Origin of the sequence: Gordonibacter sp. RACS_AR49 (assembly GCF_030418435.1) — a bacterium.
GTDB classification, from domain to species: Bacteria; Actinomycetota; Coriobacteriia; order Coriobacteriales; family Eggerthellaceae; genus Gordonibacter; species Gordonibacter urolithinfaciens.
On record NZ_JAIUDM010000002.1, the window covers coordinates 288,358 to 344,707 of the forward strand.

Annotated in this window: 49 protein-coding genes (1 of these 49 cut by a window edge); 29 read left to right on the plus strand and 20 right to left on the minus strand. The window is 66.1% G+C overall.

Annotated features, from left to right (window positions below; genetic code table 11):
* On the minus strand, positions 1-1,353 hold the 5' portion of the coding sequence (locus tag LB310_RS05795) for a bifunctional diguanylate cyclase/phosphodiesterase (protein ID WP_278805846.1). Its footprint begins 447 nt before the window's first position; 1,353 of the gene's 1,800 nt are visible here — the first part of the coding sequence; its start codon is at positions 1,351-1,353; its stop codon lies beyond the left edge, outside the window.
* 146 nt (positions 1,354-1,499) lie between these two features.
* Between LB310_RS05795 and LB310_RS05800 the strand changes: the two genes are divergently transcribed.
* On the plus strand, positions 1,500-2,822 hold the full coding sequence (locus LB310_RS05800) for a serine dehydratase subunit alpha family protein (RefSeq protein WP_278805845.1): 1,323 nt from the start codon (positions 1,500-1,502) through the stop codon (positions 2,820-2,822).
* 47 nt (positions 2,823-2,869) lie between these two features.
* Here LB310_RS05800 and LB310_RS05805 read toward each other — a convergent pair whose 3' ends face one another.
* Together LB310_RS05805 and LB310_RS05810 are read right to left on the minus strand one after the other, a co-directional pair.
* A complete protein-coding gene (locus LB310_RS05805; RefSeq protein ID WP_143412693.1) occupies positions 2,870-4,126 on the minus strand; it encodes a putative ABC transporter permease in 1,257 nt (418 codons plus the stop codon).
* Positions 4,127-4,300: 174 nt separating this feature from the next.
* Positions 4,301-5,743: a helix-turn-helix transcriptional regulator gene (locus LB310_RS05810; RefSeq protein ID WP_087190152.1), complete on the minus strand. Its 1,443-nt coding sequence runs from the start codon at positions 5,741-5,743 to the stop codon at positions 4,301-4,303.
* Positions 5,744-6,119: 376 nt separating this feature from the next.
* Here LB310_RS05810 and LB310_RS05815 point away from each other — a divergent pair, with 376 nt between their 5' ends.
* Entirely contained in the window at positions 6,120-7,937 is a 1,818-nt protein-coding gene (locus tag LB310_RS05815; protein WP_278805844.1) for an FAD-dependent oxidoreductase, read from the plus strand.
* A gap of 96 nt (positions 7,938-8,033) precedes the next feature.
* Here the strand turns inward: LB310_RS05815 and LB310_RS05820 are convergent, their stop codons facing one another.
* Complete coding sequence (locus LB310_RS05820) at positions 8,034-8,228, minus strand: hypothetical protein (protein WP_087190151.1); 195 nt, start codon at positions 8,226-8,228, stop codon at positions 8,034-8,036.
* 282 nt (positions 8,229-8,510) lie between these two features.
* Here LB310_RS05820 and LB310_RS05825 point away from each other — a divergent pair, with 282 nt between their 5' ends.
* Positions 8,511-9,593 (plus strand): hypothetical protein, encoded by a 1,083-nt coding sequence (locus tag LB310_RS05825; RefSeq protein WP_278805843.1) that lies wholly within the window; start codon positions 8,511-8,513, stop codon positions 9,591-9,593.
* Positions 9,594-9,665: 72 nt separating this feature from the next.
* On the opposite strand, the gene LB310_RS05830 is transcribed toward LB310_RS05825, so the two are convergent.
* The gene (locus LB310_RS05830; RefSeq protein WP_278805842.1) at positions 9,666-10,460 is read right to left on the minus strand and encodes a 4Fe-4S dicluster domain-containing protein; all 795 of its coding nucleotides are present in this window, start codon (positions 10,458-10,460) and stop codon (positions 9,666-9,668) included.
* 295 nt (positions 10,461-10,755) lie between these two features.
* Between LB310_RS05830 and LB310_RS05835 the strand changes: the two genes are divergently transcribed.
* Both LB310_RS05835 and LB310_RS05840 read left to right on the plus strand, forming a co-directional pair.
* Positions 10,756-11,457 (plus strand): DNA-3-methyladenine glycosylase, encoded by a 702-nt coding sequence (locus LB310_RS05835; RefSeq protein ID WP_278805841.1) that lies wholly within the window; start codon positions 10,756-10,758, stop codon positions 11,455-11,457.
* Positions 11,458-12,013: 556 nt separating this feature from the next.
* On the plus strand, positions 12,014-12,808 hold the full coding sequence (locus LB310_RS05840; RefSeq protein WP_087190147.1) for a ZIP family metal transporter: 795 nt from the start codon (positions 12,014-12,016) through the stop codon (positions 12,806-12,808).
* Between the two features lie 239 nt (positions 12,809-13,047).
* Here the strand turns inward: LB310_RS05840 and LB310_RS05845 are convergent, their stop codons facing one another.
* Positions 13,048-13,212, minus strand: coding sequence for a hypothetical protein (locus LB310_RS05845; RefSeq protein WP_166521673.1), 165 nt, complete (start codon positions 13,210-13,212; stop codon positions 13,048-13,050).
* A 337-nt stretch (positions 13,213-13,549) separates the two neighbouring features.
* Here LB310_RS05845 and LB310_RS05850 point away from each other — a divergent pair, with 337 nt between their 5' ends.
* The 6 genes from LB310_RS05850 (at position 13,550) to leuB (ending at position 19,930) form a co-directional block, all read left to right on the plus strand.
* Positions 13,550-14,725: an iron-containing alcohol dehydrogenase gene (locus tag LB310_RS05850; RefSeq protein ID WP_123672645.1), complete on the plus strand. Its 1,176-nt coding sequence runs from the start codon at positions 13,550-13,552 to the stop codon at positions 14,723-14,725.
* A gap of 304 nt (positions 14,726-15,029) precedes the next feature.
* Positions 15,030-15,935, plus strand: a complete 906-nt coding sequence (locus LB310_RS05855; RefSeq protein ID WP_087190145.1) for a peptidoglycan-binding protein — start codon at positions 15,030-15,032, stop codon at positions 15,933-15,935.
* Positions 15,936-16,116: 181 nt separating this feature from the next.
* Positions 16,117-16,590 (plus strand): spore coat protein SP96, encoded by a 474-nt coding sequence (locus tag LB310_RS05860; protein WP_301154726.1) that lies wholly within the window; start codon positions 16,117-16,119, stop codon positions 16,588-16,590.
* A 171-nt stretch (positions 16,591-16,761) separates the two neighbouring features.
* Positions 16,762-18,030, plus strand: a complete 1,269-nt coding sequence (gene leuC, locus LB310_RS05865) for a 3-isopropylmalate dehydratase large subunit (RefSeq protein ID WP_101721611.1) — start codon at positions 16,762-16,764, stop codon at positions 18,028-18,030.
* A 14-nt stretch (positions 18,031-18,044) separates the two neighbouring features.
* Positions 18,045-18,539, plus strand: a complete 495-nt coding sequence (locus LB310_RS05870) for a 3-isopropylmalate dehydratase small subunit (protein ID WP_096227331.1) — start codon at positions 18,045-18,047, stop codon at positions 18,537-18,539.
* 281 nt (positions 18,540-18,820) lie between these two features.
* Positions 18,821-19,930 (plus strand): 3-isopropylmalate dehydrogenase, encoded by a 1,110-nt coding sequence (gene leuB / locus LB310_RS05875; protein WP_301154727.1) that lies wholly within the window; start codon positions 18,821-18,823, stop codon positions 19,928-19,930.
* A gap of 151 nt (positions 19,931-20,081) precedes the next feature.
* On the opposite strand, the gene LB310_RS05880 is transcribed toward leuB, so the two are convergent.
* A complete protein-coding gene (locus LB310_RS05880; protein ID WP_301154728.1) occupies positions 20,082-21,056 on the minus strand; it encodes a CPBP family intramembrane glutamic endopeptidase in 975 nt (324 codons plus the stop codon).
* Positions 21,057-21,253: 197 nt separating this feature from the next.
* Between LB310_RS05880 and LB310_RS05885 the strand changes: the two genes are divergently transcribed.
* The 5 genes from LB310_RS05885 to LB310_RS05905 are packed head-to-tail and all read left to right on the plus strand — an operon-like array spanning position 21,254 to position 25,642.
* Positions 21,254-22,003, plus strand: a complete 750-nt coding sequence (locus LB310_RS05885; protein WP_278806245.1) for an ABC transporter ATP-binding protein — start codon at positions 21,254-21,256, stop codon at positions 22,001-22,003.
* Between the two features lie 12 nt (positions 22,004-22,015).
* A complete protein-coding gene (locus tag LB310_RS05890) occupies positions 22,016-23,605 on the plus strand; it encodes a hypothetical protein (RefSeq protein ID WP_301154729.1) in 1,590 nt (529 codons plus the stop codon).
* 51 nt (positions 23,606-23,656) lie between these two features.
* Entirely contained in the window at positions 23,657-23,989 is a 333-nt protein-coding gene (locus LB310_RS05895) for a DUF1648 domain-containing protein (protein ID WP_278806247.1), read from the plus strand.
* 17 nt (positions 23,990-24,006) lie between these two features.
* Entirely contained in the window at positions 24,007-24,510 is a 504-nt protein-coding gene (locus LB310_RS05900; RefSeq protein WP_278806248.1) for a GntR family transcriptional regulator, read from the plus strand.
* A gap of 7 nt (positions 24,511-24,517) precedes the next feature.
* On the plus strand, positions 24,518-25,642 hold the full coding sequence (locus LB310_RS05905) for a DUF1648 domain-containing protein (RefSeq protein WP_301154730.1): 1,125 nt from the start codon (positions 24,518-24,520) through the stop codon (positions 25,640-25,642).
* 158 nt (positions 25,643-25,800) lie between these two features.
* Here the strand turns inward: LB310_RS05905 and LB310_RS05910 are convergent, their stop codons facing one another.
* Positions 25,801-27,801, minus strand: a complete 2,001-nt coding sequence (locus tag LB310_RS05910) for a sodium:proton antiporter (protein ID WP_301154731.1) — start codon at positions 27,799-27,801, stop codon at positions 25,801-25,803.
* Positions 27,802-27,957: 156 nt separating this feature from the next.
* Here LB310_RS05910 and LB310_RS05915 point away from each other — a divergent pair, with 156 nt between their 5' ends.
* Positions 27,958-29,844: an ABC-F family ATP-binding cassette domain-containing protein gene (locus LB310_RS05915; protein WP_301154732.1), complete on the plus strand. Its 1,887-nt coding sequence runs from the start codon at positions 27,958-27,960 to the stop codon at positions 29,842-29,844.
* Between the two features lie 78 nt (positions 29,845-29,922).
* A complete protein-coding gene (locus LB310_RS05920) occupies positions 29,923-30,564 on the plus strand; it encodes a DUF6198 family protein (protein WP_301154733.1) in 642 nt (213 codons plus the stop codon).
* Positions 30,565-30,647: 83 nt separating this feature from the next.
* On the opposite strand, the gene LB310_RS05925 is transcribed toward LB310_RS05920, so the two are convergent.
* On the minus strand, positions 30,648-31,802 hold the full coding sequence (locus LB310_RS05925; protein WP_301154734.1) for a helix-turn-helix domain-containing protein: 1,155 nt from the start codon (positions 31,800-31,802) through the stop codon (positions 30,648-30,650).
* A gap of 455 nt (positions 31,803-32,257) precedes the next feature.
* On the opposite strand from LB310_RS05925, the gene LB310_RS05930 reads away from it, so the two are divergent.
* Entirely contained in the window at positions 32,258-33,454 is a 1,197-nt protein-coding gene (locus LB310_RS05930) for a winged helix DNA-binding domain-containing protein (RefSeq protein ID WP_301154735.1), read from the plus strand.
* 389 nt (positions 33,455-33,843) lie between these two features.
* On the plus strand, positions 33,844-34,635 hold the full coding sequence (locus tag LB310_RS05935) for an HAD family hydrolase (protein ID WP_301154736.1): 792 nt from the start codon (positions 33,844-33,846) through the stop codon (positions 34,633-34,635).
* Positions 34,636-34,852: 217 nt separating this feature from the next.
* Here the strand turns inward: LB310_RS05935 and LB310_RS05940 are convergent, their stop codons facing one another.
* The 3 genes from LB310_RS05940 to LB310_RS05950 form a co-directional block, all read right to left on the minus strand.
* A complete protein-coding gene (locus tag LB310_RS05940) occupies positions 34,853-36,313 on the minus strand; it encodes a cation:dicarboxylase symporter family transporter (protein ID WP_301154737.1) in 1,461 nt (486 codons plus the stop codon).
* 112 nt (positions 36,314-36,425) lie between these two features.
* Positions 36,426-37,079 (minus strand): TetR/AcrR family transcriptional regulator, encoded by a 654-nt coding sequence (locus LB310_RS05945; RefSeq protein ID WP_301154738.1) that lies wholly within the window; start codon positions 37,077-37,079, stop codon positions 36,426-36,428.
* Positions 37,076-37,543, minus strand: a complete 468-nt coding sequence (locus LB310_RS05950) for a hypothetical protein (RefSeq protein WP_301154739.1) — start codon at positions 37,541-37,543, stop codon at positions 37,076-37,078. The genes LB310_RS05945 and LB310_RS05950 overlap by 4 nt, the downstream gene beginning before the upstream one ends.
* Positions 37,544-38,188: 645 nt before the next feature.
* On the opposite strand from LB310_RS05950, the gene LB310_RS05955 reads away from it, so the two are divergent.
* On the plus strand, positions 38,189-39,574 hold the full coding sequence (locus LB310_RS05955; protein ID WP_278805115.1) for an MATE family efflux transporter: 1,386 nt from the start codon (positions 38,189-38,191) through the stop codon (positions 39,572-39,574).
* Positions 39,575-39,631: 57 nt separating this feature from the next.
* Here the strand turns inward: LB310_RS05955 and LB310_RS05960 are convergent, their stop codons facing one another.
* Positions 39,632-42,403: a lectin like domain-containing protein gene (locus tag LB310_RS05960; RefSeq protein WP_278805118.1), complete on the minus strand. Its 2,772-nt coding sequence runs from the start codon at positions 42,401-42,403 to the stop codon at positions 39,632-39,634.
* A 179-nt stretch (positions 42,404-42,582) separates the two neighbouring features.
* On the opposite strand from LB310_RS05960, the gene LB310_RS05965 reads away from it, so the two are divergent.
* The 4 genes from LB310_RS05965 (at position 42,583) to LB310_RS05980 (ending at position 46,211) form a co-directional block, all read left to right on the plus strand.
* On the plus strand, positions 42,583-43,314 hold the full coding sequence (locus LB310_RS05965; RefSeq protein ID WP_278805120.1) for a response regulator transcription factor: 732 nt from the start codon (positions 42,583-42,585) through the stop codon (positions 43,312-43,314).
* Positions 43,315-43,432: 118 nt separating this feature from the next.
* Positions 43,433-44,413 carry an ATP-binding cassette domain-containing protein gene (locus LB310_RS05970; RefSeq protein ID WP_278805122.1) on the plus strand — a complete coding sequence of 327 codons (981 nt, stop codon included), beginning with the start codon at positions 43,433-43,435 and terminating at the stop codon, positions 44,411-44,413.
* A complete protein-coding gene (locus LB310_RS05975) occupies positions 44,406-45,317 on the plus strand; it encodes an ABC transporter permease subunit (RefSeq protein ID WP_278805123.1) in 912 nt (303 codons plus the stop codon). The genes LB310_RS05970 and LB310_RS05975 overlap by 8 nt, the downstream gene beginning before the upstream one ends.
* 18 nt (positions 45,318-45,335) lie before the next feature.
* On the plus strand, positions 45,336-46,211 hold the full coding sequence (locus tag LB310_RS05980; protein ID WP_278805124.1) for a sensor histidine kinase KdpD: 876 nt from the start codon (positions 45,336-45,338) through the stop codon (positions 46,209-46,211).
* Positions 46,212-46,215: 4 nt separating this feature from the next.
* On the opposite strand, the gene LB310_RS05985 is transcribed toward LB310_RS05980, so the two are convergent.
* The 3 genes from LB310_RS05985 to LB310_RS05995 are packed head-to-tail and all read right to left on the minus strand — an operon-like array spanning position 46,216 to position 48,723.
* Complete coding sequence (locus LB310_RS05985) at positions 46,216-47,139, minus strand: DUF5677 domain-containing protein (protein WP_278805126.1); 924 nt, start codon at positions 47,137-47,139, stop codon at positions 46,216-46,218.
* A 19-nt stretch (positions 47,140-47,158) separates the two neighbouring features.
* Complete coding sequence (locus LB310_RS05990) at positions 47,159-47,542, minus strand: MmcQ/YjbR family DNA-binding protein (protein ID WP_278805128.1); 384 nt, start codon at positions 47,540-47,542, stop codon at positions 47,159-47,161.
* Positions 47,539-48,723: a M50 family metallopeptidase gene (locus tag LB310_RS05995; RefSeq protein WP_278805129.1), complete on the minus strand. Its 1,185-nt coding sequence runs from the start codon at positions 48,721-48,723 to the stop codon at positions 47,539-47,541. Before LB310_RS05995 ends, LB310_RS05990 begins: the two co-directional genes overlap by 4 nt.
* 226 nt (positions 48,724-48,949) lie before the next feature.
* Between LB310_RS05995 and LB310_RS06000 the strand changes: the two genes are divergently transcribed.
* A complete protein-coding gene (locus LB310_RS06000) occupies positions 48,950-49,627 on the plus strand; it encodes a TetR/AcrR family transcriptional regulator (protein WP_278805130.1) in 678 nt (225 codons plus the stop codon).
* 321 nt (positions 49,628-49,948) lie between these two features.
* Positions 49,949-51,250 carry an MFS transporter gene (locus LB310_RS06005; protein WP_301154740.1) on the plus strand — a complete coding sequence of 434 codons (1,302 nt, stop codon included), beginning with the start codon at positions 49,949-49,951 and terminating at the stop codon, positions 51,248-51,250.
* Here the strand turns inward: LB310_RS06005 and LB310_RS06010 are convergent.
* The 3 genes from LB310_RS06010 to LB310_RS06020 all read right to left on the minus strand — a co-directional run bounded on the left by LB310_RS06010 (position 51,247) and on the right by LB310_RS06020 (position 54,316).
* Positions 51,247-51,570 carry a heavy metal-binding domain-containing protein gene (locus LB310_RS06010; RefSeq protein WP_087190114.1) on the minus strand — a complete coding sequence of 108 codons (324 nt, stop codon included), beginning with the start codon at positions 51,568-51,570 and terminating at the stop codon, positions 51,247-51,249. The genes LB310_RS06005 and LB310_RS06010 overlap by 4 nt on opposite strands.
* Positions 51,571-51,681: 111 nt before the next feature.
* Positions 51,682-52,959: a glycoside hydrolase family 3 protein gene (locus LB310_RS06015; RefSeq protein ID WP_301154741.1), complete on the minus strand. Its 1,278-nt coding sequence runs from the start codon at positions 52,957-52,959 to the stop codon at positions 51,682-51,684.
* Between the two features lie 142 nt (positions 52,960-53,101).
* The gene (locus LB310_RS06020) at positions 53,102-54,316 is read right to left on the minus strand and encodes a diphosphate--fructose-6-phosphate 1-phosphotransferase (RefSeq protein WP_278805139.1); all 1,215 of its coding nucleotides are present in this window, start codon (positions 54,314-54,316) and stop codon (positions 53,102-53,104) included.
* 191 nt (positions 54,317-54,507) lie between these two features.
* Here LB310_RS06020 and LB310_RS06025 point away from each other — a divergent pair, with 191 nt between their 5' ends.
* Together LB310_RS06025 and LB310_RS06030 are read left to right on the plus strand one after the other, a co-directional pair.
* Positions 54,508-55,095, plus strand: coding sequence for a TetR/AcrR family transcriptional regulator (locus LB310_RS06025; protein ID WP_278805141.1), 588 nt, complete (start codon positions 54,508-54,510; stop codon positions 55,093-55,095).
* Between the two features lie 130 nt (positions 55,096-55,225).
* Complete coding sequence (locus LB310_RS06030; RefSeq protein ID WP_278805143.1) at positions 55,226-55,843, plus strand: class I SAM-dependent methyltransferase; 618 nt, start codon at positions 55,226-55,228, stop codon at positions 55,841-55,843.
* A gap of 61 nt (positions 55,844-55,904) precedes the next feature.
* On the opposite strand, the gene LB310_RS06035 is transcribed toward LB310_RS06030, so the two are convergent.
* On the minus strand, positions 55,905-56,222 hold the full coding sequence (locus tag LB310_RS06035; protein ID WP_143412689.1) for a hypothetical protein: 318 nt from the start codon (positions 56,220-56,222) through the stop codon (positions 55,905-55,907).
* Positions 56,223-56,350: the final 128 nt, after the last annotated feature.

Here is a 56,350-nt window from a genome sequence, read left to right on the forward strand (position 1 = left end):
GCCCTCGCGCATAATGGTGACACGGGAGAAGTTCACGGACACCACGAGCGCTTCGCCGGTACCGGGAACGGTCATCGGGTAGGTTTGGCACACGCGATTGAGCATGTAGAAGTCAAGCTGCACGATGAACCCGTTCTTCTCGAACAGGGGGATGAACGAGTCGGGTGGGAGGAAGCCCAGCTGGGGCGAATCCCAGCGCACAAGTGCCTCCGCCCCGGCGAGCGCGCCGTCGGCCAGGCGGTTCTTCGGCTGCAGGTACAGCTGGAACTCGCGGTTCGCCAGAGCCTCGTCCTCGTGCTGCTCGATGCGGTTCTTCAGCTCCACGGCGTTGCGGAACACCTGGTCGTAGCGCGAGATACCCTCCTTGTCGGACGACTCCTTCATCACGGCTATGGCGTTGCTCACCAGGAGCGGGATATTTTCGCTGGGCTGCTCAACCTCGCACACGCCGCAGCCGAACGAGAGGATGCCCGTGAAGTGGATGTCAGGGATTGCGCGCAGCTTCGCCTCGATGTGCTCGTGCAGCTTTTCGATACGCTGCGGCTCGTTGCGCAGCAGCAGCACGAAGTGGTCCGCATTGCCGTGGGCTGCCAGCTCGTCGCGCCGGCAGGCGTTGTCCAACAGGCGGGCCAGCGTCAGGATGAGCTTGTCGCCGGATTCGTAGCCGTACGTCTCGTTGATGTAGCGGAAGTTCAGCACGTTCGTGTATGCCACCAGGTACGTGCCCCCAGGGGCGCTGGACACGAGCTGCTGCCCCTGCTCCTCGAAGGCCAGCATGTTCTTGCGTTTCGTGAGGGGGTCGGTGAAGTAGGCGGTCTTGAGCTTCGAGATGCGGTCGTTGCGCATGAACAGCATGATGGTGGCGGCGATAAGGAACAGCACAGTGCAGATGGCGCCCATCACGAGGAAGTCGTGCTCGGCGCGCTTCTGGGCGGAGAGCACCATGGTGTCGGCCAGGGCGAAGTGCTTCTCGCTCAGGTCCAGCAGCCGTTCGGCGGACCCCTCCCCGCGGTGCAGGGCGTCGATCTCGTTCTCGATGAGCTTCCATTGCGAGTTGACGGCGGCCAGGTTGTCCATGAACTCGTGGGTTTTGGGTCCCTTGTACAGGCGGTTTTTCTCGTTCGCGGTCAACTTTTCCAACAGCGAGGTTACACGCTGCTCGGTGGACGGCGCCGGCTGGCCGGCCAGCTCCATCTTCACCATGCGTTGCGTGCCGCCGCGCACGACGCCCGAGTCGTTGATGATGCCGGCGAAGTCGCGCACTTGCGCAAGGGTGAACATGAGTACGGCTACGCCCAGCACCCAGAAGGCGATGACGATAAGTCCCTTGCCCAGCCTGCTCCGCTTCTTCAAGCGGACCTCCTCATTGTTCAGCGCGCAAGCGCAATTGCATCATATTATAGCGACGGCTCCCTGTGTTGCCAGCAATATTTTGGCTTTAAGCGCCAACGGGGTCGCGTGCTATCATGGGGGAATTGTAACCGGCGGGAAGGCGGAGCATGAAGCGGACCGACGAGCGCTACGGCGCCTACGTTTCCATTTTGGAAGAAGAGCTTATCGCGGCGATGGGATGCACGGAGCCTATCGCCATCGCTCTGGCGGCGGCGAGGGCGCGCGAGCTGCTGGGAGCCGAGCCGACCCGCGTGTACGTGGCGGCTAGCGGCAGCATCATCAAGAACGCGAAGAGCGTGGTGGTGCCCCATACGGGCGGCTTGAAGGGCATCGAGGCTGCGGCGGCAGCCGGTATCGTGGCGGGGGAGGCCGGCCGCAGCCTGGAGGTGATCGCCGACGTGTCGCCGGCCGACGTGGAGGAGGTCGTCGCCTACCTGGGGCGCACGCCCATCATGGTGGAGCGCGCCGATTCGGGCCTCGACTTCGATATTGTCGTGCGAGTGTTCGCCGCGGAGGACGTCGAGAGCGTCGGGGCCGCGGCGGGCGGTCCAGCGCGCAGCGCGCTCGTGCGCATCGCCGACTTCCACACGAACATCGTGCGCGAGGAGCGCGACGGCGAGGTGCTGCGCGACGCCGCACCCACATCAGAGGGCGGCGCGGCCGAGGGCATGACCGACCGCGGCCTGCTGTCGATGGCCGGTATCTGGGACTTCGCCATGACCGTGGACGTGGACGACGTGCGCGAGCTGCTCGACCGGCAGATCGCCTGCAACGGCGCCGTGGCTGACGAGGGGCTGGCCGGCGACTGGGGCGCGAACATCGGCAGCGTCATGCTGGGCGCCTACGGCGACGACGTGAAGTCGCGCGCGTGCGCGTGCGCCGCAGCGGCGTCCGACGCGCGCATGAGCGGCTGCGAGCTGCCCGTGGTCATCAACTCCGGCAGCGGCAACCAGGGCATCACCGTGTCGGTGCCGCTCATCGTGTACGCGCGCGAGCTGGGGTCGAGCGACGAGCAGCTCTACCGTGCGCTGGTGCTCTCGAACCTCGTGGCCATCCATCAGAAGACGGGCATCGGCCGGCTGTCGGCGTTCTGCGGCGCGGTGTGCGCGGGCGCGGCGGCGGGCGCCGGCATCGCGTATCTGGACGGCGGCGGCTACAAGGAGGCCTGCCACGCCGTGGTGAACGCGCTGTCCATCGTGGCGGGCATGGTGTGCGACGGCGCGAAGCCCTCGTGCGCCGGCAAGATAGCCTTCTCGGTGAACGCCGGCATCCTCGGCTACGTGATGTACCGCGACGGCCAGCAGTTCTACGGCGGCGACGGCATCGTGAAGAAGGGCGTGGAGAACACCATCGACAGCATCGCCCGCCTCGGCCGCGACGGCATGCGTGCCACCAACGACGAGATCATCAGGATCATGCTGGGCTCGTAGGGGAGGGGAAGGGGGCGGAATCACGCCCCCTTCCCGAGAGATCCGGCCTAGTTCGCGCGCGTGGCGTTGGAGGGGTCTATCGACATGCTCTGGAAGCGCTCCTGCATGTACTCGTTGTCGAAGTTGCGGTCGAAGAACTGGGCCATGGCGGTCTCGGAGGGCTTGCCGGCCATGCGCTGGTACCAGCAGTCCAGCGACAGCAAGGTCATGGCGCCGTCCACGATCATGAGTGCCGCGCACACCGTGGTGAGGGCGTAGCGCCAGTTCCAGGGTATGAGGTTCACCAGCTTCAGCATCCAGGGCAGGCACAGCTTGATCCACACCACGCCCAGCACGCCCCACATGGCCATGAACATGCCGTTGGTGCGCCCGTCGATGGACAGGAACGTTCCCGAGTAGTCCCAGGCCACGATGCCGAACGCGAACTGCATGAACCAGCTGGTCAGATACTCGAACGCCCCGCCAATGACGGCGCTCACCAGAAAGATGAGGATGACGTTCTTGTCGTGGAAGCGGTTCAGCGCCACGGTCATGAGCACGGCGCCGAACCCGTAGATGGGCGAGAACGGCCCGAACAGCAGGCCGGCGCGGTCCTGGTAGTGGCCGGGATCGACCACGGCGAAGTGGTACACCGTCTCGATGATGAGGCCCAGCACGCAGCACACCGTGAATATCCAGAACAGGTTGAAGAAGTTGAGCGCGATGAACCCCTTGCCCGTCTCGTCGCGCCCGAGCGTGCCGTCCTCGGCGTCCTCGCGCGTCTCCATGTCGCGCAGCTTGCGCTGCAGCTCGCGCTCTTCGGCGAGCGACGGGTCCAGGTAGCTGGTCAGCACCACGAGGAACACGATGAAGGCCACGAAGAACAGCACGGTGCCGTCCAGGCCGAACAGCATGATGTCGCACAGGATGCCGGCCACCATGAGGCCGGTGAGCAGCTCGGCGGTCTGCGCCGCAAAGCGCCGCTTGTCGCGCAGCAGGCGGATGCCGAACACGATGAACGCCACGGTGAGCAGGGCCAGGATGGCTAGCAGCGCGAAGAACAGCACCGTGGACGCCGTCGAGTCGTCTGCGAGCGCGCCCTCGCGGAACGCGATCACCATGGCCACGATGACGAACCCGATCATGGGCAGGATGGCGACGCCCGCCACGATGCACAGGATGGCGAACACTTTGAGCGGCAGGGGAATCTTCTTCTTGAGCGTTGCCGCCGCCTCGGCTTCCTGGGACGTCAGCGCCTCTATCTCGGCTTCGAGCTCGGCATCCGTCTCGGCGTTGCTTCGCTCGTCGCGGTGGTTGTGCATCATCGGTACCTCTCGTGCCCATGCCGGCGCGCGCCGCGCCGGCCGTGTCCAGCTTGCAGGCACCCACGATACCATAACCCGATGGGCGGACGGTTACGGGGCGGATGATGCGCATCGCGCGCCCATGAGCGTGCAGGTCGAGGTGGTCGTGTCCGGCAGGTGCCGGTGCGGCGTCGCTCAGGCGTTGCGCGCTTCGGCCTCTATCAGGTCGATGAGGCTCTGCTGCGAGTGCACATCCACCTTGCGGTAAATGCTCTTCACGTGGCTCTTCACCGTCTCGTCGCCGATGACCAGCTCCTCGCTGATGTAGGCGCGGTTACGGCCCTTCGCCAGCAGGAAGAGCACCTCTATCTCGCGCGGCGACAGGCGGCAGCGCCGGGCGATGCGCGTGCCGGCTTTCTCGAAGTCGGTGGCGGCATCGGCCTCCTCCATGGGCTTCACGTAGCCCCAGCCCGTGCTGGCCTGCCCGCTGCCCAGCGCGAACAGCGCGATGATGAGGATGGCGAAGATGATTCCCGCCGAGAGCATGGCCATCCCCAGGTCGGTGTCCACCACGCTCACGGCCAGCGCCGCGGCGATCGACCCGGCGAACTGGCCGAGCTGGATGGAAAGAAGGCCCCAACCCGCTATCCAGCCCGCCGGCACGCCACGCGAGGCCAGTACGGGCCAGAGCGCCCACAGCACGATGTAGAAGTACTGGTAGCCCGCCTGGTGCACCGCCGTGCCGATGACGTTCCACGGTTCGTGCAGCGGCAGGAACAGGAAACCCGCCGCCATGAGCGGCAGGGCCACCTGGTACGTCAGATGGTCGAAGTCCATCTTCGCCCAGCTCATGGTTGCGAAGATGGCCACGGACCCGCCAACGATGGCCGCGATGTTCAGCAGGTCGCGCACGGCCAGCCAATCGCTCTCCACCGGCGCCATGAGGCCTTTCATCGCACCGAACGACACGCCGAAAAACAGCGCCACGGCCACGAGCCGCAGCGGTGGGCGCGCCTTCACCCGCACGTTGCGCTCGCGCCGCGGCAGGCGGGGCACGCTGCGCTTGTAGTGCAGGAAGCAACCCATGCTCGCCGCCGGCAGCAAGGCCACGGCCAGCTGCGCCGCGTCGACGGGCAGCAGCCGGATGGCGAAGTACGCGACGGCGGCGATGAGCAGGGCGACCACGGAGTAGTTCACGGTGCGCTTCGATCCGAGCGAGGCGAACAGCTCGGCCCACAGCATCACCACGATGGCGCTGCCCACTCCCGTGACCAGCGCGCCTGCCAGATAGACCGGCGCGGCGGCCCCGCCGGCTGCTACGAGCACCGGGTGCGAGAGGGCGAGCGTGCCGATGGCGGTGAGCGTGCCACCCGCATGGGGCAGCCAGCGCACATCGGCCAGCGGGTTGCGGAAGTACGACAGCATGAGCAGAAACGCGATGGTCACGACGTTCGCCAGCAGCGAGATCACCCACAGCGGCTCGAGCGCGAGCGGGCCGGCCAGGCCGCTGAAGACGTCGAGCAGCGTTCCCTCGCCGTAGAACAGCGAGCTCCAGAACACGCACCATATCCAGATCCAATGCGCCGCGAACCCCAGCAGATCGGGCGTGCGCCACAGCTCGTCCTTGAACGACGGCATCGCCGCTCCCTCCCGTAGCGGGCCGCGAAGCGCCGGAGCGCGGCGCGGCTGATCTCCCCATGCTCATTATAGCGCCTAGGTCGCGTGTCGCGCCCTGCTCGCAGGCTGACCGTCCGGCTTGTATGCCTCTGGCTCGTGGCGTTGTTCCGGGCCTCGCGAGCGCGCAGCGCCCGCCGCGCGCAGGGTAGCCTGACCGGACGCGTACGGGCATCCCCCCGGCAGGGGGAAATGCACGTGGGGAGGCATTTCCCCCTGCCTGCGGGTTGATGACGGGAAGTGTCGGCTTTAAGGTGAGCCAACGGGCAGCGGCAACGCTGCGCTCCGGTGCGCAAAAGGGGTGCGCCGGGTTCGCGAGTCGAATCAAGGAGGGATTCTCATGGAGGAAGAGAAGGGCATGGGGAAGAAGGGCCTGTCGCGTCGCGCGTTCTTGGGCCTGGGCGGCACGGCGCTCGCCGGTGCGGCCATGGCCGGCGTGGCCGGCTGCGCGCCCCAGTCGAAGTCCGACGCCAAGGCAGACGCCGCCGCGGGCGGCGAGGGCGGCATCCCGGTGGCCGAGAGCGGCGCCTCGGCCGGCCCCGACGTGGCCGGCAAGCACACCTGGGAGATAGCACCCGAGCCCATCGCCAAGGACAAGATCAAGGGCACGGAGGAGTGCGACGTGCTCGTCATAGGCGCGGGCCTCGCGGGCTGCTGCGCCTCCATCTCGGCGCTCGAGAAGGGCGCGAAGGTCATCACCATCGACAAGAACCCCGAGACCGTGGTAGCGCGCGGCGTGCACATCGCCGGCTTCCACACCAAGGTCCAGCAGAAGCTGGCCGGCGAGGGCCTCGTGGAGGAGCCTGACTACCACAACGTCGTGCGCCGCTGGATCAACTGGGCGCAGGGCCGCGTGAAGGAGCCGCTGCTGTGGGAGTTCGCGCACAAGAGCGGCGCGTGCTTCGACTGGCTGTATGACCTGGCCACGAAGAAGGGCCTCGAGGCGCTTCTGTGGGACGGCTACTACAAGGGCCCCGACTACACCGAGTACCCGGTCACGCACATCTTCTACCAGGCCGACAAGTACGAGGAGACCGTGAACTTCACGTTCTACCAGGGCTCGGGCGTGGGCGATGTGTACGGCAACGCGGTGCTGGTGCCGGCGCTGTACGAGACCATCGCCGACATGGGCGGCGAGATCCGTTGGGAGACGAAGAGCGAGCAGCTCGTGCGCGACGGCGACGGCCCCGTGACGGGCGCTGTCGTTTCCACCGGCAAGGACGAGTACACGCAGATCAACGCCAAGTCGGTCATCATCGCCTCCGGCGACTACGCGGCCGACAACGAGATGTTCCAGTACTACTCGCCCATGACGGCCTATGCCATGGACGGCCGCTTCTACAACCCGCCCGACTGCGACACCGGCGACATGCACAAGCAGGCCATCTGGGCCGGCGGCGCCATGCAGAAGTCCGAGCCGCACGCGGCGGTCATGCACCTGGACTTCGGCGCGGCCAGCTACGGCTTCCTCCATGTGAACTGGGAGGGCAAGCGCTTCAAGAACGAGGATGTGAACACCCAGTCCAAGAGTGTGACGAAGGCCCTGCAGACGAAGAAGGACGCTTGGACCATCTACGACTCCCACGGCCTGGAGCAGGTGAAGGCCCAGATGGACGCCGGCTTGGGCGGCGGTTTGCAGTGGGGCCAGCTCACCCAGCCCGTGGGCGGCGAGTACAACCTGGAGGCGCAGAAGAAGGTGCTGGAAGGCGAGCTGGAGAGCGGCCAGACGGTCGAGGCGAACACGCTCGAGGAGCTGGCGGAGAAGATGGGCGTGCCGCCTGAGAACCTCGTGGCCACGGTCGACCGCTACAACGAGCTGTGCGATCTGGGCAAGGACTTGGACTTCGGCAAGCGCCCCGAGGTCATGGGCAAGGTCGTCGACCCGCCGTTCTACGCCGGCAAGCTGGTGGCCAGCATGCTCACCATGTGCGGCGGCCTGCGCACGAACCTGGACGCCCAGGTGCTCGACGCCGAGGACCAGCCCATCGAGGGCCTGTACGTGTGCGGCTCTGCCGCCGGCGAGTTCTTCGGCGCGGGAGACTACCCCACCTACGTGCCGGGTATCGGCCACGGACGCTGCGTGACGTTCGGCCGCATCGCGGGCATCAACGCCGCAGGCGGCAACGCCGACGAGGAGATCCCGAGCCTCGACCTCTAGCCATGGGGCAGGCGAGCGGGCGTCGTGCCCGCTCGCCGCTCCCTTCCCGGGCCGCCGATCTTCTCCCTCCAGATAGGCGGCCCTTTTTTGCACGACCTAGCGCCCGTACGGGTCCCACCCGCCCGGGGGCGTGACCTTCTCGGCCTGCACCACGGCGGAGGCGTACTGTATGCGGGCGACGAGGTCGTGCTCCGTCTCCGACACGGACTCGTAGTCGTCGCGCGAGCGAAAGAGGGCGTACACGCCCTCCATGAGCGCTCCGATGGTGATGTTCTCCTCGCCGTCGTGCATGGGAATCCCCCGTCCCTCGCCGACGCTCCCCAAGGATCGCCGACGCCGTAGTGTGCCAACCGTTCCAGTATAGCCGATATGTAACCTACTGAATACGTTGACGCTTATAGCGGCTGTCTGCCGCGCACCCCGTTCGACGGTTTGCCTGCGGGTGATGGGAGTGCAACGATTGCGTCACGCTCGCGATCCAACCGCTCGGCGGCCTACGGCCGGGGCGACAATGCAGCGGATACCGAACCATCCCGCGGGCGCGCCCGTCCGCGGTCGACGAAAGGAACCGCCATGCCCGCATCGATCCACCCCGAACTGAAACTGAACATCGTGCTCGACGAGGAGAGCTTCCAGGGCGACGCCGACGCCGAGATCGAGCGTCGCTTCACGGCCGTCGCACCTACGGAGGTCGTTCGGGCCGAGAAGGGCTCGCAGCGTGCGAACGTCATTGAGTTCGACGTAGGGATGAACGCGGTGGACGAGGATGCGGAGGACCCGCTGTGGGAAGGCGCGCTCACCACGTGGCTCGACGAGGAGTTCGCCGAGACGTCGGCTCTGGTGGCGCGCGAGAACGATGCCCGCCGCAACAACGGCGACCCCGTGCTGCCCTTCTCGTGGGCCGAGGTGCGCTTCGGCACGGGCCCGGCCATCGCCGTGCGCATGGTGGAATCGTCCATACCGGAGGCGGCCGCCGGCTACGTGGGGCGGGCACGCACCCTGCTGCGCGCGGGTGCCCTGGGCGCGGATCCCATCGAGGTGATCCGCATTCCCGCCTGCGCGAGCATCGCGGCCCAGCGGCAGGGCGCCGGCGCGGCGCAGGGCGACGCAGGGGCGGGTGCCGCTGCCGACGGTGCGGGCACGACGGCGGCCGTGCGCGCAATCGGCAAGGAGGAGCGTGGCTCGTCCTCGGCCTCGGACATCATCGCGGCCGTGACGGAGGCCGCCGGCATCGATGACGAGGCGCAAAGCGGCTGGACCGCTGCCGACCCCGATGGCGAGAACGCGTGGGAGGGTTCTGCGCGCGAGACCGAGGAGCCTACGCGCGCCGAGCTGGACGACGCCCTGGCCGAGGCCGAGGCGGCGCTGCGCCGTGGCGACGACCCGGCCGACGCATCGGCCGAGGATGCGGCGGTGGATGCCGAGGAGAGCGCGCCGCCGGCCTCGGTCGTCACCCACGAGCCCGCGCACGGTGGCGACGCGGTCTCCAGCAGGCAAGGCGGCGACGATACCGAGGTGGACACGTCAGGCGAGGGCTGCGCGCTCTCCGACGAGGACGTGCCCCGCTCGCTCGACTACCGCATCTGGAACGTTGCCTACGCCGACGGCACGTCCGTGCGCTTCGACTCCGTGCTGGGCGAGGCCATCCTGGACTAGCGGGCAGGGACAGGAGGGACGAGGGGACGGTTGCCTTGCCCCGTCCCCGTCCCTCCTGTCCACCTAGCTTCCCTACAGGAACAGCTCCGGCTCCTTGCGCTCCATGCAGTTGCCCTCGAGCATGGCCACGATGGCCGCCGCCTGCTCGCCCTCGAAGCGCTTCGCGCCCTGCGGGCAGCCCTTGACGCAGGCGTTGCACTGCAGGCAGCCATCCGCGACTTTGGCAGGGTCGTCGGCGTCGATGATGCCCATGGGGCACAGCTTCACGCAGATGCCGCACTTCGTGCAGGCGTCCGTGGTGGCGGGGCGCGCGCCCGTGTCGGGCATGCCGTCGCGGTAGGGGCGGTTGCCCTTGATGGCGGGCGTTTCGGTTGCGCCCTGCTCGATGAGGGCGGCCACGTCGTGACCGAACTGCGCGGCTACGGCCAGGTCGTCGGCATCGGGACGGCCGGCGCCCACGCGCGGCGCCATGGAGTGCTCGCCGATGAACGCGCCGGCGGCGATGACCTTGAAGCCGCGCTCGGCCAGCAGGTCGGCGGCCTCCAGCAGCGCGTCATCGTAGTGGCGGTTGCCGTACACGCCCACGACCACGGCCTTCGCTCCGTCGCCCTCGAACTGGTCGATGCAATCCATGAGCACGGCGGGGACGCGCCCGCTGTACACGGGGAAGGCGAACAGGAACACGTCGTTCTCCTGGCCGCCGGCGCGCACGGGACGGCTCTTCGGCTTCGTCAGGTTGATGGCGATGCTCGTGAGGTCGCGGTCGGCCGCGATGGCGTCGGCCACCTCGTAGGCGATTTTCTGAGTCGCCTTCGTCGGGCTGAAGTACACGTTGTAGATCGAGTTGCGAACCGGATGGTCCTTCATGGTTTCCCCCTCATACACCTCTCTGCCTTTGCTGCTGTCGGCGCAGCGGCCTTGCGGGCCTGCTGCGCTGCGTGTCCGATGGTACCCCTTTCGGCGCCGTCTGGCTATGGCCGGTGCGGCGTTTTGTCCGGCGACCGTTGCCCCTGCGCATCGGTCGGGTCCTGCCAACGTCCTGCGTCCGCCTTCGCGGGCGCCTTGCGCGCCAGGGCCGGTTATACTGGTGCCGAAGGCGGGGCCGTGCGGGGCCCGCGCGTCCTCGGCGCCGGTGCGCCGTTCCCGGCGGAGAGGAGCCCCCATGGGAGAGCAGCGCTATTTCGAGTACGACGAGCAGGCGATCGCCTACCTGAAGGCGCGCGACGAGCGGCTGGCCGAGGCCATCGACGTTATCGGGCCGGTGCGCCGCGAGGTGACGCCCGACTTGTTCGCGGCGCTGGTCAACTGCATCGTGGGCCAGCAGATATCCACGAAGGCGCAGGTCACCATCTGGAGGCGCCTGACCGGTGCGTTCGGCGACATCACGCCCGAGGCCATGGCCGCCTGCCCTGACGACGAGTTGCAGCGGTTCGGCCTGTCGTTTCGGAAGGTGGGCTACATCAAGGGCGCGGCCGAGCGCGTGGTAGCCGGCGAGCTGGATCTGAAGGGGCTGGCCGACCTGCCGGACGAAGAGGTGTGCCGCCGGCTGTCGGCGCTTCCGGGCATCGGCGTGTGGACGGCCGAGATGCTCATGACGTTCTCGATGCAACGGCCCGACATCATGAGCTACGGCGACCTGGCCATTCTGCGCGGCCTGCGCATGCTGCACCACCATCGCCGTATCACGCCTGAGCTGTTCGCGAAGTACCGCCGCCGCTACTCGCCGTACGGCTCCGTGGCGAGCCTCTACCTGTGGGAGATCGCCGGCGGCGCCGTTCCCGGCCTGCGCGATTGGGCGCCGAAGGGAGGCGGGGCGAAGCGCCCTCGGCCGGGCGGGGCGAAAGGCGGGTCGCGGGGGGACTAAACGGGCGGTTGACGATCGTAACGGTTTCATTGCTCACGTGCACAAAAGAAGCCGAAAGGGTTCAGTTTGCAGGGAAAAGAGCCTATAATCCGGCTTGTCCGACAGTAGAACCAAACGCAATGGTAAGCGGAAAAGACTATCTTCGCCAAGTACAGTCTCGTGATGATTGCGGCGCCGCAGAGCGGCAGGGCTTGTGGGTGAGCTACGTTGAGGATACGCCAAGCACGCTGTCGGCATTCCTTTCGATGAGGCCGGGGTTCCCCCGGCCTCATTGTGCTCACCGGCGGCCAGCCGCTCGCGGCGCCTGCGTTTGCGTCGGGCTGCTCACCTGCGGCGCTCGAACTCGCCGCGGCCAATTCATTCGCGATGCCCGCGAAGGCCTCAAGGACCCAGCCCCGCCCCCCCCAAGAGGTGCACAACGTGCGGGGCAGCTCGGTAACGCTGGGAAAATGCGGACGCTTAAGCCGACGAAAAGGCTTACACTTGATGCCTCGAAGATGAAGGCGCCTGCTGCTGCGCTCCTGCGGCGGGCGAGCGATACGATAGGAGGGCGCTCATGCAAACCGCGCTTCTCTGGGCTGCGTCGGGCACCGGGTTCACGTTCCTGATGACCACGCTGGGCGCGGCCTCGGTGTTCCTGTTCCGCAAGCGCAACAGCATGGCTATCCAGCGGGCGTTTCTGGGGTTCGCGGCCGGCGTCATGATCGCGGCATCGGTGTGGTCGCTGCTCATCCCCGCCATCGAGCGGGCCGAGGAGGCGGGCCAGGTGGGTTGGATTCCCGCGGCGGGCGGGTTCGTCATCGGCGTGGCGTTCCTCATGGTGCTGCATCAGCTGCTGCCTCACCTGCATCCGGGCGAGAGCAAGCCCGAGGGCCTGCCGAGCAAGTGGGACCGGCCCACGCTGCTGTTCACGGCCGTGACGCTGCACAACATTCCCGAGGGCATGAGCGTGGGCCTGCTGTTCGCCATGGCAGCGCAGAACGGCGGCGACCCGGCCATGTTCGGCATGGCGGTGGCGCTGGCCATCGGCATCGGCATCCAGAATATCCCCGAGGGCGCCGCCGTGGCGCTGCCCATGCTGCAGGAGGGTATGAGCGCGCCGAAAGCGTTCGGGCTGGGGGCGTTGTCGGGCCTGGCCGAGCCTGTGTTCGGCATCCTGGTGGTGCTGTTCGCAGGCCTCATATCGCCGTACATGCCGTGGATGCTGGCGTTCTCGGCCGGCGCCATGATGTACGTGGTGGTGGAGGAGCTGATCCCCGAGGCGCACCTGGGCGAGCATTCGAACGTGGGCACGCTGGGCGTCATGGCGGGGTTTTTGGTCATGATGGTGCTGGACGTGGCGCTGGGGTAGGCGGGCCTGCCGCTTGACTGCACTCCGGCGGGGAGGTGCAGCCGACCCCGGCGCATTTCGGCGAAAGCCCCGGCGGTGTTCCGGCGGCTCTCGGCAACACCTCGTCGGCGCTCTTGTGGAGAACCGCTATAAGCGGCATCGGCTCCTTCCGCGCAGCGTTTTCGTTTGCTATAATGCAGGCGAGCCGCAGGGAGCTGCTAACTCCCCACGGCTCTCGGATCGCCTTGGCGGTTCGGATGCTATGTGCTGTGCCCCGGATCGTCCTTGTCGGACGACCGGGGCAAATCTTTCGACACGAGCTTGACGACAAGCCCGGCCGCCCCGAGCAGCACGTTCAACAGCGCAACGTGCAGCCCGAGAACCTGCAAGATCACTCCGGTAAGGGCAAGCAGCATATCATCCATAGAGGGTCACCCCCCTTCCAAAATCGGAAATGGGTGTGAGGGGTGTCGGTCCTCCCCGCCTGGACGAATCCGTGTGGCCATCTTAGCTCCGCAACCTTGCCGCCCGACCGTAATTCGACCGTTGCGGAACCGCGCCGACCTTGCGCGTTCATCGCATTCCGGCCGTGCGAACCTTGCGGGGATCTTACGACGTTTCAGCACGCTCCCATCGTATTTTCACCGTTTCCGCTTGCCTGCCGTCGTCCGGCCCTGCTTCCGGCGAACGCGGCGCATGCCGGGGCGGGGGAGCGGTATACTGGTTGGCCAACGACGAAGGCTTGCGGAAAGGACTGCTGCCATGGAGGATTTCGAGTTCGTATCGCCCACGCATTTCGTGTTCGGCCGCGGGGCGGAAGAGCAGGTGGGCCCGAAGCTGGCCGGGCGCGGCGCGCGCAAGGCGCTCGTGCACTTCGGCGGGCAGAGCGCGGTTGCCAGCGGCCTCATCGACCGCGTGAAGGCGTCGCTCGACGCGGCCGGCATCGAGCACGTGGAGCTGGGCGGCGTGCGGCCGAACCCGGAGATCGGCCTGTCGCGCGAGGGCATTGCGCTTTGCAAGGAGCACGGTATCGACTGGGTGCTGGCCGTGGGCGGCGGCTCGGTCATCGACTCGGCGAAGGCCATCGCCGTGGGCGCGCACTACGACGGCGACGTGTGGGACTTCTTCGAGACGAAGCAGCAGACGGACGACGTGCTGCCCATCGCGGTGGTGCTCACCATCCCGGCCGCCGGCAGCGAGGCGTCGAAGAACACGGTGATGAGCAACGACGAGCTGGGCCTGAAGTCGGGCTATCCGAACAACGCGCAGCGCCCGAAACTCGCGTTCATGAACCCCGAGCTCACGTTCACCTTGCCGGAGTACCAGACGGCGGCCGGCCTCACCGACATGTTCTGCCACCTGCTGGAGCGGTTCTTCGACGATGTGGGCGCCGTGCCCGTGACGGACAACCTGTGCCTCTCGCTCATGAAGACGGTGCGCGCCGAGGCGCCGCGCGTCATGGTGGAGCCCGATAACTACGATGCGCGCGCGAACGTCATGTGGGCGGGCATGCTGTGCCACCAGGGCCTCGCGGGCGTCGGCCGCCACGAGGACTGGGCCACGCACGGCCTGGAGCACGAGCTGTCCGCCCTGAACCCGGGCATCACGCACGGCGCGGGCCTGGCCGTGATGTTCCCGGCGTGGATGGAGTTCGTCTACGACGCGAACCCGGCGCGCTTCGCCTATTACGGCCGCGAGGTGTTCGGCCTGGCGCCCACGGGCGACCTGGAGGCCGACGCGCTGTCGGCCATCGACGAGACGCGCGGCTTCTTCGCCTCGCTCGGCATGCCGGTGACGCTCGACGAGCTGGGCGTGGGCGAGGACGACATCGAGCGCATGATCCCCACGCTCAAGGAGAACAAGGGCGAGCCCTTCGGCAGCTTCAAGAAGCTCACCATGGATGACGCTCGCGAGATCTATCGAATCGCACTGGCCTGACGGCCACCGCGATCGCCGACGCTGCGGCTGGCCGTGGTGCCCGATCTCGCGGCGATGCCGGAGACTCGCGTAATCCTACCCGGCTTTGCCGTGTAGGATGCGCCCGCTCGGGCGCACAGGCAGGTGGCGAACAAGCCGGGGGGCTTGTTCGCCACCTCCGCTCTCCCCACGATCTCGGGCACTACGGCAGGCCTTGCTGACTTACTGCGCCAACCAGGACGTTGCCGCTTCAACCTGCTGGCCGCTCTGTTCCTTTGGTGAAACCCCTGGAGTGGATGCCGGGGGGCGGGCGGCCTGCGGTACCATGGCCTCCATGGAAACCATCAAGCGACATGACACCGGTGCTGCCGTCGAGGACGTGCAGCAGCGCCTGGCCACCATCGGCCTGCTCGACCAGGCCGCCGTCGACGGCTCGTTCGGCGAGCAGACCGCCGCCGCCGTGCGGGCGTTCTGCATCCAGGCGGGCCTGCCCGCGGGCGAGGACGTGACCGGCAAGGTGTGGTCGACGCTCGTGGACGCCTCGTACTTCCTGGGCGACCGAACGCTGTACCTGCGCATGCCCCACTTCCACGGCCACGACGTGGAGGAGCTGCAGCAGGCGCTCGGCGCGCTCGGGTTCGCTTGCGGGGCGAACGACGGCATCTTCGGCGCGTACACGGAGCTCGCGCTGCGCAAGTTCCAGCTGAACCTGGGCTTGCCGTCCGACGGCATCGCCGGCGCGTACACGTACGCGGCCATACGCAACCTCCACCATTCCTGGGAGGGCAAGGAAGCCGTGCACGAGGCCGTGCACCTGGGCTTCGCGCGCGCGGCCGACGTGCTGGAGGGCAACGCGCTGTGCCTGTTCGGCACGCACGAGTTCACGCGCAGCGTGGCGTCGCGCATGTCGAACCTCGCGCTGGCCACCAGCCCCGCGTCCAAGATCGTGAGCGCCGACTCGCTGCTGGTGAAGCCCGATCAGGAGATGCTGCTCGTGCACATCGTGCTGGCCGAGGAGGCCACGGCCGAGGCCGTGCCGCGCGTGAGCTTCGACGACGAGGCCACGCTGCCCCTGCGCCTGGAAACGGCCATCGGCGTGGCCGACGCCGCCGCCCCGTCGCGCATCGCCGTGGAGCTGCCCGGCACCATGTGGGAGGACGCCGGCGAGGGCCGTTCCGCCCAGCACTTCGCCATCACCCTGCTCGACGCCCTCTGCTCCGCGCTCTCGTAGGTTCCGTCGGCCTGTCGGCCGCCGGAACTCCTCGACCGGCTCGGTAGCGCTTTCGCGCGCTCCTACACCGGATGGAGTAGCCAACGTGTCAGTTCGATGACGGATTTGCCGGTCGAAGCGGGGGTGCGCTAGGGGCCTTTTATACTTGCTGGCAAGCAACTTCGATGAAAGCAGGTTCATTATGGCCGACGATACGAACAACACCGAGCAGGGCATCCCCACGCCTCCCTCGTGCGACGCCCCGGATGCCCCGTCCCAACCCGTTCCACCCACGCAGCCGCAGCAGCCGCCGGCGGGCCAGCAGATGCCGCCGCAGCAGCCCTACCAGGCTCCGCAACCCGGATATCAGCCGCAGCCCCTGTACATGCCGGCGCCACTCATGCAGCTTACCGGCGGCATGAAGTTCGGCTGGTTCGTGGTGGGCGCCCTCATGGGCATCCCGGGCATCGTCATCTCGTGGCTCGTGAACGTGGACAAGCTGCCGCAGGTAAAGAGCGAGGCCCTGAAGTGGACCATCATCGGCTTCGTGGTGTGGATCGTGCTGGGCATCCTCATCAGCTTGGCGATCGGCGGCATGATCACGGCGCTGGTTGCGGGGGCCATGGGCTCGGCCGGTTCCTACGGCTACGACTACGGCTACCACGGCTCCTGGTAAGCCGGCCTGATAGGCGCCGTTCCGGCGAAACATGGAAAATCGCTTCACAACGAAGGGCCCTTCGGGGCTCTTCTCTTTTGCACGCTAAAGCGAGTGCTACAATGGTGGGCGTTTTCCACCTGCCCGCCCCGCGCGGGCTCGCACGGCCCACCGCAAACCAAGGAGCAACCCATGCCACGTCCCATGACCATGGCGGAGAAAATCCTCGCCGCCCATGCGGGGCTCGACGAAGTGGAGCCGGGTCAGCTGATCGAATGCGATCTCGACCTCGTGCTGTCCAACGACGTCACCGCCCCCATCGCCGTCAAAGAATTCCGCAAGATCGGCGTCGAGAAGGTGTTCGATCCTACGAAGATCGCCCTCGTGCCCGACCACTACGTTCCCAACAAGGACATCAAGAGCGCCGAGCAGGCCAAGATCGTGCGCGACTTCGCGCGCGAGCAGGGCATCACCCATTACTACGAGGTGGGCTGCATGGGCGTCGAGCACGCGTTGCTTCCCGAGCAGGGCGTCGTCGGCGCGGGCGACCTCATCATCGGCGCGGACAGCCACACCTGCACGTACGGCGCGCTGGGCGCGTTCGCCACGGGCGTGGGCTCCACCGACGCCGGCGTGGGCTACGCCACCGGCAAGGCGTGGTTCAAGGTGCCCGAGTCGCTGTTGTTCAAGATCGAGGGCGAGCTTGCCCCCGGCGTCACCGGCAAGGACGTCATCCTGCACATCATCGGCATGATCGGCGTGGACGGCGCGCTCTACCAGGCCATGGAGTTCACCGGCAGCGCTATTCGGACCATGGGCATGGACGAGCGCATGAGCATCTCGAACATGGCCATCGAAGCGGGCGGCAAAGCCGGCCTCATCGAGGTCGACGACGTGACGCGCGCCTATATGGACGGCCGCACCGAGCGCCCCTACACCGAGTACCACTCCGACGCCGATGCGACGTACGCGAAGGTGTACGAGATCGACGCCGCCTCCATCGTGCCCACCGTGTCGTTCCCGCACCTGCCGTCGAACACGCGCCCGGCCGCCGAGGCGCGCGACGTCAAGATCGACCAGGCCGTCATCGGTAGCTGCACGAACGGCCGCATCGTCGACATGCGCCAGGCCGCCGATGTGCTGCGCGGGCGCACTGTCCATCCCGACGTGCGCTGCATCGTGATCCCCGCCACGCAGGCCGTGTACCGCCAGTGCATGGAGGAAGGCCTCATGGACGTGTTCCTCGACGCGAACTGCGCCGTGTCCACGCCCACGTGCGGTCCCTGCCTGGGCGGCTACATGGGCATCCTCGCCGCCGGCGAGCGCGCCATCGCCACGACGAACCGCAACTTCGTCGGCCGCATGGGCGACCCCACGAGCGAGGTCTACCTGTCCTCGCCGGCCATCGCCGCGGCGAGCGCGGTGCTCGGCCACATCGGCCTGCCGGAAGACTTGGACTAGGAGGGACTGCGACCATGCAATTCAAAGGAACCGCGCACCGGTACGGGCGCGACATCGATACCGACGTCATCATCCCGGCCCGTTATCTTACCACGTCCGATCCGGCCGAGCTGGCGAAGCACTGCCTCGAGGACCTCGACACGTCGTTCATCGAACGCGTGCAACCCGGCGACATCATCGTGGCCGACGAGAACTTCGGCTGCGGCTCGTCGCGCGAGCACGCGCCCATCGCCATCAAGGCGGCCGGCGTCGACGTGGTCATCGCCAAGAGCTTCGCGCGTATCTTCTACCGCAACTCCATCAACACGGGCCTCGCCATCATGGAATGCCCCGAAGCGGTGGACGCCATCAGCCAGGGCGATGTGGTGAACGTGGACGCCGACGCGGGCGTCATCGTGAACGAGACGACGGGCCAGACCTTCGAGGCCCAGCCGTTCCCCCCGTTCATCCGCGAGATCATCGAAGCCGGCGGCCTGATCAACCGCACGAAGGCGAAGCTGGGGAAGTAGATTCGCACGCAATGCCCGTTCGCTTTGCTTTGCGTAAGGAGAATGGCGGATATTTGAGCAGAAATCACCAGATTGTTGCACATTTTTGCATCTGACGGTGTTTCTTCTCAGCCACTCGCCAAAGATGAGAGCATTTTCGCAGGTCGCTACAAGCTGATTGTGCGAGATGCTCTCGAAGCTGCAACAAACTGGTGATTTTTGTGCAATCGCGGCCCCTTTGCCATGCCCCAAGGGGTCACCGAGGTGCTTTTGCTGAAAACCTATATCCGAAAGAAGATGTCATGACCAAGAACTACCAAATATGCCTGCTTCCCGGCGACGGCATCGGCCCCGAGATCATCGCCGAGGGCGTCAAGGTGCTGGACGCGGTGGGCGCGAAGTACGACACGGCGTTCGCCTACACCGAGGCGCTGCTGGGCGGGTGCGCCATCGATGCGACGGGCACTGCGCTGCCGGACGAGACGCTGCGCGCGGCCGAAGCCTCCGACGCCGTGCTGCTGGCGGCCGTCGGCGGCCCGAAGTGGGACACCACCGATCCGTCGAAGCCGCGTCCGGAGCAGGGCTTGCTGGGCATCCGCAAGGCGCTGGGCCTGTACACGAACCTGCGCCCCGTGCAGATATTCGCCGCGCTAGCCGACGCATCCACGCTCAAGCCCGAGATCGTGGACGGCGTGGACATGATGATCGTGCGCGAGCTGACCGGCGGGTTGTACTTCGGCCGCCGCGAGCGTTTCTACGACGAAGAGGGCTGCGGCACGGACGGCGCGGCGGGCCAGCGCGCCTACGACACGCTCGAGTACCGCGAGTACGAGGTGGAGCGCATCGCGCGCCAAGCCTTCGGGGCCGCGCGCAAGCGCCGCAACAAGGTGACGAGCGTCGACAAGGCGAACGTGCTGGAGACGAGCCGCATGTGGCGCGAGATCGTGCACCGCATCCACGACGAGGAGTACCCCGATGTGGAGCTCGAGGACCTGCTCGTCGACAACACGGCCATGCAGCTCATCAACCGCCCGGCCGACTTCGACGTGGTGGTGACCGAGAACATGTTCGGCGACATCCTCTCCGACGAAGCCGCGCAGATCACCGGCTCGCTCGGCATGCTGGCCAGCGCCAGCCTCGGCGACGGCACCGCGCTCTACGAGCCCAGCCACGGCAGCGCGCCCGACATCGCGGGGAAGGGCATCGCGAACCCGCTCGCGCAGATCCTGTCCGTCGAGATGATGCTGCGCTACAGCTTCGACCTGGGCGAGGCCGCCGACGACATCCGCCGTGCCGTGACCGCCGTGCTCGACGAGGGCTGGCGCACCGGCGACATCAAGGGGCCGGGCACACCGGCCGACAAGGTGGTCGGCACCGCCGCCATGGGCGACCTCGTGGTGGAGCGCCTGTAGACGGAACGCGGCCCGGCAGATCGGCAGGTCTGGCGGTGCAGCAGGCATGGACAGGGCGGGGCCCGATCTGGCGGCAGATCGGGCCCCGTTTTTCGTTATGCCAGGGTCGGATGTTTCACGTAAAACATCCGTTCGTGTGCTAGCCGTTGGGCTACGCCTTAGGAGCGCGAGCCAGGTCGGCCTTCGTCACGTCATCGGGCAGTCCCGCCTTCGGCATGTCGAGCGTGCCCTCCTTTTCGCGACGATGCAGGTCGCGCAGCATGAAGGCCGCCACGACGACGAAGGCGCTGCCGCCGATGATGCCGACGGGCAGGGGGCCGACGAAGGGGTTGCCGCCCGTCACCGAGAACAACAGCGCCGCGCTCACGAAGCCGTTGATCGCTCCGTGGCCGATGGCCGCCGCCAGACAGCTGCCCGTGCGCACGGTGACGTACGTGAGGAAGATGCCGACGACGATGCAGAACAGGCACATGGCCGCTATGCCGCCGATGGGCCAGGTGGGATAGCCGGTGCCGTAGTTATGCCCGATGATGGTGAGCGGTGCGTGCCAGAGCCCCCAGATGACGCCCGTGACCAGCAGCGTGGGGACGATGCGCAGATGCGTTGACACCTTCGGCACGAGGTAGCCGCGCCATCCCCATTCCTCGCCGAACGTCGTGAAGATGTTGAGCACGGGCGCTAGGAAGATGGCGAACGGTAGCTGAGCGAGCAGCATCATGGTGATGGTATCGGCGGGCAGCTCGGCGCCGGTCGCCGCTGCCTGTTGCTGCGTCGAGGCGACGAAGGCGCTCATGGAAGGGTCGAAGTCCTGCGGGAACACGAGGAAGTACACGGCTGCGCCGATGACGGACAGGACGGCCGGCCCGAACCAGGCGACGGCGAACCACGGAAGCGACTTCTTGAACCCGCGCGGTTTGACGACGCTGTTCTTGAACCCCTCCCGTGTGACGAGGCGCGTTACGATCACGCCGATGGTGGGGAAGAACATGGCCGCCCCGGTGACGAACTGCGCCGCGACCGGCGGGATGCCGGTGAGCGCCCCCGACGACGCCGGGTACACCACCCCGAACTCGTACGCCCATGTCAAGGCGAAGGTGACCGCCAAAAAAATCGCTATGCGCCTCATGGTCGTGCTCCCCTTCTCTCTTCATCGCCGGGGTGCTTCACGCGAAGTGTCAGTTCGTGCAAACGGATGTTTCGCGTGAAGCACCCCGGCGTGCGAGCGTATGCTTCCGAGCAATCGATCGCAAATACGCCCCTTGCATCTTTGTTCCATCTGTTATAGCATAAATATAACAAACAGGCAAGTAAAGGAAAATCGGCATGGCATCTCCGGTATTGTCAGTCAACCATGTGGTGAAGAAGTTCGGTGCGAAGCGCGCAGTGGATGACGTGACCCTCGACGTCATGCCGGGGGACATCTTCGGCTTCGTCGGTCACAACGGCGCAGGCAAAACCACGCTCATCCGCGCCATCGTGGGCGTCACGGGCTTCGACGAAGGCGACATCCGCATTGCCGGGCAATCGGTGCGCACCGACGCGCTCGCTTGCAAGCGCGTCACGGCCTATGTGCCCGACAACCCCGACATCTACGAGTTCCTCACGGGCATCCAGTACCTGAACTATATCTCGGACATCTTCCAGGTGCCCGCCGACGTGCGCGAGGCCCGCATTCGGCAGTGTGCCGATCGCTTGGACCTCACCTCCGCATTGGGCGACCTCGTGTCCTCGTACTCTCATGGCATGCGTCAGAAGCTCGTGCTCATCGGCGCGCTCGTGCACGAGCCAACGCTGCTTGTGCTGGACGAACCCTTCGTCGGCCTCGATCCCGAGGCGTCCTTCCAGGTGAAGGAGATGCTCCGCGAGCTGGCCGACGGAGGCGCGGCCGTGTTCTTCTCGAGCCACGTGCTGGAAGTGGTGGAGAAGCTCTGCGACAAGGTGGCCATCATCAAGCAGGGGCAGTTGCGGGCGTGCGGTCGCACGGCCGAGGTTGTGGGCGACGAGAGCCTGGAAGACGTGTTCCTCGACATGATCGACCGCAGCGCGGCCGCTTCGGCCGCCGGCGCGCGGTAGGGGGCGGTAAGCATGCGCTCGTTCATCCTTCTGCTGAAAATCCAGCTGTTGGGGCTTTTCGGCATCAACAAGACGCTGCACGCCGACCCGGCTAAGGCGAGGCGCACCTTGGCGCTCGATGCGTTGGCCGTGGCGGCCATCGTGCTATTCGCCGCGGCGTACTCGTCGGGCGTCGCGCAGGCGCTCGTGCAGATGGGGCTGCCCGAGGCCATCCCGCTTGTCGCGGTGCTCGTGGGCGCCGTTGCCGGCGCGGTGGCGGCGTTCCTCAAGACGAACGGCGTGCTGTTCAGCTTCAAGGACTACGATCTGGTGATGTCGCTGCCGGTGCCCACCTCGTCGGTGGTGCTCTCGCGCATCGCGTCGCTGTACGCCATGAGCTTGGCGTTCGGTCTGCTGGCGATGGTTCCGGCGTTCGCCGTGTACGCGGCGAACGCAAGCGTGACCGCGGCGGGCGTCGCGTGCATGGCGCTTTCGGTGGTGCTGGCGCCACTGCTTCCGCTGGCCGTGGCCATCGTGCTGGCGGTGCTCATCGCCGCGGTGTCGGCGCGCTTCAAGCATGCGAACGTCGTGGTGATCGTGCTTACTCTGGCGGCCACGCTCATCGCGGTGTTCGGATCACTGGCGTTCTCGTCGCAGGCCGACGACATGGCGGCCATGACGGCGCTCGGCACCGAGCTCGTGGCCCAGCTTGCTGCCGCATTTCCCCCGGCGGCATGGGCGACGGCCGGCATCGTGGAGGGCGATCTCGGGCAGTTCCTGGCGTTCGCCGCCGTGAACCTCGTGGCGGCGTGCGCGGTGCTTGCGCTCGTCGTGCGCCTGTTCGTGCCGGTAAACTCGATGCTCATGTCATCGCGCCCTCGTGGGACGTTCTCTTTCGACGGCAAGGGTGCTGCGGCGGCGAAGGCGGGCTCCCCGCTGCGGGCCCTCATGGCGAAGGAGGTGCGCCTTCTCGTGGCCACGCCCATCTACTTCATGAACGCCTGCATCGGCTATGTGCTCGTGCTGGTGGCGGCCATCGCCGTGGCGGCGGGGACGCTCACGGGCGCGCTTTCGCTCGACCTGCTGCCGCCCGAGCTGGCCCCTGCCATCGGGCTCGTGCTCCCGTGGGGCCTGGCGTTCTTCTGCAGCATCTCGTCCACCACGGCCGCGTCGGTGTCGCTCGAGGGCTCTTCGCGCTGGCTCATGCTGACGGCGCCCGTGCCGCCGTCGACCGTGCTGTGGTCGAAAGCGGCGGTGAACCTGGCGATCGGCCTGTCGTTTTTGCTGGTCTCGGCCGTGCTCGTGGCAGTTTCGCTGCCGCTCGACGCGCTGTCCGTCGCCGCGCTGTTCGCGGTGCCGTCGGCATCGTGCCTGCTGGCCACGAGCTTGGGTCTGGCTATGGATGCCCGTCGGCCGCGCTACGACTGGACCACCGTGTACGAGCCGGTGAAGCGCGGCATGCCGGTGTTCGTGGTTGTCTTCGCCGGCATGGGCCTCGTGGCGGTGGGCATGGCGGCGGCGTTGTTCCTGGGCCAGGCGGGATCGCTGCTGGCGGCGTGCGCGGTGGCTGCGGTGTCGGCCGCGCTCTACCGCAGCACGGCGAAACGCGGGCTTTCCGCGTGAATCGGCGCAGGAGGCGGAAGCATCATCGAAGAGAGGGCGAAAGGCGGTATCATGGGAGCAAGGGAAAACGGGACGCGCAATCGGGGCACGGTGCTCGAAGGACGCAGCGGGCTCGTGGCGGCAATCGCGCTGGGAATCGCGGCAGTCGCGTTGGCCGTAGCCCAGTGGGTGCTGCTGCCTGAACAGGTGGCGACGCACTTCGGCATCACGGGAGACGTGAACGGTTGGTCGCCGAAGTGGTTCCCCGTCCTGCTTTCAGCGGGCCTGGGGCTGTTCGGCTCGGTGTGGCTGGGCGTTTCGCGCGAGAAGCTGGGGCTGCTGTTGGCCGGCATCGGCTTGCTGATCGGGGTCATCGACCTCGCGGTGAACGGGTTGCTGATGTAGCGAAGGAGGGAGCCGTAATGATCATCCGCATTGACCAGAAGGCGGAGGAGCCGCTGTACCTGCAGATTCGCAGCCAGATCATCGCGGCCATCGCGCGCGGCGAGCTGGTTCCCGGCGCCGCGCTGCCATCCGTGCGGTCGCTCGCCAGCGACTTGGGAATCAACCTGCACACGGTGAACAAGGCTTACGCGGTGCTGCGCGACGAGGGCTACGTGCTCATGCGCGGCCGCAGCGGCGCCTACATCGCCGACCCCTGCGAGGACGATCGGGCCGATCGTGCGCAGATCGAGCTGGCGAAGATGGAGGACAGCCTGTTCGAGCTCGCGCTCGCACACCGGGCGCGCGGCGGCACGCGCGGCGAGTTTCTGGAATGCGCGAGCGCCCAGGCTGCCCGCGCCTACGCCGCCCTCGAGCGCGCCGATGCCGACCCCGTGCTATCCACCCAGGCTGCGCGGGCGGCCGGAGCCGGCAGGCTTCCCATCGAGGCCGGTTTCGCCCCTGCTTGCGGAAAGGACGCGTGACGCGCCCATGGAGGGAAACGCAACCGAGTTCGCTGCGACGATGCTTGCCTTCACCGTCGCGCTCGTGCCCTTGACGGGCATCATGACCATCGTAACGCCGTTCCTCATGAGGCGTGGCGAGGTGTTCGCCGTCACCGTGCCCGACACGGCGGCGCACGACCCCTACCTGCGTCGGCTCAAGCGGTGCTACGCCCTGATCATGTCCGCTCTTACCGCCGTGCTCACCGCGGTAGGCGCTTTCGGGGCGTTCACGGGCGATGCCGGTTTGGCGTTGGCCGTACTGTGCGTGGGCATGCTGCTGCTGTGCGTCGGAAGCTATGGCCTCATGCTGTATTTCCGGGCGAAGGTGCAGTCCTACAAGAAGGAGCAGGGCTGGCAGGCCAGCGCACGTGAGTCGGTGGCCGTGGTGGGCGACGCGCCCGTGCCGCGCGCGGTCTCGCTCAAGTGGAACCTGCTGTACCTGCCCGTCATTGCCGTGACGCTGGCCATCGGCGCCGTCGGGTACGCGCAGATGCCCGACTTGATCCCGCAGCACATGAACTTTCAGGGCGAGGTGACGGAGTACATGGAGAAAACCCCGTTCACCATACTGGTTCCTGCGCTCATTGTGGCGTTCGTGGCGGCCTGCATGGCGTTTGCGCACTGGACCATCCTGCGCTCGAAGAGGCCGTCGAACCCGTCCGCACCTGCCACCTCGGCGCTGGCCTACGGCATGTTCGCGCGCGCCCAGAGCATCTTGCTGGTGGCAGGCGGCCTGGCTCTCAGCCTGCTGGGCCCCGTCATGGAGCTTTCGTTCATCGGCGTGATAGGGTTGGAGCAGGCAGGCGTGTTCGTGGTGGCCTTGGCGCTGGTGATAGTGGTGGGCTCCATCGTTATCAGCCTGGTTTACGGCCAGGGAGGCTCTCGCGTGTTCTCGCGCATGGCCGCTTCCGAAAGGCTGCTGGCCGACGACGACGAACACTGGAAGCTGGGCGTGTTCTACTACAATCCCGACGACGCCAGCCTGTTTCTGCCCGAGCGCTTCGGCATCGGTTGGACCATGAACTGGGCCCGTCCTGCTGTCTGGGCTATCATGCTTGCCGGTCTCGTGCTCACGGTGGCTTTCGTGGTGGTCGTGATGATGCTGATGTAAGGAGGCACGGAAGGTCGGTTGGAAGAGGAAGGTCCTTTCGGACGGGTTGAACCTCGCTCTTGAGGGCGGCAATGCGTCGAATGCGGGAACCGGGCGCCTTGGCTCGAAAAGCGCCGAAAGCCCTCATCGCCGACGACGGCGTTCCCCGCCTGGTATTCCTACAGGTTGTCTTCCAGGTCCATCTGCATGAGGGCCACGTTCTCGCGCAAGCGCTTGTACGAGGCGCGGGGTAGCGATCCGTCCTCGTACCTCGACTGGATGGCCTCGAGTTCGAGCCGCAGGCCCTCGCGCTTGATATCCGCCGCTTTGTCCACGGAGGTGGCGATTGCGGTGATGGAAGGGTTCGCTGCACGTGCCGTCTGCACGAGGCGCTGGTATTCCAGCAAGAGCGCGCTTAAGTGCTCGGCAGGTTCCTCGGACGTCGGGGAGGCCAGTTCCGCCTTCAGCTTCTCTATGACATGCTCGTTGCTGTGAACGCGGAGGTCGCGCTCGGCCTGGACGCGCTCGGCAAGGTCGTCCCCGGGCAGTGCCTCAACGAGCCGGTGCCAGCCCGCATGCGCGAGCGTGCGCAGGCGCAGGTAGACGATCTGCAGCGATATGCGGTCGGCATGGTGCTTCAACAAGTTCTCCGTGCGCGAGAGGCGCTTGAGGTATCGGTATCCTGCCAGCTCGTCGACTTCTTCGCGTTCTAGAAGACCGAGCACGAAGTCGTGCTCCCATCGGTTTGCCCGAAGACGCAGCGGGGTCATGGACTCGTTCGTTAGGTCGCTCTTGTTCTTCAAATGCGCGATGCGCTCGTTGTAGGCGCGGATGACCATCTGGGTGGCGGCACGGTTCTCGCTGGTCTGGCGCGCAGTCAGCTCTTCCACTACCGAGCGGAGCATCTCGATGCTGGCCTGCTCTTCGTCGAATCGCTCTTCGTCGTCGGATTCTTTCTTCGGGGCTATCAGCGGCACCACGAACGTTGCCAGCAGCATGGTTACCACGATTACGCCGCATGCCAGGAACAGCAGCAGCTCACGTTGGGGGATGGAGAACGGTATGGTGAACGCCACGGCCAGCGTGATGGTGCCCTTCGGCCCGGCCAAGGTCATGATGGCCGTTGACCGCAGCTCGTCGATGGTCATGCGGCCGGTGCGCTGCCGGTGGAGCCGTTCCATGGCGAACACCCATACGAAGCGGACGGCGAGCATGAGCGCCGTGATACCCAGGATGTAGCCAATGAGCACGCCGTTGTCGATGGTGACGTTCTCCCAGGTGCGCTGCATGGCGCGGGGGAGCTGTGTGCCCAGGAGCACGAAGACGATGCCGTTGAGGGCGAAGGCCAGCACGCGCCAGACGCTTGTCGACACGATGTTCATGCGCGACACGGAAGGTCCGATGGTGCGCGGCGACACGACGTTCAGAATGCCGGCAGCCACCACGGCGATGATGCCGCTCGTGCCAAGGGCGTTGGCCACGAGGTACACGATGAACGGCACGAACACCTCGAACAGCACATGGAACGTCGTGTTCTCGAGCCCCCACGAACGCACGCGTCGCACGATGAAGTTGCCCAGGTAGCCCAGCGCCACGCCCACGAGGATGCCGCCTAGGAAGGCGAAGAAGAAGTTCGCCGTGGCACCGACGAGCGAGAACGTGCCCGTGACGGCGGCGGCGATGGCGAACTGGAACGACACGATGCCCGAGGCGTCGTTTATGATGGACTCGCTTTCCAGGATGTTGCGGGATCGCGCGGGAATCTTCACCTGCTTGGCCAGGGAGGCGACGGAAACGGCGTCAGTCGGCCCGAGCGCCGCGCCCAAGGCGAACGCCGCGGCCAACGGGATTGAGGGCACCAGCCATTTGACGGCGAATCCCACGATGAGCGCCGAGGCGATGACCAGCCCCACGGCCAGCGACAGCACGGGGCGCTTGTTTTCCCAGAGGGCCTGCTTGTCGAGGTTCTTGGCCTCGTCGTACAGAAGTGGGGCTATGAGCAGAACCAAGAACAGGTTCGGATCGAGATCGATGTTGATCTGCGTGCCCATCACCACGGCGATGGCCAGGCCCAGCCCGATCTGGATGAGGGGCGACGACACCTTGGGCACGAGCTGGTCGATGACGGACGAGAGCAGCACCGCTGCCAGCATCAGCAGGGAGAGTTCGAGGAGTTCCACTGAAACGCCTCCTTCGGAAATGTTCGGGCTCGTTTTTATTGTAACGTAACCGTTCGTTGACGCCGCCGGCGTACGTGCAGTTTTGCGAATGGGAACGCCGTACCCGCACAGTTTCGCTATCATGGGAGCGAACGTGCGAATGCGAAGGATGGATACATGGCGTTTCTGCTGGGTTGCGAGAAGGTGCGGGTGGAATTCCCCACGAAGACGGTGTTCGACAGCGTGTCTCTGGGCGTGGAGGAGGGCGACCGCATTGGCATCGTGGGCCGCAACGGCGACGGGAAGTCCACGCTGCTGAACCTGCTGGCCGGCACGTTGGACCCCGACGACGGGCGCGTGCTGAAGAACGGCACGGTGCACGTGGGGGTGCTGGGCCAGGCCGACGCGCTGTCCGACGACGACACCGTCGAGCGCGCCGTGGTGGGCGACCTGCCGGAGTATCAGTGGGCGGGCGACGCGCGCATCCGCGACATCATCGCGGGGCTGGCCTCGGACATACCGTGGGACGCGCGCGTGGGCACGCTGTCCGGCGGGCAGCGCCGCCGGGTGGACCTTGCGCGGCTGCTCATCGGCGACTGGGACGTGCTGGCGCTCGACGAGCCAACGAACCACTTGGACGTGCGTGCCATCACCTGGCTGGCGGAACATTTGAAGACGCGTTGGAGGCAGGGCGCAGGTGCGCTTTTGGTGGTGACTCACGACCGCTGGTTCCTCGACGAGGTGTGCACGCGCATGTGGGAGGTGCACGACCGCGTGGTCGACCCGTTCGAGGGCGGCTTCTCGGCCTACATCATGCAGCGCGTGGAGCGCGACCGTTTGGCGGCGCTGGCCGAGCAGAAGCGTCAGAACGACCTGCGCCGCGAGCTGGCCTGGCTCTCGCGCGGGGCGCGGGCGCGCGCGACAAAGCCGAAGTTCCACGTGGCCCTGGCCCAGGAGCTCATCGCCGACGTTCCGCCGCTGCGCAACGAGCTGGAGCTCAAGCGCATGGCCATGGCGCGCCTGGGCAAGCAGGTGGTGGACTTGGAGCACGTGACCGTGCGCTTCAACGGCGGGGACGGCTCCGGCCGCGCCGTGCTGGACGACGTGGACTGGATCATCGGCCCCGGCGACCGCTACGGCATCGTCGGCGAGAACGGCGCGGGCAAAACAACGCTTCTGCGGGTGGTCCAAGGTTTGCAGAAGCCCAGCGCCGGCCTGGTGAAGATAGGTAAAACGGTGCGCTTCGCCGTACTGTCGCAGCATTTGGACGACCTGGCGCGCTTCGGCGACGACCGCGTGCGGCAGGTGGTGGGCCGCTACAGCCGCCGCACCATGCTCGACGGCAAGGAGATGACGCCGGGCCAGCTGCTGGAGAAGCTGGGCTTCACGCGCGCCGACCTGAACGAGCCCGTGAGCGATCTGTCGGGCGGCCAGAAGCGCCGGCTGGCGCTCATGCTCATCCTGCTGGACGAGCCGAACGTGCTCATCCTCGACGAGCCGGGCAACGACCTGGACACCGACATGCTGGCCTCGGTGGAGGACCTGCTGGACGGCTGGCCGGGCACGCTGCTGCTGGTCACGCACGACCGCTACCTTATGGAACGTGTGACCGACCACCAGTTCGCCCTGCTTGACGGCAAGCTGCGCCACCTCCCTGGTGGCGTGGACGAGTACCTGCGGCTGACGGAACGCGCGACCGGTGCCTCCCAGGGTGCCCAAAGCGGCCGCGCATCCGGTGACCTTTCCTCTCGGACGGCCGATCGCGTCGTAGGCCAAAGACCCCAGCGCGCCGCCGATCAGGGTGACTCCGAAGTCGAAGGCGCCTCCGGACCCCGTCTCACCGGCGGCGAGATTCGCACGCTGCGCAAGCTCATGCAGTCGAACGAGCGCAAGACGGAGACGCTCAACGGCAAGATAGAGGACGTGCGCGCCCAGATGGCCGCCGCCGATCCGAGTGACTTCACTGCTCTCGGCGATTTCCAAGCGCAGATCAACGACTTGCAATCCCAAGTGGGCGCCCTTGAGGAAGAGTGGCTCGAAGCCGCCGAGAAGCTAGGCGAGTAGCATGCCCTCGGAAGCCGTGCGCGCCGCCGACGAGCCGGCTGGCAAGCCTGCGGTGAAGCGGCCGCTTCGCCGTCGCTCGTGCTTCCGGCCGAGCTGGCGTGGGCGGTCTACTTCCTGCTCATCCCCTTGGGCGTGGCTGCCATGGCGCATGCCGACGTGGGCCTCGTGCCGGCCGCCGCGCTGCCGTTCGCGCTCAACGCCATAGCGCCCCAGGTGAGCTACGGCGTGTGGTACGTCGTGTTCCAGATCGGGCTCATCGCCGTCCTGTGCGCTGTTCGGCGGACGCTCGACTGGCGCTACCTCGTGTCGTTTCTGGTCTGCGCTGTGGGCGGGGTGCTCATCGACTTCAACGGGTCGTGGATGAACGACCTGTTCCCAGTAGAGTCGCTTGCGCTGTCGTGCCTGTGGTTCGTCGGCGGTTTCGCCGTCGTGGCCGTGACCGTGTACTTCTGCACGCGCTGCCAGCTGCCCGTCATGCCCATCGACACGTTTCCGCGCGATCTGTGCGCGGCCATCGGCCAGTCTTACGCCCGCGTGAAGGTATGGTTCGACGTCGTGACGCTGCTCGCAACCTGCGCTATCGGCCTTGTCGGCGGCGGTGCGCTGTTCGGCATCAACGTGGGCACGGTCGTGTCCGCCTTGCTCATGGGCCGATCGATCGGCCTTGTCCAGCGCATCATGGACAAGCGCGTGGCCTATCGCAAGCACCTGCCGCTCTAGGGGGGACGGAAGGGCGCAGGCGGTGCTGCGGGACGGCGCCGCATTCCTTCCGTCCGAAACGGCGCTTGCCCTCTAGAGCGGCGCTACTTCCATGCGGGCTGGTCGGGGGAGCCTTCCGGCTGCTCGGGACCGCGCGCCCAGGGGTCTTCCTTGGCGTCGGCCTGCGCGTACTTCAGCCAGGCGTCCTCCTGCTTCGCTTCGGCGATCCAGTCGTCCTGCGACTTGCCCAACACGCTGCCGACCATCCACACGATGCCGCACAGGATGCCACCCACCATGAACGCGATCCAGCTGACGGCGAACCCACCCTGACCGGCGCGGATGGCGTCCTTCAGGGCGTGCTTGTCGAGACCATCCCAGCCGCCCACCTGGTCGAACAGCGGCACGAGGCCCCAAACCAGGAACACGATCAGGGCGAGCAACATGATACAGCCGCAGATCACGCCCATGACGCGCTCGGCGCGCACCCGCTCGGGCGACTTCACCACGGCGGTAGGCGGCAGATCAGCGCCGAGGTTCTGGCGGTGGGCGATGTAGGTGAGCTCGGACAGCTCGTACTTCGACTTCTGCATGGTAGCCCAGATGAGCGTGCCCACGGCGACGGCGAGGACGAACATGAACGGTGCGACGATCAGTTCGTCCAAACGGATGCCACGCACGAGATCGAGCGAGCTGTCGTCAGGCGAGAGACCGATGAGCATGATCACGTCGAGCAGGATAAGTCCCACGCCGCCGGCGATGAGCAGGGGGAAGCGACGGCTGAACCGCTCGAGAACATCGGCGGCGTAGCGCGGCTCGATGGCGGGGTTGCGGCGCTTGAACTCGCCATGGTTAAGGCTGCCCACGATGAGGGCGACCACGCCCACCACCACGAACGACAAGAGCGCGACAGTCTGGATGTTGCTCGGCCATCCGAGGGCGTCTAGGAGCACCTGCACGCCCACGCCCATGAGGATGCACGCCACCCCGAGCGCTATCGATAGGTCGAAGCGGTTCATATGGTGGTCGTAGCGCTCGGTGTCGTTCTCCTTCGCCACGTGCACGCTTCCGCGCATGAGGTCGTCGAGGTTCGTGTGGAACAGGTCACAGAGCGCCAGCAGCTTATCCATCTCGGGATAATTCGTACCGGCTTCCCATTTGCTGACGGTTTGGCGCGACACGCCCAGCTGCTCGGCAAGGCCCTCCTGCGTCACGCCGTAATGCTGGCGCAGGTAGACGAGGTTGTCGGCGAAGCTCATGGTAGGTTCCTTTCGTTGTTGGTAGGTATCATACCCGAACGGTGCGGCAGCGAAGTTGTGGTGTGCGATCTCGCCGCTTCGGGCAGGGCGCGAACGACGGGCCCGATTGGATTCGTCGTTCGCACGCTGCCTTTCCGTGGCGGGCGAGTGTGCCAGCCCTCCGTGGTGGAGCGGGCTGGCCTGCGTTCCGCATGCACTCCCTTTCGGTGCTTCTATCATGCGGTTGCAGGGCCGCCCGCTCCACCACTTTGATGGTGCGTTTTGCTTTTTTTCGCGCACGCTGAGGTTGCGGAAGCTATGAGCTGGGGTTTTACTAAGCTTTGTCGTGGCGCTTTCATCCGGCGGCAAGCGCTCGGCGACGCATTCTGCCGCCACAGGAGGCACCCTATTTGGTATGGTGCAGAAAACGGTGCGAAAAACGGGTGGCGAAAGAGAGCCGCGAAAGGGATGGTCGCATGGCAAAGTCGGAGCCGAGCATGGAGTTGAACGTGGAGCAGGTGCGGAACTTCAGGCTTCACGCGCACCATCTGGACACGTTCTACGATAAGGCCGATGTGCTCGCGGCGGTCGGCGTCTGCGGCATGCAGAACACGCCGCCCGGTGCGTGGGAAGCTGCGCTCTTCAACCGCGTGCCCGCGTGCAAGGCGGCCGACCGCGATCGCCTGCTGCTGGAGGAGCGCTCGCTCGTGCAGGCGTGGAGCTTCCGCGGCACTCCCGTCGTGTTTCCGACGGCCGACAGCGCCGCGTTCCTGTCGGCGCTTGCGGCGGAGGGCGGAGAACCCTGGATCTACACGCGGGGCATCGGGCTGGTGCTCGACTTTCTGGGCGTGGGGTTCGACGAGCTGCTGGTCTTGCTGGAGCAGGTCATGCCACAGCTGGACGGGCGGACGGTGACCGGCAAGACATCGCTCGACCAAACGCTGGCCGCGTGGATGGAGCCTCTTCTGCCCGTGCAGAAACGCTCCTTGTGGAACGAGCCGTCGATGTACGGCAGCCCCGACAAGCAGACGGTGGGCGGCGCAGCGGTGTCGTTCCTGCTGCGACCCTGCTCCTTCAAGGGTCTGGTGGTGTTCGGTGCGCGCGAGAGCGCAAGCCCCACGTTCACATCGTACCGCTCCTGGCTCGGCCGCCCCTTGGCGCCCGACGCGGACGCGTCCCGCAAACTCGTGCGGAAGTTCATCCACTGCTACGGGCCGACCACGGCCGACCGGCTGGCCGCGTGGTTGGGATGCTCCGGTGCTCAGGCGCGCCGCCTGTGGAAGGCTGCGGCCGACGAAATGGAGCCGGTGACGTTTCTGGGCAAGAAGGCTTTTGTGCTGTCCGCCGACCGGGAGCGGCTGCTCGCGCCGCAGTCGCTCGAGCGCGAGCTGCTGTTGTTAGCCGCGCACGACCCCTACCTCGACCAGCGCGACCGCGTCGTACTGCAACCGGACAAGGCGCTGCAGCGTCGGATATGGCGCACGGTGGCCAACCCGGGCGCCCTCGTGTACCGCGGCGAGGTGGTGGGAACGTGGACCGGCAAGAAGAGGGGCGCTGGCCTTGAGGTGCAGGCGAACTGGTGGACCGACGCCGTCGACGGCCGGAAGGTGCGCGCCCTCGCCGAGCAGTACGCCGCCTTCCGCGGTCTGGAGCTCACGGCGTTCGAGGGGTAACCCCCGGCCGTTCATTTGAAAGGGGAGTCTCGTTTACGGCGGATAGCAAGCGCAGCTGCTCTTTCATAAGAACGGCACCGCGGAAGGATGCTTGAGCGATCTTCGTTGCGGTGCCTCATGTTGCAGAGGGGCTTTTGCCTTTCTAGTTGTCGGCTTGTTCAAATTCCTGCAAAGTCTCGGTGGAGACACGGTGCCAAGCGGAAGTGGGCCGTACAATGGCCGAGAAAGCGGAAGCGGCGCGGCGTTCATTGGATGGTGGCGGGGTGTGCAGCGGGCAGCGTGGGATTCCGACGGCGAATTCCTGCGATGGCTCGTTTTGGCGATTGCCGACTCAGGCGGCGACAACCCTTCGCCCTTCGCACGGCCGCACCTCAACAAAGGAGGTTCCCATGCTCAAGCTCATCGCCAGCGACATGGACGGCACCATGCTCGACGCGAACGAGTGCGTGCCCGACGGCACGTACGAGCTCATCCTGCGCCTGCGGGAGAGGGGCGTGCGGTTCGCTGCCACGTCGGGGCGGCGCTTCGACACGCTGTGCGAGCTGTTCGAGCCCATCGTGGACCGCATGGACTTCGTGGCGTCGAACGGCGCGCAGGTCATCGTGGAGGGCGAGCTGGTTGACCTCGAGGTGTTCTCGCATGCGGCCGTGAAGCGGCTGGCGCGGGTGGTGAATATGTTCGACACCATGCACCTGGCGCTGTTCGACGAGACGCGCAGCTACCTCCTGGACGACGAGGCGCGCTTCGAGCGCGAGGTGGACAAGAACCTGCCGAATCCTGTGCGCGTGTATGCGGTGCCGTCGCCCCAGGTGAGCATCTTGAAGGCGTCGGTGTACTGCGACGAGGACGTCATGGACATGGCCTACATCCTCACGCGCGAGCTGGACGACGACTTCGTGTTCGCGCCGTCTGGCCGCAAGTGGATCGACGTCATGCAGCGCGGCGTGAGCAAGGCCACCGGTGTGAGCCAGGTGCTGGACGCCCACGGCATCCGGGCCGATGAGATGATGGCGTTCGGTGACTCCATGAATGACTACGAGATCCTGCGCATGGCCGGCACGAGCGTGGCCATGGGCAACGCGCGCTACGCCATCAAGCAGATAGCCGATAAGGTCATCGGCACGAACGTGGACCACGGCGTGCAGGACGAATTGCGGAGGATGTTGGAGGGGCTGGGCTAGGCTGCCAGGTTGGACGGCCGGTGCCGCAAGCCGTATCCCGTTCGATTGAATGTGGCAGAAAATTTGACTTAGGGCAGAGATTCAGACGGTTTGGATGAGGCCAGGGGTTCCTTTGCCGCCATAATCCCAGTTCGGATTTTTCGACGAGAACTTCGTCGTGCCCTACCTCGATATTCTTGCCAAATTCTGCAGTCTGGAGGAAAGCGGGGGCAATCCCCTACATCCCCGCATGCCCCTCGCCGCTCACGCGCGCCTCGGGGTCGCGCAGCACCGCGCGGTCGAGGCCGCCCACCGCGTTCGACGCGGCGACGCCCGCCACCATGGAGTCGCTCACGTTGAGCGCGGTGCGCCCCATGTCGATGAGCGGCTCCACCGAGGCCAGCAGCCCCACGATCTCGATGGGCAGCCCCATGGTGCCCAGCACGATGAGCGAGGCGAACGTCGCGCCGCCGCCCACGCCCGCCACGCCCAGCGAGCTGATCACCACCACGGCCACGAGCCCCGCGACGAACGTGGGCGAGAACACGTCGATGCCCACCGTGGGCGCGATGATGGTGGCCAGCATGGCGGGGTAGATGCCCGCGCACCCGTTCTGCCCGATGGACATGCCGAAGCTGGCGGCGAAGTTTGCCGTGGCCTCGTCCACGCCCAGGGCGCGCGTCTGCGTCTCGATGTTCAGCGGCACGGCGCCTGCGCTCGACCGCGCCACGAACGCGAAGCTGAGCACGGGGAACGCCTTTCGCATGTAGGCGAGCGGGCTCACACGGTTCGCCAGCAGGATGAGGCAGTGCACCAGGAACATGAACGCGAGCGCCCCGTAGGACACGGCCACGAACTTGCCCAGGTCGAGGATGGCCGCGTAGTCGCTCGTGGCCATGACGTGCGCGATGAGCGCCAACACGCCGTAGGGCGTGAGCGCGAGCACCATGGACACGATGCGCATGACGATGCCGTACAGGCTGTCGACGAGCTGGCGGAAGAACGCGGCCTGCTCGCACGCGGCGGCGGTGGCGGCAGGGGGGACGTCGGCTGCGCCCTCGCCCCGGGCGCGCAGCTTGAGGTAGGCGATCCCTGTGATGGCGGCGAAGATGACCACGGCGATGGTGGACGTGGCGCGGCTTCCGGCCAGGTCGGCGAACACGTTCACGGGGATGAACGACAGGATCATCTGCGGCAGCGTGAGGTTCGCCACCTGCTGCTGGTCGGCTTGCAGGGCCTCGAGGCTCGCGGCGCTCGAGCCGGCGCCTGCGTCGGTGAAGCTCGCGCCCGCCAGGCCGGAGAGCACGACGGCGGCCCAGCCCGTGAGCGCCGCCACGGCCACGGTGCCCAGCAGCACTGTCACCACGACGGCGCTGATGCGGCCGAGGTTCTCCGTCACCTTGGTGCGGGTGAACGCGCCCACGATGGCCACGAACACGAGCGGCATCACGAGCATCTTCAAAAGCGCGATGTAGCCTTGGCCCACCACGGCCATCCAGTCGAGCGCCATGGAGGCGGCGTCGCTGCCGCGACCGAGCGCCAGCTGGATGCCCGCCCCTAACAGGATGCCCAGTCCCAGCGCCGTGAACACCCGCGGCGTGAAGCCGATGCCGCGCCGCTTCATCAGCCAGAGCGCCCCCAGCAGGACGGCGAACACGGCCAGGACGGCGAGGACGGGAAGCAGGGTTTCGAGCGGCATGGGCGATCAGCTTTCTGGACGGCAGCGCCCTCCAGTATGCCGCGCGCGCGAAGCCGTCCTGCCCTCCGCCGGCAACCGTCTCGCGACCGTTGCCGAACCGATTGCTCCCCGCCTATTCGGGCCCTTCCGCGTTCGGGGCGCACGCGTGGCGTTCGCCGAAGCGGATCACATGCTGTCGAGCGAGATCGACCAGGTGCTCGCGGGCGGCCGCGTCGGTCGCGCCGTCGGCAGCTTGGATGAGCATCATGAGCGGCGCGAAGAACTCCAGCGCCAGCATTTTCGGGTCGTCGCGCAGGAAAGCGCCCGATTCCACCATGGATGCGAACAACGTCTCCTGCCACGCGAGCGGCGCCTCGATGAAGTAGCGGCGGTACAGTGCGCCCAGCTCGGGCGTGCGATACTGCTCCACGGTGAGCATCTGCCGGAACAACGTGGCGAACTCGTCCTCGGTCCAGTAGCGAAACATCCCCTCGCCGAGGTCCGCCATCTGCGCGACCGGGGTAACCGCGTAGTCGCGCACCTGCTCGTCGACGCTGCCCTCCGGGAGCCCGATGGCGGCGGATGCCAGCTCGTATCGCTCGTCCATGCGCCTGACGAGCGCGTCCAGTATGGCCTGCTTGCAGGCGAAGTGCTTGTAGACCGACGCCGGCTGGATGCCGACGGCGGCTGCGATCTCGCGCATCCCGGTCGCCTCGAACCCGGCGCGGGCGAACAGGCGCAGCGATGCCTGCAGGATGTCCTCCTTGGTGTTGCGGCGGGGCGTCATGCGATGTCCTCCCAGGTGCGGAGCGCGTGCCAGCTCGCGGCCGTCTGCAGCACGCCGAGCGCCAGGTAGAATGCGGAGATGCCGTTCGGCATGAAGGCGAGCTCGAACGCGGTCCAGGCGATGAGCAGGACGCCTGCCGCGATTCCCCACCTATACGACGCCGCCCGCTTCCCGCGGAAGCGCAACGCGAGCGCGACGATATTCGGCGCGCCGTTCACCAGCGCGAGCGCCACTCCCGGCCACAACCACGTGGCGATGAGCGGCTCGGGCAAGGGCAGGACGCCCAGGAGCTCGATGGGCATGACGTCGTTCCAGCTGACGGGCAGGGCGACGAGCCCGCTCAGCGCCATGAACCCGCCGCACACGACGGAGCACGCGCCGTCGAACCAGTTCATGAACAGCGCGAACCCGCGCGAGACCCTTGCGAGGGGATGCGGCCTTCGTTCCTGCCGAGCCGTCGTCATGGGGCTCTCTTTCTCTCGTAAAGCTAACGAACGTTAGCCAATGGAAGCAGTTTAGCAAACGATCGTTAGCTTTGCAAGCTCGGAGACGGCGCTCTCCTTCCATGTGGTGGACGAAGCTAGGTATCTATGACAAAAAATGAATGAATAGTTCGCGATAAATCGAGCGGGTGGTTCGCGCCACCAAGAGCATGACACAGCAGGAGCTTGCCGACATACTGCAAACTCGCTCAATCATCGTGCTGTTTTCGTCATACTTCATATATCACGCAGCACGGTCTTCGCCTGGGCAGCCTCCATCGCGGGGTGGGGGTCGCACACGGTTGACGCGACCCGGCTGGCGCGGTATGCTGGCCGGCGTTGCAACCACCTCGCTGGAGGAACCAATGATACTTTGCAGGGCTGCCGCTCTGTGCGTGATCGCCGATGAAGCATCGCACGGAGCAGGGACGGACATAGTCATCGGCATCGGGAGGCGCGCCGCCTAAGGGCACGCCTCGTCTTCGATGCCGGGATGCCGGAAACCTTGAGCGCCGCGGATGGCTTCGTCCGCGGCGCTTTTTCATGCGCTGGGCGCATCGCGTGGCTGCGGCCGTCGCGAGCCCCTGCCTCCTTTCGTTTCCGCATCCCGATCCTCCGAGGTGACCTATGGCTTCTTCTGCATCGACTATTTCCTTTTCCGAGGGGCCGCTGTTCCGGCAGCTGCTCTCGTTCGCGTTGCCGCTCATGGCGGTGAACATCCTGCAGTACGTGTACCAGGCCGTCGACATGGCGGTGGTGGGCCAAGTGGTGGGCGACGTGGGGCTCGTGTCCATGAGCAACGCGGTGAACGCCGTGTTTCTGGTGAACGCGTTCGTCATCGGCCTTTCGGCCGGAGGCGGCGTGGTGGTGGCACGGGCGGTGGGCGCGCGCGACGTGGCCGCCCAGCGTCGGGCCTATGCGGCCACGCTTGTGGTGGCGCTGCTGGCGGCGGCCGGCATCGCGCTTGCCGGCACGCTGCTCGCGCGGCCCGCGTTCACGGCGAACGCGGTGCCCGCGGCGGCGCTCGACGGGGCCGTGGCCTACACGACCGTGCTCTGCTGCAGCGCGGCGGGGCCGTTCCTCATGAACGCCGCAGCTGCGTTCCTCAAGGCGCAGGGCGACGCATGGACGCCGCTTCTGCTGGTGGGTGCGGCGACGTTCGTGAACGTGGCGCTCGATCTGGTGCTCGTGGGCCCGGCCGGCCTGGGAGTGCCGGGCGCTGCGGTGGCCACCGTGGCGGCGCAGGGGCTCTCGGCGCTGCTCGCGCTCGCGCTGGTGCGGCGGCGCTTCGCGGCGGGGCGTGTGCTCGGGAGCAACGTGCTCGCGGGCGGCTTCTCTGCCGATGTGCGCGCGGTGCTTTCGGTCGGCGTGCCCTCCGCCGTGCAGATGGCGGTGGTGAACCTGTCGTACGCGCTGGTCACCGGCATGCTCAACCGCTATGGCGTGGACGTTGCCGCAGCGGCGGGCGTGGGGCTGCAAATAAGCACCATCGCAGGGCTGCCCTGCTGGGCCATCGGCCAGGCAATCACCACGGCGGCCGCGCAGTGCGTCGGCGCCGGCGAGCTCGCGCGCGCCCGCGACGTCGCGCGGCTGGGAGCGCGCCTCAACATCGGCGTCACGCTGGGCATCCAGGTGCTCATCCAGCTGCTCGCGCCGGCCATCGTGGGGCTCTACGGCCTCACGCAGGGCGCTCCGTTCGACATCGCCGTGCTCTACCTGCGCATCACGTGCAGTGTGAATGGGCTGTTCTACGCGGCCATGTACAGCTTCGATTCGTTCGCGCTCGGCGCCGGCTCGCCGCGACTCGTGCTGGCGAACTCGCTCATCGATGCATTCATTGTGCGCTTTGGCCTGGCGTTTCTGCTCTCCGGTACGCTGGGAGTGGGCTACGTGGGCATCTTTTTGGCGCAGGCGACCTCGCCCGTGATCCCCGCGATCATCGGCGGCTTGTACGCGCGCCATTGGTCGCGCTCACGTGGGGTGATAGGCGTGCAGCGCTCTCGCACGGCTTGACGGGCGCAGCCTGGCGTATTCGACAGTACCCGCCAGGCTGCGAACCCTCCGCACCGTTTAGCGCTGTCTTTTTCTGCGGCGCAGCACACAGGCCGTCGCTGCCGCGGTTGCTGCGACGATAGCGGCGACCCAGGGCAACGCAGCGATGCGGTCACCCGTTCTCACCAAGGGGGAAGGCGCATCGCTGCCTGTTGGCGAATGACCGGAGGCAGCAGGGTGCTCGCCCGATGCCTGCGCGGCGACCAACGTAAAGCGGGCATCGCCGGTGGCGGGTTCGGCTACGTAGTTCGTCTCGGATGCGTCAGGGGTGAACGTCCAGTAGAGGGTGGTGGTAGCTCCTGGCTCGCCAGCGAAGGTGTAAGTGGCGGGTAGTGCTTGGGCATGCGCAGCGTCGCCGAACCAAGCGAGCGTGCCGCGTACGGTTTGCCCGTTCACGCCGCGCGCGGCAGAGTCCACGGTAAGGGACGCAAGGCCGCTGCCGATGGTCGCGTTCTGATCGCCCACGGTGAAGGAGAAGGCGGCGGGGGCAATGGTCAGGGTTGTTGTAGCGCTGGCTTCGGCATAGAGCACCCCGTCTACCGTCTTCTCGGCGAGTGTGACTGTTACGTCGTAGGTACCCGCGTCGGTGGGCAGGCCGGCTGTAGGCTGGGGCAGGGCGCGGGCGTCGGTGTGCGGGACGTAGCTGAACGATAGATCGGCCTCGTCGGCGGGTTGGGAACCGTAGGCGGCGTTCGCTATCACATCGCGAACGGTCAGGGCTTGTCCGTCGTAAGTTTTCGCGATAAGCGGGACCGTGGAGGTGCCTTGCTGGATGTCGAGTGTTGCCGGAGGAGCTTCGTTGGTGAACGCCTTGATGAGGGCGCTGCCGTAGATGATATCGGCTTCGCCGCCGGAAGCTTCCGCTAGGTCTTCGTTTACGTCGGAGACGGTATCCCATGTTTCGCCGCCGTCCAGGGTGCAGTAGCTCTCGCCATCGTTGGCGATCGCTCGTGAGCTTGTTTCATACGATTGCGTGAGGATGGTGTTGTACGCGGATTCCAGATTGAGATAGCCTGCTTGCACAGGTTCGCCGGTGACGGGATCGGTGTCGGTGGTCGGTATGCTCTCGACCACCGCGAAGCGCTGCCCCTTGCTCAATTGGATGGGCGTATCAAGCGGTATAGTGTGGAAGCCTGCGAAGGGGAACGCTTGGTTTTGTTCGGCTACGAGTTTTCCTTCCGTTGGGCTTGTCGCGTTATCGTCCAGAAGGTACACCTTGGTGTGCACGGTAGCGTTTTGCGAAAATGTCCAAGTCGATACCGCTTCCAGCACCTCGGTGCTATCGGTTGTGAATACGTTTGCCACTGCTATGTCGCCAAACATGATGGGCGTGACGGGCTGTTGTGCCACGCCCAAATAGTCGTACTGGTAGTTGTTGTCATAGGTTTGCTCGGCGCTCGCCACGCGGTATGCGACGGGATTGTCGATGGTGTGATCGTAGTACGACAACCAGAAGAAACCGGAGTAACCATTCTCGTCAGGGATGCCCCATCTTAGCAGGTCATTGCGGGTATATCCACGGTCGTCGCAGAACGAATCGGAGCCCCAACTGTTCTTGACGAGCCAAGCGCCGTTGCCGTTGTTGGGGTAGGCTCCGTACGTGGGGTCGCCTTCGCTGGGGCTACCGCCTATCGTGCCGGTGAAGTTTGCCGCAGAGTAGTTGTCGTCCCAGCCCACGATGGTAACCGAGTGGTCGATTGTGGGTTCGAGACTGTTGTTGTACTGGCACCACTCGTCGTATGAGAAATAATCACTGTTGAATTGTTCGCCCGATTCCTTGGGCATGGAATTGTCGGATAGGTAGGTAATGCTTACGGCTCCGGTATCCATGAGCGTCTGCTTGATGGCTTCGGTGGCTGCGCCGTTGTATCCCCTATAGGTTTTTGTTCCGGTGTCTTCGTCTTGGTCGGTGGTGGCGGGGCTTGGCAACTCGATGGTTTCGCTGACGCGGATGCCGGTATCTTCGGCGGTGCGCAACGAGGGATCAAGTGACCAATCCTTGTTGCGGGTGTCACTCATGTCGCCTGCGGCGGGTTCAACGGGATGATTAAAATCCATCGCCCACCATGACCCGTCCTGCGTGTGGAACCCGTTCTCGTCATAGTACGTGTAGGGTGCCGTGCTTTCGTTCAGAAGACATTGCCACGCAACCCAAGCCGATTCAACCTGGTAGGGCATGCCTCCCAAAACCTGCTTGCCCTTTGTGTTTTCGCCTTCATTGTAGAACGTTCCTTCGCCCGCTTGTGACCCGGCCGACTGTTCGGTTTGTGCTTCGTGGTTGAACCAAGCGAGAGTGTGCTCGGATAAATCGGGGGAACGCGTCAAGCTGCTCAGAAGCGGATCTGAGGCTGCGCCGCTGCCCGTTGCTGCGCCGCTTGCTTTCAGATAGGAACTCTCGAGTGCCGCCACACCTGCAAACGACCAGCACGAGCCCCATGGGTTCTGAAATTTGACGTCGGTGACGGCGCCTGCATTCGTCAAGTAGTATTCAGAGGGCAGGATGGCGTTCGATAACGTTGCGATACCAGTTTCGTTGCTGTCGCGGGCTTCCTGCGCCACTCCCGACAGCGCGTAGGCGGGGTCTTCCCCGGCATCGATGGCAGCCTGATAGACGCTGGCCATGCGTTGCCCGTGCTGAACGAGGGTATCGATTGCGCTTGGTTCGTCCGCCCAAGCCTGGTCAGACGGTACGGTGGGAACGAGCAGCAGCGTGATGAGCAGCGCAAGCAGACAGCGTGTAAGGTGCGGTGCTCGGGTTGACGGCTTTCCGCTTTTGATTCGCATACTCATGGACAGCTCCTCAGCAAGAGGGGTGTGGTGGTCATTCCTCAGTATAGCTTCTTTGCCACCGGAGGCTTGCGCGGCAATTCCCCTGTGGCGGAGCTGCGCCTGCCGAATGCGTGCAACAGGCCGGTCGGTTACAATGCCGTCGAGGACGGCGAATGCATGAGAGGGCGAGAGGGTGGAGCATGGGCGAGCGGACAAGCAAAGCGAGCGTGCTTATCGTGGAAGACGATGCGCACATCAGCGGTATTGTTGCCACGCATTTGGAGCGGGCGGGCTATGCGTGTACGTCGGCGTTTTCGGGTACCGAGGCGCGGCTCGTGCTGGAGGGGGTGCAGGCGCGGGGTGAAGCGTTCGACGTGGTGGTGTGCGACCTCATGTTGCCGGGGCTGCCGGGCGAGGAAATTGTGAAACTTATCCGTGCCAAAAGTGCGGCCACACCTGTTATTATCACCTCCGCTCGCACGACTCCTGCGGACAAGATTGACCTGCTGAAACTCGGCGCGGATGACTACCTGGCGAAGCCGTTTGACCTGGATGAACTGCTTGCGCGTATCGAAGCGCAACTGCGCCACCGCGCGTGCGTCGAAGCGCCGCGACTCGATGACGACGTGCTGTGTGTGGGTGCGTGGGAAATTGACCGCGCCGCTCGTACCCTGACGGCGGGTGGCGCAGACGTGCCGCTCACGCGCACGGAGTTCAACATTGTGGAGCTGTTGGCGGCTCACCCGAAGAAGGTCTATACCAAGCAGGAGTTGTTCGAGTTGGCGTGGGGCGAACCCTACGCCGTCGAGGACAGCACGGTGAGCGTGCACGTGTCCAACATTCGCAGCAAGCTGAAGCCCAGCGGCACCGACGGCTACCTCCGCACCGTCTGGGGCCTCGGGTTCAAGCTGGCGGTCGACGAGGGCGCATGACCTGCGCGGAAAGGAGCGTCCCGCATCTTCAAGCTTTCTTAAAGGTTGGTTCATCCTTCCTGAAACCCTGTTCCGTAAGCTGGAAGCATGTTGAAAAGGCGAAGGGAAAGGGGCGTTCATGAACGTCGTTGAGACGCGGGGGCTCACGAAGTCCTACCGCGGCAAGCGCGCTGTCGACCGGCTCGACCTGCACGTGGCGCAGGGGGACATCTACGGGTTCGTCGGGAAGAACGGGGCGGGGAAGTCCACCGTCATGAAGATGGTGTGCGGGCTTGTCGCGCCCACCGAGGGCGAGATCGAGCTGTTCGGCGGGCGCGCCGGCGCCAACGTCCGCGGCGAAGCCGCGCCGTCCGCAGGAATGTCGCGCGTGGGCGCGCTCATCGAGGCACCGGGCATCGTCCCCAACTTGACGGCCTACGAGAACCTCATGGCGAAGGCCCTGGCCTTGGGCGTGGTCGACGCATCGACGCGCTGCCGCGAGGCGCTTGCGCTCGTGGGCCTCGAGGGCGTGGGCGGGAAGAAGGCCAAGGGCTTCTCGCTCGGCATGAAACAGCGGCTGGGCTTGGCGCTCGCGCTCGTGGGCTCGCCCGACCTGCTGCTGCTCGACGAGCCGTTCAACGGCCTGGACCCCGAGGGTACGCGCGCCATGCGGAACCTCATCGTGCGGCTGAACCAGACGCTCGGCGTGACCGTGGTCATCAGCTCGCACGTGCTGGACCAGCTCGACCGCGTGGCCACGCGCTTCGGCGTCATCGCCGAAGGCCGTATGGTGCGCGAGATGACCGCCGTGCAGATGCAGGCCGAGTGCGGCGACAGCCTGCGCGTGCGCACCACCGACCCGGCTCGCACGCTCGCGCTGGTGGAGGAGGCGTTTCCCCAGGTTAGGTTGAGCGCATTGCCCGACGGGTCCCTCTCCGTTGCGGGCGACTACGACACGACGGCCGTGTCGCGCTTTCTCCACGATGCCGACCAGACGGTGCTGGAGCTGAGCCCGGTGCGCCGGGATATCGAGGACTACTTCGTGGAGCTCATGGAAGGCGGCACGCAGGTGGCTGCGCGCGCCGTGTCGGACGAGGAAGGCGGTGCGCGCCATGTTTAACCTGTTGAAATCCGATGTCTATCGGCTGGTACACGGCAAGATGCTGTGGGTGGGCCTGGCTTTCCTCGCGCTCGTGGTGGTGGGGGCGGCCGGGCTCGTCTGGTTTGCCACCACGCCCGAGTTCGCCCAGATGGTGAACGAGCAGGCGCAGGAAGAGGCGCGCCAGAGCGGCGCGACCGTCACCATCACGTCGCCCAACGGCGCCGGCCTCGACGCCGAGGAGGTGCAGGCGCTCAACGAGAAGGTCATCAGCAGTCGTACCTACTCGTACGGCAACACGTTCATGGTGGGATTCCTCGGGCTGATCCTCGCGGTGCTGGCGGCGCTGTTGGCCTCGTCCGACTTTGACACGGGATTCGCGAAGAACGTGCTCGCGGGGCGCGGCGACCGCCGGGCGTACTTCGCGGAGAAGCTCGTGCTGATTGCGGTCTTGTGCGGGGTTTTCCTGTTGGCGGGCATGCTTCTGTCGGATGCGGTGTACGCGGTCCTCGGGTTCTCTTACGAGCGTACGGAGACGGTGGGCGAGTATGGGAGCTGGGCGGTGCTGTCGTGGCTCGTTCTGACGGCGTACGCGTTCCTCGGCGCGCTCATCGCGTGGGCGACGCGCAGCAAGACGGTCGGCGTCGTGTTCGCGGCGCTCGTGCCCACGGGCTTCCTCGAATCGATGGTGCTGGGGGCGGCCGCGGTGCTCGCGCCGGCCATGCCGCTGGTGGGCGACGCGGTGCAATGGCTGCCGTTGTCCGTGCAGCAGCGGCTGGCGGCGGGAGGCACGGGCCTGTTCGAGGCGGGCGCGTCCGCCGTGGCCGGGCTTCCCGCGGCGGCGCAGGCGCTTATCGTGTTCGGAGCGATCGCAGCCGCGTGCGCGGCGCTGTCGCTCACGGCGTGCCGGCGCAGGGACGTGTAGGGCAAGGAGGGCGTGCGGATGATGTATGTGCTGGTGGGGTTCGCGTGCTTGGCCGTCGGGGCGGGCACGACAACGCTCCTCTTCCGTCGGGAGCTATGCCGCATGGCGCGCTTCCTGCGCGGGCGCGATGTGCGCAGCAACGTGCGCATGACGGTGGAGTTGCCCGGGCGGGCGTTCGCCGAGCTGGCCGAGGCGGTGAACGCCCAGCTGGACGCCGCGCAGCGGGAGCGGCTCGAGGGGCAGCGCCGCCAGCAGGAGTTCCAGCGCGACCTGTCCAGCCTCTCGCACGACATCCGCACGCCGCTCATGGGTGCGAAGGGGTACCTGCGCCTCGCGCAGGACGAGGGCGACGAGGCCGGGCGCGTCCGCCGGCTGGCCGCCGCCGAAGCGCGGCTTGACGACATGGGCGCGTTCCTCGACCAGCTGTTCGCCTACGCGCAGGCTAACGACCCCGACCTCGCGCTCGACCTCGCTCCTGTGGCCGTGCTACCGGCGCTGGTCGATGTGCTGGTGGGGCAGTTCCCCGCGTTCGAGCGGCGCGGGTGGGAGCCGCGCGTGGACTTCGAGGACGAGGGGCTTTTGGCGGAAGCCGATGCCGAGGCCCTCGCCCGCATCTTCGAGAACCTCGTGGCGAACGCTCTGCGCCACGGTTCGGGGCCGCTTGCGGTGGAGCAGCACGGAGCCTGCGTGGCGTTCGCGAACGAGGTGCCCGACCCTGCCGCCCTCGATCCCGAGCGCCTGTTCGAGCGTTTCTATCAGGTCGATACCGCCCGCAGCGAGGTTGGGAGCGGCCTCGGCCTGGCCGTGTCCGCCAGCCTCGCCGCCGCCATGGGCATGCGCCTGTCCGCGCACCTAGACGGAAAGGTGCTGGTCGTGGAGCTGGCGTTAGTTTGATAGCCTAATGCAGCGTACATTTACTAGTGGATGTACTTTCTTCAATCATCTTGGATTCAAGAAAATAAGCTTCGATCAATTGAAAAAGTGACAGCGAGAGACTCCAATTGTCATATCCGTCCTCTGCAAAAAAATTATAAATGTTGATATGACCATGATCGCATGAGAAGACCCAATGAAAAACCTTATCTGTGTAGAGCAAAAGGTCGTCTAGGTTATGAGCCCGCTGATTTTCAATGAAAGACCGATATGGTCCCCATAAGCCCAAAAAGAGTTGATCGTCTTCAAATGATTCTATGGGGACGAAATGGCTAGCTATAAGTGCAAGGTAGGAATTGTGCACCGCTGACGAGTGATGAACGTATCCCTCTCGACGCCATTGTCCGAGAAAACTCAACTCTCCATTTTGGGTAAGGTTCGATTCGAATTCTGAAAGAGTTCTATTGAGCTGTTTGATAGAGAAGTATTTTCTCCATATATTTGTTGCATTGTTGTTTTTGCAGCTACTCAAAAATGCGTCCCGCTTTACTGGATCAATCAAGATGTTGAGAAGCGAAAAACAAAGTTCGTATTGATTTCTCGCGAGAATCGATGCTTGATAGTGCAGCCCTCTGTGAAGTAATAACAAAATCGATTGCGTATTGTTTGCTATGGCGGCAGTCATCGTTTGAATCGCATAAGCAAGGGAATTGACTTTTTTGTCAGAGCTATTCTGTGTTATTGATAAAGAGCAAAGTCCCCAAGCGATTGAATAGTAATGAGCGATAGTAACAAAATCTGACTTTTCTGCTGATATTTCCTCTTGCGTCAAGCTCGCGACATCGCAGTAATCGTCCCAAAGACTACCAAGCTCGTCGTAAGATAAATGCTTATTGACATTTTCATCGAGAGAAGTAGTTAATCTGTCATACTTATCTTTGCTAATCATACAGTTGTTGTTTTTCATCCTATTCTCCCGAAATCCTGTGCTGCATCTTCTTCGTCAGCTTGGCGAACACGAGGTTGTAGGAGTGGCCGCATAGCTCGCGCAGCAGGTCTTCGGGCACGTCGCCGTCGAGGTCGATGGAGATCCAATGGCGCTTGTCGGCGTAGAAGCCGGGGAGGATGTCGTCGGGATGCTCGGCGCGCAGCTGCTCGGCCCAGGCGGGGTCGCACTTGAGCGACACGAGGCGGCGGCCGGCGTACTCATGGTACTGCGGGCCCGGCTGCATGGTGGCGGCGAACATCTTGCCGCCCACCTGATAGCGCTGCCATTCCCATTCCACCTTGTAGTCCGTCGTCGCGCCGGGCATGCCCAGCAGGTAGGCGTCCAGCCATTCGTGCGCAGTCATCGTTGCGCTCCTTCCTCGGTTACGTCGGTTGCGTGCGCGGCTCGCTCGCGAAAGCGGGCGTCGGCCGCGTCCATCAGCTCGCGCTCGCCCTCGATCTCGCTCGGGTAGGGGTAGCGCGCCGCTGCGCGGTCGAACTTCTCGCGGATTCGCTGCGCCGCTTCCTCGTCGCAGTTGACGAGGAACGCTTGAGCGTAGCGCGTGCGCAGCACGGAGGGGAAGCTGCTCATGGCCTTCATGAACTTGCGGGCGTCGGCGTCGAGGACGCGCTCGACTTCCTCTGCGCGGTTCTCGCCCATGAGCTCGCAGTACGCGAGGTCCGCCTTCAACAGCGAGCGATGCAGGCCGAGCATGCCGGTCTCGCGTTCCAGCAGGTCGCGAATGGCGTCTGCTGCCTCGGAGGTGTGGCCCTCGTCCAGCAGCCGGTTGCAGGCGAGCACCGCCACGGACGCGATGAGGGGGTTGCGCAGGCGCTCGGCATCGGCTGGCACGGCGAACCAAGCGGCGGGCATGTCCTTCACGCGCAGGTCGTCCGCCTGGGCCTCGCCTACCTTGAGGATGGTCCAGAACGCCCGCAGCGCTTCCGGAGACTCGCTGGCCGAGCGCAGGTTCTTGCCGTCGTTGTTCACGCCCCCGACGGTGAGCGGAAGGCCGTTCGCCAGCGCGAACGCAAGGCCCACGAGGGCGAGGAACGCGAAGAAGATCGCCGCGAGCCTCTGCGGCAGCGTGAAGGCGAGGGCTGCCGCTACCAGGGAGACCAGGGTGTTCGCCAGCACTCCCCCCAGGTTGTAGAGCCGGTAGGGGATGTGCCCGTCCACGAGGTCGGGCGGCCCCATGAGGCATTGCCCACCTGTCCCTTGAATGGAGAGCTGCTTGAGGCTCAGCCGTCCGTCCTGCTCGACGAGCATGAGGCTGCCTACGCGAAACGAGCGGAACCGGTAGCCGGTCGCCAGCCCGAGCACCAGGTGCCCCGCCTCGTGGACGACGACCTGCAAAATGCAGGCAACGACCAAGAGCACGACGGCCGCGACGAGCCAGGCGACGGTGTCGAGCGGGTCGTCTGCGCCGCCGCTCATGGCGTACCCGATGAGGTAGCCGCCCGCGGCGCCGGCCGCCATGAACAGCACGATGGTAAACGCCTTCGCTCCCCACTGACGCTTCCGTTCGCTTCGCTTTGCCGTCACGCCCCCTGCCTTTCTTCGTCGCTTGTCCAAAGCCGCCTCCCAGTATCTCACATCGCTGCGAAGTTCGCCCTTGCTCCCTAGGCTCCAGTGTCGTAAGATACATACCGTCGGTATGTTTTAGAAAAACGACGCATCGGTTTTCGGCACGAAGGGAGCGATGCAGCGCGGGTTTCGCTCGGATGCTGCATATAAAGTATCCGTTCGCTCTATCGAAAAGGAGATGTTCATGGCGCGCAACAAGTACCCTGAGGAGACGGTGGGTCGCATCCTCGATGCAGCCATGTGCCTGTTCCGCGAGAAGGGCTTCGAGCGCACCACCATCCAAGACATCGTTGATCAGCTCGACGTGACGAAGGGGGCGGTGTACCACCACTTCAAATCGAAGGAGGACATCCTCAACGCCGCCATCGACCGCGAGAGCGAGCCGCTCATGCGGCTGCTGGTGGAGATCCGCGACGATCCGCGCATGACCGGCCTCGAGAAGATGCAGGCGCTGTTCGAGGCCTCGATGGAAGGCCCGCAGCTGCCCCTGAGCGCCGAGGTGGCCATCGCGCCCGACCCGGTGCGCAACAGCCGCTTTTTGGGCATGCAGTACCAGTCGATCATCAACGAGGTTGCTCCGCAGTTCGTGGAGCCTATCATCCGCGAGGGCATGGCCGACGGCACCATTCGCACGGAGTGTCCGCAGGAGATGGCTGAGGTCATCCTCATGCTGGCGAACCTGTGGGTGAGCCCCGCGTTCCGCCTGACCGACGCCGAGCAGATGCGCCGCCGCATGGACTACTACGTGGAACTGCTGCACCTCATGGGCCTCGACGTACAGCCCGGCCGCATTGCCGGCATGCTCGAGGAGTTCCGCGACGGCTACGAGCGCAATCTGCAGGAGAAGGGGGAGCGCGCATGATTGTTTGAGTGCTGGATCGCCCGTGGTGGTTGCGGTGCTCTGTTTTTTCGGCTACGGTTGCGTCGTGCGTCTCTGCTGGGGTAGCGCCTCGTCGCCCGACTGCGGTTGCACCTCGTCCGCTGCTCGATGTTTCACGTGAAACATTTGTACTGAAAAATCAGGTGAAGAATGGAAAGGCTCCCCGCGGCCGCTGCGCGCCGCTGCATACCGTGGTACGCTGCCGCGCGTTTCTCGTCATCGTTGGATCGCTGCCTCGACGCAGCATCTTTTTTAACCAAGATACATACCAACCGAAGGTATGAAAAAAGAAAGGAAGAACCCGTGGACAAGCTCTTGAACCGGTCGTTCGTCTCGATCGTGATCGTGCAGATAGCCTCGCTGTTCGGCGACGCGGTGCTGCGGTTCGCGCTGCCGCTCTACGTGTTGAACGTGACGGGCTCCGCGGCGCTCATGGGGGCGGTGTCGGCGGCGGCGTGGCTGCCGTACCTCGTGCTCACGCCCATCGGGGGCGTGGCGGCCGACCGCGTGAACAAGCGGCGCATCATGGCCGCGCTCGACACGCTGCTGGCGCTCACGTGTGCGGCGTTCCTCGCGTTCGACGGCACCGTGGACCTCGTGGGCCTGTGCATTTGCGCACTCATCGTGCTGTACGCCGCGCAGAGCGTGTACCAGCCCACGGTGCAGGCGGCGGTTCCCTTCGTGGCGCCGCGTGAGGGTATCGTGCGCGCCACGGCCATCGTGAGCCAGATCAGCGCGCTGTCGGGTTTGGTGGGCCCCGTGATAGGCGGGCTCGTGTTCGGGCTGTTCGGCATCGAGCCGGTGGTGGCGGTGGCGGGAGCGGCCTTCGCCGTGTCGGCTGTGCTCATCGCGTGCGTGGTGCGCATCCCCTTCCAGCGCGCCGAGCGCAGCCAGGGCGTCCTGCGCATGGTGGCGGGCGACATCGCCGAGAGCTTCGCCTTCCTGCGCGGCGAGCGGCCGGTCATCCTCAAGACCATCCTGCTGGTGGCGGGCATCAACCTGACGCTGTCGGCGTTCATCATCATCGGCGCGCCGGTCACGGTGACGCAGATACTCGGGCTGCCGAACCAGTTCATGGGCTTCGCGGAAGGCGCGCTCGCGCTTGGCGGCCTGACCGGCGGCATTCTGGTGGGCGCGCTGGCGAAGCGCTTGACCTTGCGCCAAGCGCCCGTGTTCCTGTTCGTGGCGGCCGTTGCGCTTCTGCCCATCGCCGTGGTGCTGGGCGCTCCGTTGGACCCGCTCGTCGCCTACGGGGTGCTGGTGGCAAGCCTGTTCGTCTGCATGGCCTGCGCCACCATGTTCAGCATCCAAGGCATCTCGTTCATCCAGCTGGAAACGCCCGCGCACCTGGTGGGGAAGGTGATCGCGCTGGCCATGTCCTTGGCGAACTGCGCGCAGCCGGTGGGGCAGCTGGTGTACGGAGGCCTGTTCGACGCGCTTCGGGGCAACCTGGTGCCGGTGGCGCTGGGCACGGTCGCGGCTGCGCTCGTCATCGCGGCGCTCACGAGCCGCGTGCTCAAGCGCGGCTTGCCGGCGGAGGCGAGGGCGGCAAGCGGAGCTCCCGCCCCTGCGTCAGCCTTGGAGGCTCCCGAATCGGGCGCCTAGGCCTGCTCGAGCGTGACGGCGGTGCCGGACGCCGTCACCATGAGCATGTTGCCCTGGCCGAGCACCTCGTAGTCGATGTCCACGCCCACCACGGCGTGCGCGCCCAGGGCGGCGGCACGCTGCTCCAGCTCGGCGAGCGCCTCGGAGCGCGCCTGGGTGAGCTCCTGCTCGTAGCCCTCGCTACGGCCGCCCACGATGTTGCGGATGCCCGCGCCGAAGTCGCGCAGGAAGTTGACGCCGGTGATGACCTCGCCGAACACGATGCCGTAGTAGCCGCTCACGCGGTAGCCGTCGACGGCGGGGGTAGTGGTGACGATCATGGTGCTTCCTTTCAGGTGGGTGAGACGGACGGGATTATTGTCTCATTTCTCAGCGGGCTGCGACCCCCGGAGCGTGCGAGAACGAGAGAATCATCGCACGTTCCCCTTGCCTCACTCGCCGGCCAGCGCGAGCTTCGCCTTCACAATGCGCAAAACCGACTGGTCGATGCGCTCCTCGGAGAGGGCTCCCTCGCTCACAGCGTCGAGCACGCCCTGGTAGGCGGCGGCGAAGTCCTCCGGCATGAGCACGAGGTCCGCGCCGGCCTCGAGCGCAGCGACGCCCGCCTGGTCGGGCGTGCAGAAGTCGCCGACCGCGCCCATGGAGAGCGAGTCGGTGATGACGAGGCCTTGAAAGCCCAGCTCCCCGCGCAGGAGGTCGGTGACGGCCGCGGGGTTGAGCGAGGCGGGCACGTCGCTGCCGAACGCGTTCGGGGCGGTGAGGTGGCCCACCATGACCATCGGCACGCCGGCGTCGATGGCGGCCTTGAAGGGCGCGAGCTCCCAATCGCGCAGCTCGTCGAGCGTCTTCTCGCTGACGATGGCGCCCTCGTGGCTGTCTCCCATCACGCCGCCGATGCCAGGGAAGTGCTTGGCGCTGCAGAGCACGCCCGCTTCCACGAAGCCCTCCACCTGTGCGGACACCATGCTGCCAACGATCGCGGGGTCGGTCCCGAACGAGCGCAGCGCCATGACGTCCGTGGAGGGGTCGCCGCAGACGTCGGAATCGGGTGCGAAGTCCAAGTTGAAGCCGAGGTCGCTCAGGTAGCCGCCGATGCGCGCGGCAACGGCCTTGGCCTGCGCCGTGTCGCCCGCCGCGCCCACGTCGGCCATGTTCCCCTCGTTGGGGATGTCGAAGCCGGTGTTGCCGCCGATGCGGCTCACGGTGCCGCCCTCCTCGTCCACGCCGACGAACAGCGGCAGCCCGCACGCGCCCTGCGCGAAGGCCTGGGAGTTCGCGATCATCTCGCGCGTCTGGTCGGCTGAGAGCAGGTTCTTCTGGAAGTACACGAGGCCGCCCACGGGGTAGGCGGCGAGCGCCTGCTGCGTGGAAGATCCGGCCTGCGTGGCGGTGTCCACCCCGGTGATGGCCTCGGGCGTGACCACGAACAGCTGCGCGACCTTCTGCTCGAGCGTGAGGGTAGCCGCCTTCTCGGCGGCGCGCTCGTCGAGCGTGGGGACGGCTGCGGGCTTGGGCGCGGACGTCGCGGGCGCAGGCGCGGCGGGCTGCGACTCGCGCTCGTCGCGCACGCCGCCGAACTCGCTTTCCGGCGACTCCGGCGCGCCGGTCGCCGCGGGCGCGGAGCACCCGGCGGCGCAGCAGAGCATCATCAAGGCAAGCGCCGCGGTGGCTGCCTTCTTCTGTATGGTTCCTCGTTCCATCAGGCTCATCACGCCCCTCCTTCGTAATCGGCGAGAGCGCGAACCAGTATAGGCGCGCGGAGGGGCCTGCTTGCGCAGGCCCCTCCGCTTCACGTGAAAGTTGAGCGTCCGATCTCCGAGACCCCGGCTCCTTCGTTGCGCCAACCGCCGCCTAGCGCCGGTTGAACGGCACGATGGTGGCGGGGATGCCGCCGTCCATCACCACGCGCGGCTCGCCCTTGATGAGCGGGCGGAAGTAGTCCAGCGCCTCCGGCGCGATGCCCTGGTAGTCCGGCAGGATCCACTCGGCGGGGAAGCGCCGCACGAAGTTGGCGAACTCGGACGCCGGCGCGGCGAAGAACTTCGCGTTGTAGAGCCCCTCCGCAGCCGCCGCCTCGTCGCGGCGCACGCCCACCACCTGGCCGGTGAACGCAGGGTCGGCGCTGCGCATGTGGGCGCTCAGCCCCAGCTCCCATGCCTCGGTGCGGTCGACGATGCTCTGCGCGAAGTTGCTGGAGCGCGCCGCGCGCGAGAGGTCCTGCACGATGCCGCGCGGCACGATGCCCGCGTCCACGATCATCTGCTTGATGGTGGCTGCGGCACCGCCCAGCACGGCGTGCGCGAACCCGTCGTCGGCCGCGTTGCCGGCGGAGAGGTACGCACCGTCCGCGTAGTGAGCGCCCTCGGACGTGACGATGTAGCACTTGCCCGTCTCGTCGAACTTTCGGCGCACCTCTGCCAGGAACGCCTCGCGGTCGAAGTCCACCTCCGGCAGCACGAGCAAATCCACGTCGCCGGTGACGCAGCAGCTCGCGGCGAGCCAGCCCGCGTCGCGGCCCATCACCTCGAGCACGAACACCTCGGGGCGCGTGTACGCGTCGTAGTCCAGCCGCGTGGCGTGGGTGATCTCGCAGGCCACCTTCGCCGCGCTCGGAAAGCCGGGGCAGTGGTCCACGGGCACGAGGTCGTTGTCCACGGTCTTGGGGATGCCGATGAAGCGCTTGCCCGGCGCGTTACCGCGCGCCCACTCGGCCAGCGCGTCCACGGTGTCCATGGAGTCGTTGCCGCCGATGTAGAACATCGTGCTTATGTCGTGGGCGTCCATCACCTCCACGAGGCGATGGTAGTCGGCGTCGTTGCCGCGCTTGAGCTTGTAGCGGCACGTGCCGAGCGCCGACGACGGCGTCTGCTGCAAGAGCTCGATGTCGCGGCCCGTGAGGCCGGTGAGGTCGTAGAGCTTCCCGTCCAGCGTGCCCTCGATGCCGTAGAGGCCGCCGAACACGCGGTCGTACAGGGGATTCAGCTGGTTGGCGCGCACGACTCCGGCAAGGCTGGAGTTGATGACGGCGGTGGGCCCGCCGGATTGCGCGACGAGGCAGTTGGCCATGATGCGCTCCTGTTCTCTTCGGTAGCCGCAAAGTATCGCGCGACGAGGCCGGTTCGTCAACGCCTCGCAACCTTGGCCTCGCGAAAGGCCACGCGGAATCTGCAACAGGCTGGATGATTGAACGATATTCATTGACGCTTGTTCAATAAAGCGGTACGATGGCGGGGAGGCGAGCGGAAGGAGGGGCGCGTATGGCGCGTATCGTGAAGGCACCGGACGATCGCAGGCGCGAGATTCTGGACACGGCCATGGACCTGTTCGCGGAGAAGGGGTTCGAGGGCGCGTCCATGCGGGACATCGCCCGGCGCATGGGCACCGCGCCGGGGCTCGTGTACCACTACTTCGACTCGAAGCGGAAGCTGCTCGACGAGGCCATGGAGCGGTACGTGGAGGAGTGCACCGAAGGGCTCGTGAACCTCTTGCGCTCCACCGACCTGGGATTCCGCGAGAAGGTGGACGCGCTCTACGACGACATCGGCGACGAGCGGCTCCAACGCCACAGCGATTTCTTCCACCGGCAGGGCAACGAGGGCTTCCATCGCCAGCTGTCCCTGCGGCTGTGCGAGCACGTGCAACCGCACATGGCGGCGGCTCTCGAGCAGGCGCGCCGCAGCGAGGGCCTCATCGTGCGCGACCCCGAGACGTTGGCGAGCTTCCTTCTGCACGGCCACATCGGCATCCTCTCCGCGCACGGGGACGCGGACGCGCAGACGGTCGCCCGCCTGCGGGAGTACGCGCACGTGCTGATCGACTCGCAGACGGAGCGCCCGGAAGCCTGAAAACCGTACGAATGTTTCAGGTGAACATCGGGGCCGTCGCCCGTGCGACGCAACCCGATCAAGCCCGGTGCAGAGCCGGGCTTCTTTCGACATTGGGATTGAATTTTGTTCAATGAAAGGATGGGGCGCCATGGACCAGCTCAAAGAGAAGTCGCGGAAGGCCTTCGACGCGCAGGCGGCAGACTACGACCGCACCGAAAAGGGAGCCCATGCGCGCCGGCTCTACCCGCATGTGCTCGCGGCGCTCGAAGGCGTGCGGGAGGGCGGGCTGCTCGACGTGGGGTGCGGCACGGGCGCGCTCGCGCGGCTCGTGCTGGAGCAGGGGCCGAAGCGCCGGGTGACCGGTGTCGACCTCGCGCCCGGCATGGTGGCGCATGCTCGCGCGAGCTTGGCCGCTTTCGGCGATCGCGCGCGCATCGCGGAAGCCGACAGCGAGCGGCTGCCGTTCCACGAGGAGTCGTTCGACGCAGCGTACTGCAACGACTCATTCCACCACTACCCGGATCCCGGGAAGGCGGTGTTCGAGATCTGGCGGGTGATGCGCCCCGGGGGCCTGCTCGTGGTGGGCGACTGCACCCTGCCCGCGCCGGTGCGGGCCGTCATGAACGCATCGCTGCGCTTCTCGTCCGAGGGCGACGTGCACATCTACTCGAAGGGCGAGTACGAGCGCATCCTCGGGCGGTGGTTCTCCTCCGTGGCGTGGCGGCGCGTCGAAGGCTCGGCGTGTCTCGTGGAGGCGCGCAAGTAGAGCCGCTTCTTCGGCGTCCGCGTCATTCCACGCCTCGCAGCTCGGCTCAGGGGGTGATGGGTCATGGCGGGTCCTTTCGCTGGCACGGAGCGGGGACGGCGGGGACGTTGTGGGGGATGGCGAAGGCGCCGGGACGCCGTTCGAGCGCGCGACCGCGGAAGAACAGCACGAGCGCGTCGACGACGTCCGCGAAGAAGAACGTCTGCAGGACGATGTGCGCCGCGCATTCGCCGGTTGAGATGCGCCTGCTTCCGCGCCATTCCGCCGGCTTCCGCCCGCCGAATTCCACGAGAAACAGATAGCCGCAGGTGGCCTTTTCCGCACCTTGCTCACGGGGTGCGGAGGGAGGTTTGTTCTGTTGCCGCAGGTCGTCTTTCATAGAGCTTACCGGGATGCTCGTATAAAACCCCAGATGGCAAAACATACCATATCTAGTTGGTTCGACTCTTTAGAACTTCAACATATGGGTGACAGAAGTTGACGAGGAGGCGCGACGCTGGTAGGGTG

Excerpts from the sequence above, each read along its gene's own strand:
- LB310_RS05800 (WP_278805845.1), top strand. The coding sequence starts at position 1,500 with ATGAAGCGGACCGACGAGCGCTACGGCGCCTACGTTTCCATTTTGGAA.
- LB310_RS05805 (WP_143412693.1), bottom strand. The coding sequence starts at position 4,126 with ATGATGCACAACCACCGCGACGAGCGAAGCAACGCCGAGACGGATGCC.
- LB310_RS05810 (WP_087190152.1), bottom strand. The coding sequence starts at position 5,743 with ATGCCGTCGTTCAAGGACGAGCTGTGGCGCACGCCCGATCTGCTGGGG.
- LB310_RS05815 (WP_278805844.1), top strand. The coding sequence starts at position 6,120 with ATGGAGGAAGAGAAGGGCATGGGGAAGAAGGGCCTGTCGCGTCGCGCG.
- LB310_RS05820 (WP_087190151.1), bottom strand. The coding sequence starts at position 8,228 with ATGCACGACGGCGAGGAGAACATCACCATCGGAGCGCTCATGGAGGGC.
- LB310_RS05825 (WP_278805843.1), top strand. The coding sequence starts at position 8,511 with ATGCCCGCATCGATCCACCCCGAACTGAAACTGAACATCGTGCTCGAC.
- LB310_RS05830 (WP_278805842.1), bottom strand. The coding sequence starts at position 10,460 with ATGAAGGACCATCCGGTTCGCAACTCGATCTACAACGTGTACTTCAGC.
- LB310_RS05835 (WP_278805841.1), top strand. The coding sequence starts at position 10,756 with ATGGGAGAGCAGCGCTATTTCGAGTACGACGAGCAGGCGATCGCCTAC.
- LB310_RS05840 (WP_087190147.1), top strand. The coding sequence starts at position 12,014 with ATGCAAACCGCGCTTCTCTGGGCTGCGTCGGGCACCGGGTTCACGTTC.
- LB310_RS05845 (WP_166521673.1), bottom strand. The coding sequence starts at position 13,212 with ATGGATGATATGCTGCTTGCCCTTACCGGAGTGATCTTGCAGGTTCTC.
- LB310_RS05850 (WP_123672645.1), top strand. The coding sequence starts at position 13,550 with ATGGAGGATTTCGAGTTCGTATCGCCCACGCATTTCGTGTTCGGCCGC.
- LB310_RS05855 (WP_087190145.1), top strand. The coding sequence starts at position 15,030 with ATGGCCTCCATGGAAACCATCAAGCGACATGACACCGGTGCTGCCGTC.
- LB310_RS05860 (WP_301154726.1), top strand. The coding sequence starts at position 16,117 with ATGGCCGACGATACGAACAACACCGAGCAGGGCATCCCCACGCCTCCC.
- leuC (WP_101721611.1), top strand. The coding sequence starts at position 16,762 with ATGCCACGTCCCATGACCATGGCGGAGAAAATCCTCGCCGCCCATGCG.
- LB310_RS05870 (WP_096227331.1), top strand. The coding sequence starts at position 18,045 with ATGCAATTCAAAGGAACCGCGCACCGGTACGGGCGCGACATCGATACC.
- leuB (WP_301154727.1), top strand. The coding sequence starts at position 18,821 with ATGACCAAGAACTACCAAATATGCCTGCTTCCCGGCGACGGCATCGGC.
- LB310_RS05880 (WP_301154728.1), bottom strand. The coding sequence starts at position 21,056 with ATGAGGCGCATAGCGATTTTTTTGGCGGTCACCTTCGCCTTGACATGG.
- LB310_RS05885 (WP_278806245.1), top strand. The coding sequence starts at position 21,254 with ATGGCATCTCCGGTATTGTCAGTCAACCATGTGGTGAAGAAGTTCGGT.
- LB310_RS05890 (WP_301154729.1), top strand. The coding sequence starts at position 22,016 with ATGCGCTCGTTCATCCTTCTGCTGAAAATCCAGCTGTTGGGGCTTTTC.
- LB310_RS05895 (WP_278806247.1), top strand. The coding sequence starts at position 23,657 with ATGGGAGCAAGGGAAAACGGGACGCGCAATCGGGGCACGGTGCTCGAA.
- LB310_RS05900 (WP_278806248.1), top strand. The coding sequence starts at position 24,007 with ATGATCATCCGCATTGACCAGAAGGCGGAGGAGCCGCTGTACCTGCAG.
- LB310_RS05905 (WP_301154730.1), top strand. The coding sequence starts at position 24,518 with ATGGAGGGAAACGCAACCGAGTTCGCTGCGACGATGCTTGCCTTCACC.
- LB310_RS05915 (WP_301154732.1), top strand. The coding sequence starts at position 27,958 with ATGGCGTTTCTGCTGGGTTGCGAGAAGGTGCGGGTGGAATTCCCCACG.
- LB310_RS05925 (WP_301154734.1), bottom strand. The coding sequence starts at position 31,802 with ATGAGCTTCGCCGACAACCTCGTCTACCTGCGCCAGCATTACGGCGTG.
- LB310_RS05930 (WP_301154735.1), top strand. The coding sequence starts at position 32,258 with ATGGCAAAGTCGGAGCCGAGCATGGAGTTGAACGTGGAGCAGGTGCGG.
- LB310_RS05935 (WP_301154736.1), top strand. The coding sequence starts at position 33,844 with ATGCTCAAGCTCATCGCCAGCGACATGGACGGCACCATGCTCGACGCG.
- LB310_RS05940 (WP_301154737.1), bottom strand. The coding sequence starts at position 36,313 with ATGCCGCTCGAAACCCTGCTTCCCGTCCTCGCCGTCCTGGCCGTGTTC.
- LB310_RS05945 (WP_301154738.1), bottom strand. The coding sequence starts at position 37,079 with ATGACGCCCCGCCGCAACACCAAGGAGGACATCCTGCAGGCATCGCTG.
- LB310_RS05950 (WP_301154739.1), bottom strand. The coding sequence starts at position 37,543 with ATGACGACGGCTCGGCAGGAACGAAGGCCGCATCCCCTCGCAAGGGTC.
- LB310_RS05955 (WP_278805115.1), top strand. The coding sequence starts at position 38,189 with ATGGCTTCTTCTGCATCGACTATTTCCTTTTCCGAGGGGCCGCTGTTC.
- LB310_RS05960 (WP_278805118.1), bottom strand. The coding sequence starts at position 42,403 with ATGAGTATGCGAATCAAAAGCGGAAAGCCGTCAACCCGAGCACCGCAC.
- LB310_RS05965 (WP_278805120.1), top strand. The coding sequence starts at position 42,583 with ATGGGCGAGCGGACAAGCAAAGCGAGCGTGCTTATCGTGGAAGACGAT.
- LB310_RS05970 (WP_278805122.1), top strand. The coding sequence starts at position 43,433 with ATGAACGTCGTTGAGACGCGGGGGCTCACGAAGTCCTACCGCGGCAAG.
- LB310_RS05975 (WP_278805123.1), top strand. The coding sequence starts at position 44,406 with ATGTTTAACCTGTTGAAATCCGATGTCTATCGGCTGGTACACGGCAAG.
- LB310_RS05980 (WP_278805124.1), top strand. The coding sequence starts at position 45,336 with ATGATGTATGTGCTGGTGGGGTTCGCGTGCTTGGCCGTCGGGGCGGGC.
- LB310_RS05985 (WP_278805126.1), bottom strand. The coding sequence starts at position 47,139 with ATGATTAGCAAAGATAAGTATGACAGATTAACTACTTCTCTCGATGAA.
- LB310_RS05990 (WP_278805128.1), bottom strand. The coding sequence starts at position 47,542 with ATGACTGCGCACGAATGGCTGGACGCCTACCTGCTGGGCATGCCCGGC.
- LB310_RS06000 (WP_278805130.1), top strand. The coding sequence starts at position 48,950 with ATGGCGCGCAACAAGTACCCTGAGGAGACGGTGGGTCGCATCCTCGAT.
- LB310_RS06010 (WP_087190114.1), bottom strand. The coding sequence starts at position 51,570 with ATGATCGTCACCACTACCCCCGCCGTCGACGGCTACCGCGTGAGCGGC.
- LB310_RS06015 (WP_301154741.1), bottom strand. The coding sequence starts at position 52,959 with ATGAGCCTGATGGAACGAGGAACCATACAGAAGAAGGCAGCCACCGCG.
- LB310_RS06020 (WP_278805139.1), bottom strand. The coding sequence starts at position 54,316 with ATGGCCAACTGCCTCGTCGCGCAATCCGGCGGGCCCACCGCCGTCATC.
- LB310_RS06025 (WP_278805141.1), top strand. The coding sequence starts at position 54,508 with ATGGCGCGTATCGTGAAGGCACCGGACGATCGCAGGCGCGAGATTCTG.
- LB310_RS06030 (WP_278805143.1), top strand. The coding sequence starts at position 55,226 with ATGGACCAGCTCAAAGAGAAGTCGCGGAAGGCCTTCGACGCGCAGGCG.
- LB310_RS06035 (WP_143412689.1), bottom strand. The coding sequence starts at position 56,222 with ATGAAAGACGACCTGCGGCAACAGAACAAACCTCCCTCCGCACCCCGT.